Annotated in this window: 47 protein-coding genes, 2 tRNA genes, 1 other RNA gene and 2 pseudogenes (1 of these 52 only partly in view); 30 read left to right on the top strand and 22 right to left on the bottom strand. The window is 70.9% G+C overall.

Going from position 1 to position 57,303, the window contains the following annotated elements; translation table 11 throughout:
* Both F8O02_RS02830 and F8O02_RS02825 read left to right on the top strand, forming a co-directional pair.
* A protein-coding gene (locus F8O02_RS02830) for a DUF3000 family protein (protein WP_158035741.1) crosses the window boundary here: on the top strand, nt 1–545 show its 3' portion. Its footprint begins 148 nt before the window's first position; only the last 545 of its 693 coding nucleotides appear in the window; its start codon lies off the left edge, out of view; the stop codon is at nt 543–545.
* Nucleotides 542–1,762, top strand: coding sequence for an HRDC domain-containing protein (locus F8O02_RS02825; RefSeq protein WP_158035740.1), 1,221 nt, complete (start codon nt 542–544; stop codon nt 1,760–1,762). The genes F8O02_RS02830 and F8O02_RS02825 overlap by 4 nt, the downstream gene beginning before the upstream one ends.
* Nucleotides 1,763–1,782: 20 nt before the next feature.
* Here the strand turns inward: F8O02_RS02825 and dxs are convergent, their stop codons facing one another.
* The 5 genes from dxs to dut form a co-directional block, all read right to left on the bottom strand.
* The gene (dxs, locus tag F8O02_RS02820; RefSeq protein WP_225734081.1) at nt 1,783–3,912 is read right to left on the bottom strand and encodes a 1-deoxy-D-xylulose-5-phosphate synthase; all 2,130 of its coding nucleotides are present in this window, start codon (nt 3,910–3,912) and stop codon (nt 1,783–1,785) included.
* Nucleotides 3,913–4,063: 151 nt separating this feature from the next.
* Nucleotides 4,064–6,754 carry an aconitate hydratase AcnA gene (gene acnA, locus F8O02_RS02815; RefSeq protein ID WP_158035739.1) on the bottom strand — a complete coding sequence of 897 codons (2,691 nt, stop codon included), beginning with the start codon at nt 6,752–6,754 and terminating at the stop codon, nt 4,064–4,066.
* Nucleotides 6,755–6,826: 72 nt separating this feature from the next.
* A complete protein-coding gene (locus F8O02_RS02810; protein ID WP_158035738.1) occupies nt 6,827–7,630 on the bottom strand; it encodes a DUF3159 domain-containing protein in 804 nt (267 codons plus the stop codon).
* Nucleotides 7,623–8,351 carry a DUF3710 domain-containing protein gene (locus tag F8O02_RS02805; RefSeq protein ID WP_225734080.1) on the bottom strand — a complete coding sequence of 243 codons (729 nt, stop codon included), beginning with the start codon at nt 8,349–8,351 and terminating at the stop codon, nt 7,623–7,625. Before F8O02_RS02805 ends, F8O02_RS02810 begins: the two co-directional genes overlap by 8 nt.
* A gap of 108 nt (nt 8,352–8,459) precedes the next feature.
* Nucleotides 8,460–8,909 (bottom strand): dUTP diphosphatase, encoded by a 450-nt coding sequence (gene dut / locus F8O02_RS02800; protein ID WP_158035737.1) that lies wholly within the window; start codon nt 8,907–8,909, stop codon nt 8,460–8,462.
* 83 nt (nt 8,910–8,992) lie between these two features.
* Here dut and F8O02_RS02795 point away from each other — a divergent pair, with 83 nt between their 5' ends.
* Nucleotides 8,993–9,466 (top strand): DUF3093 domain-containing protein, encoded by a 474-nt coding sequence (locus F8O02_RS02795; RefSeq protein WP_179416312.1) that lies wholly within the window; start codon nt 8,993–8,995, stop codon nt 9,464–9,466.
* Here F8O02_RS02795 and F8O02_RS02790 read toward each other — a convergent pair.
* A complete protein-coding gene (locus tag F8O02_RS02790; protein ID WP_158035735.1) occupies nt 9,421–9,711 on the bottom strand; it encodes a DUF4193 family protein in 291 nt (96 codons plus the stop codon). The genes F8O02_RS02795 and F8O02_RS02790 overlap by 46 nt on opposite strands.
* A gap of 375 nt (nt 9,712–10,086) precedes the next feature.
* Between F8O02_RS02790 and sepH the strand changes: the two genes are divergently transcribed.
* Nucleotides 10,087–11,256 carry a septation protein SepH gene (sepH, locus tag F8O02_RS02785; protein ID WP_179416313.1) on the top strand — a complete coding sequence of 390 codons (1,170 nt, stop codon included), beginning with the start codon at nt 10,087–10,089 and terminating at the stop codon, nt 11,254–11,256.
* Between the two features lie 88 nt (nt 11,257–11,344).
* Here sepH and F8O02_RS02780 read toward each other — a convergent pair whose 3' ends face one another.
* Nucleotides 11,345–12,454, bottom strand: coding sequence for an alkaline phosphatase family protein (locus tag F8O02_RS02780; RefSeq protein ID WP_179416314.1), 1,110 nt, complete (start codon nt 12,452–12,454; stop codon nt 11,345–11,347).
* Nucleotides 12,455–12,593: 139 nt separating this feature from the next.
* Between F8O02_RS02780 and F8O02_RS02775 the strand changes: the two genes are divergently transcribed.
* On the top strand, nt 12,594–15,143 hold the full coding sequence (locus tag F8O02_RS02775) for a DNA gyrase/topoisomerase IV subunit A (RefSeq protein WP_158035732.1): 2,550 nt from the start codon (nt 12,594–12,596) through the stop codon (nt 15,141–15,143).
* 43 nt (nt 15,144–15,186) lie between these two features.
* Here F8O02_RS02775 and F8O02_RS02770 read toward each other — a convergent pair whose 3' ends face one another.
* Both F8O02_RS02770 and F8O02_RS02765 read right to left on the bottom strand, forming a co-directional pair.
* Nucleotides 15,187–17,442, bottom strand: a complete 2,256-nt coding sequence (locus tag F8O02_RS02770) for a DNA gyrase/topoisomerase IV subunit B (protein WP_158035731.1) — start codon at nt 17,440–17,442, stop codon at nt 15,187–15,189.
* 4 nt (nt 17,443–17,446) lie between these two features.
* Entirely contained in the window at nt 17,447–19,198 is a 1,752-nt protein-coding gene (locus F8O02_RS02765; protein ID WP_158035730.1) for an RNA polymerase sigma factor, read from the bottom strand.
* Nucleotides 19,199–19,443: 245 nt separating this feature from the next.
* Between F8O02_RS02765 and F8O02_RS02760 the strand changes: the two genes are divergently transcribed.
* Nucleotides 19,444–20,301: an SDR family NAD(P)-dependent oxidoreductase gene (locus F8O02_RS02760; RefSeq protein WP_179416315.1), complete on the top strand. Its 858-nt coding sequence runs from the start codon at nt 19,444–19,446 to the stop codon at nt 20,299–20,301.
* A gap of 24 nt (nt 20,302–20,325) precedes the next feature.
* On the opposite strand, the gene F8O02_RS02755 is transcribed toward F8O02_RS02760, so the two are convergent.
* Complete coding sequence (locus F8O02_RS02755) at nt 20,326–21,252, bottom strand: proteasome assembly chaperone family protein (protein ID WP_179416316.1); 927 nt, start codon at nt 21,250–21,252, stop codon at nt 20,326–20,328.
* 379 nt (nt 21,253–21,631) lie between these two features.
* On the opposite strand from F8O02_RS02755, the gene lpdA reads away from it, so the two are divergent.
* Together lpdA and sucB are read left to right on the top strand one after the other, a co-directional pair.
* Nucleotides 21,632–23,005, top strand: coding sequence for a dihydrolipoyl dehydrogenase (gene lpdA, locus F8O02_RS02750; RefSeq protein WP_158035728.1), 1,374 nt, complete (start codon nt 21,632–21,634; stop codon nt 23,003–23,005).
* Between the two features lie 36 nt (nt 23,006–23,041).
* Nucleotides 23,042–24,814, top strand: coding sequence for a 2-oxoglutarate dehydrogenase, E2 component, dihydrolipoamide succinyltransferase (sucB, locus tag F8O02_RS02745; protein WP_158035727.1), 1,773 nt, complete (start codon nt 23,042–23,044; stop codon nt 24,812–24,814).
* Between the two features lie 137 nt (nt 24,815–24,951).
* On the opposite strand, the gene F8O02_RS02740 is transcribed toward sucB, so the two are convergent.
* Nucleotides 24,952–25,866, bottom strand: a complete 915-nt coding sequence (locus tag F8O02_RS02740; protein ID WP_158035726.1) for a hypothetical protein — start codon at nt 25,864–25,866, stop codon at nt 24,952–24,954.
* A 218-nt stretch (nt 25,867–26,084) separates the two neighbouring features.
* Between F8O02_RS02740 and F8O02_RS02735 the strand changes: the two genes are divergently transcribed.
* Nucleotides 26,085–26,798: a DUF4191 domain-containing protein gene (locus tag F8O02_RS02735; RefSeq protein WP_158035725.1), complete on the top strand. Its 714-nt coding sequence runs from the start codon at nt 26,085–26,087 to the stop codon at nt 26,796–26,798.
* Nucleotides 26,799–26,980: 182 nt separating this feature from the next.
* Here the strand turns inward: F8O02_RS02735 and F8O02_RS02730 are convergent, their stop codons facing one another.
* A complete protein-coding gene (locus F8O02_RS02730; protein WP_179416317.1) occupies nt 26,981–27,439 on the bottom strand; it encodes an RDD family protein in 459 nt (152 codons plus the stop codon).
* A 161-nt stretch (nt 27,440–27,600) separates the two neighbouring features.
* On the opposite strand from F8O02_RS02730, the gene glnA (F8O02_RS02725) reads away from it, so the two are divergent.
* Nucleotides 27,601–29,025, top strand: a complete 1,425-nt coding sequence (gene glnA / locus F8O02_RS02725; RefSeq protein WP_158035723.1) for a type I glutamate--ammonia ligase — start codon at nt 27,601–27,603, stop codon at nt 29,023–29,025.
* A gap of 119 nt (nt 29,026–29,144) precedes the next feature.
* Here glnA (F8O02_RS02725) and F8O02_RS02720 read toward each other — a convergent pair whose 3' ends face one another.
* The 3 genes from F8O02_RS02720 to F8O02_RS02710 form a co-directional block, all read right to left on the bottom strand.
* Nucleotides 29,145–32,069 carry a bifunctional [glutamine synthetase] adenylyltransferase/[glutamine synthetase]-adenylyl-L-tyrosine phosphorylase gene (locus F8O02_RS02720; protein ID WP_158035722.1) on the bottom strand — a complete coding sequence of 975 codons (2,925 nt, stop codon included), beginning with the start codon at nt 32,067–32,069 and terminating at the stop codon, nt 29,145–29,147.
* Between the two features lie 9 nt (nt 32,070–32,078).
* Nucleotides 32,079–33,416: a type I glutamate--ammonia ligase gene (gene glnA, locus F8O02_RS02715; protein ID WP_158035721.1), complete on the bottom strand. Its 1,338-nt coding sequence runs from the start codon at nt 33,414–33,416 to the stop codon at nt 32,079–32,081.
* Nucleotides 33,417–33,552: 136 nt separating this feature from the next.
* Nucleotides 33,553–33,747 carry a methionine aminopeptidase gene (locus F8O02_RS02710; RefSeq protein ID WP_158035720.1) on the bottom strand — a complete coding sequence of 65 codons (195 nt, stop codon included), beginning with the start codon at nt 33,745–33,747 and terminating at the stop codon, nt 33,553–33,555.
* A gap of 85 nt (nt 33,748–33,832) precedes the next feature.
* Between F8O02_RS02710 and map the strand changes: the two genes are divergently transcribed.
* Together map and ppgK are read left to right on the top strand one after the other, a co-directional pair.
* A complete protein-coding gene (map, locus tag F8O02_RS02705; protein ID WP_158035719.1) occupies nt 33,833–34,714 on the top strand; it encodes a type I methionyl aminopeptidase in 882 nt (293 codons plus the stop codon).
* A 1-nt stretch (nt 34,715) separates the two neighbouring features.
* A complete protein-coding gene (ppgK, locus tag F8O02_RS02700) occupies nt 34,716–35,474 on the top strand; it encodes a polyphosphate--glucose phosphotransferase (RefSeq protein WP_158035718.1) in 759 nt (252 codons plus the stop codon).
* Between the two features lie 74 nt (nt 35,475–35,548).
* Here ppgK and rnpB read toward each other — a convergent pair.
* The 4 genes from rnpB to F8O02_RS02680 form a co-directional block, all read right to left on the bottom strand.
* An RNA gene (gene rnpB / locus F8O02_RS02695) (RNase P RNA component class A) lies at nt 35,549–35,921 on the bottom strand.
* A gap of 126 nt (nt 35,922–36,047) precedes the next feature.
* Nucleotides 36,048–36,866: a Nif3-like dinuclear metal center hexameric protein gene (locus F8O02_RS02690; RefSeq protein ID WP_158035717.1), complete on the bottom strand. Its 819-nt coding sequence runs from the start codon at nt 36,864–36,866 to the stop codon at nt 36,048–36,050.
* A 36-nt stretch (nt 36,867–36,902) separates the two neighbouring features.
* Entirely contained in the window at nt 36,903–37,829 is a 927-nt protein-coding gene (locus F8O02_RS02685; protein ID WP_158035716.1) for an FKBP-type peptidyl-prolyl cis-trans isomerase, read from the bottom strand.
* 199 nt (nt 37,830–38,028) lie between these two features.
* On the bottom strand, nt 38,029–38,571 hold the full coding sequence (locus F8O02_RS02680; RefSeq protein ID WP_158035715.1) for an ECF transporter S component: 543 nt from the start codon (nt 38,569–38,571) through the stop codon (nt 38,029–38,031).
* A gap of 166 nt (nt 38,572–38,737) precedes the next feature.
* On the opposite strand from F8O02_RS02680, the gene F8O02_RS02675 reads away from it, so the two are divergent.
* From F8O02_RS02675 to F8O02_RS02645, 7 genes are all read left to right on the top strand, one after another.
* Nucleotides 38,738–40,420: a glycosyltransferase gene (locus F8O02_RS02675; protein WP_179416318.1), complete on the top strand. Its 1,683-nt coding sequence runs from the start codon at nt 38,738–38,740 to the stop codon at nt 40,418–40,420.
* 70 nt (nt 40,421–40,490) lie between these two features.
* Nucleotides 40,491–41,237, top strand: coding sequence for a ParA family protein (locus tag F8O02_RS02670; protein ID WP_158035714.1), 747 nt, complete (start codon nt 40,491–40,493; stop codon nt 41,235–41,237).
* Nucleotides 41,238–41,353: 116 nt separating this feature from the next.
* On the top strand, nt 41,354–42,133 hold the full coding sequence (locus tag F8O02_RS02665; RefSeq protein WP_158035713.1) for an ABC transporter substrate-binding protein: 780 nt from the start codon (nt 41,354–41,356) through the stop codon (nt 42,131–42,133).
* A 105-nt stretch (nt 42,134–42,238) separates the two neighbouring features.
* Nucleotides 42,239–43,045 carry an amino acid ABC transporter permease gene (locus F8O02_RS02660; protein ID WP_158035712.1) on the top strand — a complete coding sequence of 269 codons (807 nt, stop codon included), beginning with the start codon at nt 42,239–42,241 and terminating at the stop codon, nt 43,043–43,045.
* Complete coding sequence (locus F8O02_RS02655; RefSeq protein WP_158035711.1) at nt 43,042–43,824, top strand: amino acid ABC transporter ATP-binding protein; 783 nt, start codon at nt 43,042–43,044, stop codon at nt 43,822–43,824. The genes F8O02_RS02660 and F8O02_RS02655 overlap by 4 nt, the downstream gene beginning before the upstream one ends.
* 2 nt (nt 43,825–43,826) lie before the next feature.
* Nucleotides 43,827–44,270: an acyl-CoA thioesterase gene (locus F8O02_RS02650; protein ID WP_179416319.1), complete on the top strand. Its 444-nt coding sequence runs from the start codon at nt 43,827–43,829 to the stop codon at nt 44,268–44,270.
* Nucleotides 44,271–44,332: 62 nt separating this feature from the next.
* Complete coding sequence (locus F8O02_RS02645; protein ID WP_158035709.1) at nt 44,333–45,154, top strand: dioxygenase family protein; 822 nt, start codon at nt 44,333–44,335, stop codon at nt 45,152–45,154.
* 29 nt (nt 45,155–45,183) lie between these two features.
* Here the strand turns inward: F8O02_RS02645 and F8O02_RS02640 are convergent.
* Nucleotides 45,184–45,257 (bottom strand) — tRNA-Val (locus tag F8O02_RS02640).
* Nucleotides 45,258–45,327: 70 nt separating this feature from the next.
* Nucleotides 45,328–45,858: a redoxin domain-containing protein gene (locus F8O02_RS02635; protein WP_158035708.1), complete on the bottom strand. Its 531-nt coding sequence runs from the start codon at nt 45,856–45,858 to the stop codon at nt 45,328–45,330.
* 166 nt (nt 45,859–46,024) lie between these two features.
* Here F8O02_RS02635 and aceE point away from each other — a divergent pair, with 166 nt between their 5' ends.
* The 10 genes from aceE to F8O02_RS02585 all read left to right on the top strand — a co-directional run bounded on the left by aceE (nt 46,025) and on the right by F8O02_RS02585 (nt 56,616).
* Nucleotides 46,025–48,751 carry a pyruvate dehydrogenase (acetyl-transferring), homodimeric type gene (gene aceE, locus F8O02_RS02630; protein WP_158035707.1) on the top strand — a complete coding sequence of 909 codons (2,727 nt, stop codon included), beginning with the start codon at nt 46,025–46,027 and terminating at the stop codon, nt 48,749–48,751.
* The gene (locus F8O02_RS02625; RefSeq protein WP_158035706.1) at nt 48,744–49,928 is read left to right on the top strand and encodes a PucR family transcriptional regulator; all 1,185 of its coding nucleotides are present in this window, start codon (nt 48,744–48,746) and stop codon (nt 49,926–49,928) included. Before aceE ends, F8O02_RS02625 begins: the two co-directional genes overlap by 8 nt.
* A 112-nt stretch (nt 49,929–50,040) precedes the next feature.
* Complete coding sequence (locus F8O02_RS02620; protein WP_158035705.1) at nt 50,041–50,979, top strand: ACP S-malonyltransferase; 939 nt, start codon at nt 50,041–50,043, stop codon at nt 50,977–50,979.
* A gap of 69 nt (nt 50,980–51,048) precedes the next feature.
* The gene (locus F8O02_RS02615) at nt 51,049–52,065 is read left to right on the top strand and encodes a beta-ketoacyl-ACP synthase III (RefSeq protein ID WP_158035704.1); all 1,017 of its coding nucleotides are present in this window, start codon (nt 51,049–51,051) and stop codon (nt 52,063–52,065) included.
* Nucleotides 52,066–52,155: 90 nt separating this feature from the next.
* The gene (locus F8O02_RS02610) at nt 52,156–52,410 is read left to right on the top strand and encodes an acyl carrier protein (protein WP_158035703.1); all 255 of its coding nucleotides are present in this window, start codon (nt 52,156–52,158) and stop codon (nt 52,408–52,410) included.
* Nucleotides 52,411–52,565: 155 nt separating this feature from the next.
* Nucleotides 52,566–53,819, top strand: a complete 1,254-nt coding sequence (locus F8O02_RS02605; protein WP_179416320.1) for a beta-ketoacyl-[acyl-carrier-protein] synthase family protein — start codon at nt 52,566–52,568, stop codon at nt 53,817–53,819.
* 118 nt (nt 53,820–53,937) lie between these two features.
* The gene (locus tag F8O02_RS02600) at nt 53,938–54,522 is read left to right on the top strand and encodes a PadR family transcriptional regulator (RefSeq protein WP_158035702.1); all 585 of its coding nucleotides are present in this window, start codon (nt 53,938–53,940) and stop codon (nt 54,520–54,522) included.
* 78 nt (nt 54,523–54,600) lie between these two features.
* Nucleotides 54,601–54,674 (top strand) — tRNA-Ile (locus F8O02_RS02595).
* 383 nt (nt 54,675–55,057) lie between these two features.
* On the top strand, nt 55,058–55,558 hold the full coding sequence (locus F8O02_RS02590; protein ID WP_158035701.1) for a hypothetical protein: 501 nt from the start codon (nt 55,058–55,060) through the stop codon (nt 55,556–55,558).
* A gap of 8 nt (nt 55,559–55,566) precedes the next feature.
* Nucleotides 55,567–56,616 (top strand): hypothetical protein, encoded by a 1,050-nt coding sequence (locus tag F8O02_RS02585; protein WP_158035700.1) that lies wholly within the window; start codon nt 55,567–55,569, stop codon nt 56,614–56,616.
* 27 nt (nt 56,617–56,643) lie between these two features.
* On the opposite strand, the pseudogene F8O02_RS09375 reads toward F8O02_RS02585, so the two are convergent.
* A pseudogene (locus F8O02_RS09375) lies at nt 56,644–56,920 on the bottom strand (IS3 family transposase); the annotation flags it as partial.
* A 154-nt stretch (nt 56,921–57,074) separates the two neighbouring features.
* Here F8O02_RS09375 and F8O02_RS02575 point away from each other — a divergent pair.
* Nucleotides 57,075–57,303, top strand: a pseudogene (locus F8O02_RS02575) (ISL3 family transposase); the annotation flags it as partial.

Raw genomic sequence — 57,303 nt, 5'->3', positions numbered from 1 at the left:
TGGCCTTCGCCGTCGAGGTCGACCACCACGCCGCGTTCGTGCACTCCCGTGCGGCCGCCCGCTTCGTGCTGTTGCACGACCCTGAGCCGCCGGCGATCTGGGCCTCCACGCTGCGGGTCATCTGCTACGTCAAGGCCCCGCTGGAACCCGATCTTGGCCTCGACCCGTTCGTGGCCGGGGTGGCCTGGTCCTGGCTCGAGGATGCGCTCGTCGACGAGCACGCGGTCCACCGCAGCCTCTCGGGTACCGTCACGAAGACGATCAACACCGGCTTCGGCGTGCTCAGCTCGCAGACGGACGGCACCGAGGTCGAGCTGCGCGCCTCCTGGTCGGCGGAGCCCTCTGCACCCGTCCGCCCGCATCTGCTGGCCTGGATCGACCTGATCGCCCATGCCGCGAGCCTGCCCCCGGTGTCCGACGGGGTCGCCGTGCTGCAGCCGTCGCTCGCGGGCGCGGCCCCGCGGCCGGGGCACGGGGTGGCCGGGCCGGCGGGTCGCCCGGGAGCTCGAGAACGACATCCGGCGAAAGGCGATGCACGACGATGAACGTCGAGATCCACCCCTCCCATCTGGTCGAGCGCCCGGAGGGCGGCGTGCCCCCGGTGATCGACACCCCTGCGGCGCTGGAACGGTCGCTCGGCGTGCTCGACGCCGCCGACGGGCCGATCGCGATCGACACCGAGCGGGCCAGTGGCTTCCGCTACTCCGACCGGGCGTGCCTCGTGCAGCTGCGCCGCGGGGATGACCCGGCCCAGCTGGTCGACCCGCTCGCCTTCGACGCCCAGGCCATGGCCGAGCTGCAGTCGGTGATCGGCGGCAGCGAGTGGGTGCTCCATGCGGCGACCCAGGACCTGCCCTGTCTGCGCGAGCTCGGGTTGCGCCCCCACACGCTGTTCGACACCGAGCTCGGCGCCCGGCTGCTCAATCTCCCCCACGTCGGGCTCGGCGGGCTGTTGGACGACCTGATGGGCGTGCACCTGCGCAAGGAGCACTCGGCCGCGGACTGGTCCCGGCGCCCCCTTCCGGAGGACTGGCTCGCGTACGCGGCGCTGGACGTGGAGTACCTGGTGGAGCTGCGCGACCTCGTGGAGCGGCTGCTCGACGAGCAGGGCAAGCTCGACCTCGCCCGCGAGGAGTTCGCCGCCGAGGTGGACTTCCGCCCCAGGGTGAAGGATGGCGAGCCCTGGCGCCGGACGAGCGGTCTCTCCCACGTGCGCCGGCCAGGCCAGCTGCGCGTCGTGCGCGAGCTGTGGCGGGAGCGGGATCGCATCGCCCATGACCGCGATCTCTCCCCCCACCGACTGCTGCCCGACCGGGCGCTCATCGCCGCGGCGACCCACCCGAGCCGCAACGCCCGCGAGCTGCTCGACGTCCAGGGCTTCGACGGCCGAGCCGCGGCGAGCGAGCTGCGTCACTGGTGGGCTGCCGTCCAGCGTGGGCGGGCGAGCGCCGAGCCGATCGAGCTGCACCCGCGTCACACCGGCATCCCCCCGCACCGCTCGTGGAACCGGGTCAACCCCGACGCGGACCGCCGGCTGCACGCGGCGCGCGAGGCGCTCGGCGAGATCGCGGCCGCGCATGATCTGCCGCTGGAGAACCTGCTGCCGCCGCGGATGCTGCGCCAGGTGGCCTGGGAGGCCGATGACCACCCGAGCGAGGGACACATCCGGGCCCGGCTCATGGAGCTCGGCGCACGGCGCTGGCAGGTGGACCTGACCGCCGCCGCGGTGCACGACGCGTTCGAGCACGCCGTCGAGGACTGAGCCGCGGGCGGCGCGACGGATCAGCACACGCCGGCGGGGGATCCCGGATCCGGCTGACCGGTGCCGTACAGCCGGGACTCCCCGGGGGCGCACACCGGCGCAGCTGTGAAAGGCTCCTCCCCGACCGGCCTGGCCTTCGGCACCTTCAGCCCGAGCACCATGTCGAGCACCTGCCGGGTGATCGCCGGAGCGTCCAGCCCGACCTCCTCGAGCAGCTCGTCGCGGGTCGCGTGCTCGAAGAAGCGATCCGCCAGTCCGAACTCGGTCAGCCCCGTGTCGATGCCCGCGTCGCGCATGTCCTGCCGGATGCGCGTGCCGATCCCGCCGACCCGCAGGCCGTCCTCGATGGTCACCACGAGCCGGTGGGACGCCGCAGCCAGGACGACTGAGCGTGGCACCGGCACGACCCAGCGCGGGTCGACGACGGTCGTGCCGACGCCCTGCGCGTGCAGGCTGCGGGCGACCTCCAGCGCGGTGCCGGCCATCGCGCCGATCGCGACGATGAGCACGTCGCGGGTGGCGTGGCGGCACAGCACGTCGACGCCGTCGTCGGTGCGCGTGAGCGCGGGGGTGGGTGGCGCCACCGCGCCCTTCGGATAGCGCAGCACGGTCGGGCCGTCCGCGTGGTCGAGCGCCTCGGCGAGCTCCTCGCGCAGCGTGTCCGCGTCACGGGGCGCGGCGATGCGGATGCCGGGCACGAGCTGGAGGGTCGAGAGATCCCACTGCCCGTTGTGGCTGGCGCCGTCCGGGCCGGTCAGCCCGGCCCGGTCGAGCACGAAGGTCACCGGGGCCCGGTGCAGCGCGACGTCCATGAGCACCTGATCGAACGCCCGGTTCAAGAACGTGGCGTACACGGCGACGACCGGATGCATCCCGCCGAAGGCGAGCCCCGCGGCGGAGGCGACGGCGTGCTCCTCGGCGATGCCGACGTCGATCACCCGATCGGGGAACGCCTGGGCCATCGCGTCCAGCCCGACGGGGATGCGCATGGCCGCCGTGATGCCCACGACGTCCGGCCGTCGTCTCGCCTGGGCGAGCATCTCGTCGCTGAAGACGGCCGTCCAGGTGATCGCCCGCACAGAGGAGATCGGCCGGCCCGTGTCGGGATCGATGCGGCCGATGGCGTGGAACTGGTCGGCGACGTCGGCCCGGGCGGGCTCGTACCCGCGGCCCTTCTGCGTGATCGCGTGCACGATGACGGGATGGCCGTATCGCTTCGCCTGGCGCAGCGCGATCTCCATCGCACGGATGTCGTGACCGTCGACGGGGCCGATGTACTTGATGTCGAGGTTCGAGAACAGGGCGTAGTCCTGCCCGTGCTGCCAGCTCGGCGAGCGCAGCAGGCCGTGCAGGCCGCCGCGGACGGAGTTGAACAGGAAGCGTCCCGGGCGGCCGAGCCGGGAGAAGAGACGCCGGCTCGCCCGGTAGGCGCGATCGTAGCCCGCATGGGTGCGGATCTCGTTCATGTACCGGGCCATGCCTCCGATGGTGGGGGCGTACGACCGGCCGTTGTCGTTGACGATGATGACGAGGCGTCGGTCGTTCGCGTCGGAGATGTTGTTGATGGCCTCCCAGACCATGCCGCCGGTGAGCGCGCCGTCGCCGATCATCGCGACGACCGTGCGGTCGGTCTGACCGCGCAGGGTGAGGGCCCGTGAGATGCCGTCGGCCCAGGACAGCGACGAGGAGGCGTGGGAGCTCTCCACGATGTCGTGCTCGCTCTCGGCGCGCTGGGGGTAGCCCGCCAGCCCGCCCCGCTGGCGCAGTCGGGTGAAGTCCTGGCGGCCGGTGAGCAGCTTGTGCACATAGGACTGGTGCCCGGTGTCGAACACGATGGGGTCATGCGGTGAGTGGAAGACCCGGTGCACGGCGATCGTGGTCTCGACGACGCCCAGGTTCGGGCCGAGATGCCCGCCGGTGCGGGCGACTGCGGACACGAGGAACTCCCGGATCTCCCGGGCGAGCTGCTCGAGCTGCGCGTGATCGAGACGGTCGAGGTCGCGCGGCCCGCGGATGGAGGCCAGCAGACCGCCCGGCGCGGGCAGCCCCGGCCGCGCCGCGTCCTCGGCCCGGCCACTCCGGCTCGTGCCGGCGCCCGCCGCCGGTACCGACTCGTGTGGCATCGCACCCGTCGAGGCATTCTGCGTCATGCTGAGCCCCTCTCTCGCATCCCGCCCATTCTACCCGTCCCGGGGGACGGGTCTCATCGGCCCTCCGGGATGCGAAGAGGGACGGGCCGGACCTGTCTGGTCCGACCCCGCCCCTCTTCGGACGGTCACGCGGTGCGCGGCCTCAGCGGACTCACGCCGCGGCGAGCTGCCGCAGCACGTACTGCAGGATGCCGCCGTTGCGGTAGTAGTTCGCCTCTCCGGGGGTGTCGATGCGCACGACGGCCTCGAAGGTCACCGGCTTCTTCTCCTCGGGGGAGAACTCGCTCGGCCGGGCGGTGACGGTCATCGTCGCCGGGATCTCGTCGCTCTCGTTGAAGCGGGTGAGGCCCTCGACGTCGAAGATCTCGGTGCCGTCGAGCCCAAGGGACTCGTACGACTCGCCGGCGGGGAACTGCAGCGGGATGACACCCATGCCGATCAGGTTCGAGCGGTGGATGCGCTCGAAACTCTCGGCGATGACGGCCTTCACCCCGAGCAGGCGCGTGCCCTTCGCGGCCCAGTCGCGGCTGGAGCCGGTGCCGTACTCCTTGCCGGCGAGCACGACGAGCGGGGTGCCCTTCTCCTTGTAGTGGGTCGCCGCGTCGAAGATCCAGCTCTGCGGGCCGCCGGCCTGCGTGAAGTCGCGGGTGTAGCCGCCTTCGACGCCGTCGAGCAGGCGGTTCTTCAGCCGGATGTTCGCGAACGTGCCGCGGATCATCACCTCGTGGTTGCCGCGCCGGGAGCCCAGCGAGTTGAAGCTGCGCCGGTCGACGCCCTTGCTCAGCAGGTACTTCCCCGCCGGGGTGTCGGCCTTGATCGAACCGGCAGGCGAGATGTGGTCGGTCGTGACCGAGTCGCCGAGCTTGACGAGCACCCGCGCGCCGTGGATGTCCTGGACGGGATCCGGGTCCATGCGCATGCCGTCGAAGTACGGCGCCTCACGGACGTACGTCGAGTCGTCGTCCCACGCGAAGAGCTTGCCCTCCGGGGTCGGCAGGCTGCGCCACTTCTCGTCGCCGTCGAACACCGACGCATACTTCGTGACGAACATGTCACGGTCGATCGACTCGTCGATCGTCTTCTGAACCTCGGCAGGCGAGGGCCAGATGTCGCGCAGGTAGACGTCCTCGCCGTTCTGGTCCTGCCCGAGGGGCTGGGTCTCGAAGTCGAAGTCCATCGTGCCGGCGAGCGCGTACGCGATCACCAGCGGCGGGCTGGCCAGGTAGTTCATCTTCACGTCGGGGCTGATACGGCCCTCGAAGTTGCGGTTGCCGGACAGCACGGCCGTCACGGCGAGGTCGTTCTCGTTGATCGCCTCGCTGATCGGCTCGGGCAGCGGACCCGTGTTGCCGATGCAGACGGTGCAGCCGTAGCCGGTCGTGTAGAAGCCGACCTTCTCCAGGTACGGAGTGAGCCCCGACTTGTCGTAGTAGTCGGTGACGACCTTCGAGCCCGGAGCCAGCGAGGTCTTCACCCACGGCTTCTGCTTCAGGCCCTTCTCGACCGCCTTCTTGGCCAGCAGGCCGGCGGCGATCATGACCGAGGGGTTCGAGGTGTTCGTGCAGGACGTGATCGCGGCGACCGCGACGGCGCCGTTCTTCAGGTCGAACTGCTGGCCGGCGTACTCGACGGGGGCCTCGTCCCTGCCGGTCGCGTAGGTCGGCAGGGTCTTCTCGAACATCTCCTTGGACTCGCTGAGCTTGATGCGGTCCTGCGGCCGCTTCGGCCCGGCGATGGAGGGGACGACCGTGGAGAGGTCGAGCTCCATGTACTCGGAGAACACCGGCTCGTGCGCCGGGTCGTGCCACAGCCCCTGGGCCTTCGCATACGCCTCGACGAGCGCCAGACGCTCCTCGCTGCGGCCGGTGAGGCGCAGGTAGTCCATGGTGACCTGGTCGATCGGGAAGATCGCCGCGGTCGAGCCGAACTCCGGGCTCATGTTGCCGATGGTGGCGCGGTTGGCCAGCGGCACGCTGGCGACGCCCTCGCCGTAGAACTCGACGAACTTGCCGACCACACCGTGCTCGCGCAGCATCTGGGTGATGGTGAGCACCACGTCCGTGGCGGTCACGCCGGCGGGGATCTCACCCGACAGCTTGAAGCCGACGACGCGCGGGATGAGCATGGAGACGGGCTGGCCGAGCATGGCCGCCTCGGCCTCGATGCCACCAACGCCCCAGCCGAGCACGCCGATGCCGTTGACCATCGTGGTGTGCGAGTCGGTGCCGACGCAGGTATCAGGGTAGGCCTGCACCACGCCGTTGTCGAGCTCCTTCGAGAACACGACCCGGGCGAGGTACTCGATGTTGACCTGGTGGATGATGCCGGTGCCCGGCGGGACGACCTTGAAGTTGTCGAAGGCCTGCTGGCCCCACCGCAGGAACTGGTACCGCTCGCCGTTGCGCTCGTACTCGATCTCGACGTTGCGCTTGACGGCGTCGGGCTGACCGAAGACGTCGACGATGACGGAGTGATCAATGACCAGCTCGGCCGGCGCCAGCGGATTGATCTTCGCCGGATCGCCGCCGAGGTTCTTCATGGCCTCGCGCATGGTGGTCAGGTCCACCACGCATGGCACGCCGGTGAAGTCCTGCATCACCACGCGAGCGGGCGTGAACTGGATCTCCGTGCTCGGCTCGGCGTTCGGATCCCAGTTTGCCAGGGCCTTGATGTGCTCGGCCGTGACGTTCGCGCCGTCCTCGGTGCGAAGCAGGTTCTCGAGCAACACCTTCAGGCTGTACGGCAGCTTCTCCTGGCCGGGCACCGCGTCCAGCCGGAAGATCTCGTAGCTTTTGTCGCCGACGGCCAGTGTGTCGCGCGCCCCGAAACTGTTAACGGACATGCTGCCCCTCTCATCATTGAAATGCCCTCTTAGGATGACGGGTGCCGATAAGCGAGTCCAGTAAGGCAGTCCTCACTTTTGTGGACCTCGGACATTGACATCGTCCGCGTCATCGGGGCAGCCCTCCCGGCGCCCCGTGACGGCGCCTCGGGAGGGCGTCTGGCGTCCCGCGGCCCCGGCGCGGGACCCGTCCGGCGCGGTCCCGACATCTGTCGTGGACTCGACGTCTGGCTCGCCCTCGGCGGCGTCCAGCACGGCGATCACCGGCCGCAGCAACAGCCAGGTGAGCAGCACGCCGAGCGCGAGCAGCGGCAGCCCCATCAGCAGCTTCGCCGTTCCCAGCGCGGTCACCTCGTCGTCCGTGAGCGAGTGCAGGTACAGCGGCAGCTGGACGGCCAGCCGGGCCACCGAGATCAGCGCCCACACGCCGGTGGCGAGCGCTCCCGCGCGCAGCAGGAGTCGATGCCTGGCCAGCGTGACATCGCCGCGGAACACGGCCACCAGCACGCTCACCAGAGGCCAGCGGACGACGAGCGAGCCCAGCAGCACGAGCGCCGACACGGCGTTGATCACGATCCCGGGCAGGTAGTTCTGCACGGCGCGCCCGGTGACGAGGGCGAGCACCGCGCCGAGCAGCACCCCGACGAGACCGCTCATCGCCTGGGCGAGCGGCTGTCGGGCGATCAGTCGCGCGAGGGTGAAGCCGGCCACCAGCGCGAGACTTGCAACCGTCGACCACACGACCTGTCGGGTCGCGGTCTGCACGATGATGAACACGACCCCGGGCAGGGTCGACTCGACGAGCCCGCGGACGCCGCCGAGCGCGGCCCACATGGTGCGGGCGTCGAGCGTGTCCTTCTCGAGCAGCTCACGCATCCGCGGGGCGCACCTGCGCCGCGGGCTGCGGCAGGGTCAGCGGCAGCAGCTCACGGGGCGCCCGGGGCTCGCCGCCGCGATGGACGATGAGCGAGCGGAACAGCGCGTTGACCCGGCGGGCCCCGTCCTTGTCCTCCAGGGCGGCGCCGGTCACGACGCCGCGCAGGAACCAGCGCGGGCCGTCCACGCCGAGGAACCGCACCATCCGGGGGCCCTCGGGCGTCGGCAGCGCCGCGTGCAGCTCCCAGCCGAGCTCGCCCTGGAACTCCCGGTGCTCGGCATGCTGCGCGGCGAGCTGGGCGGCCAGCTGCGCGCGCACCTCCGCCCACAGGCCGGCGCTCCGCGGCGCGGCGAACGCCTGCACCTGCAGCCGCGTGCCCTCGTGCTCGAGCGTGATGGCGACGGGGCGTTTGGTCCGCTCCTCGACCTCGACGCGGATCGTCAGCCCCGGGGTGGGCGGCAGCAGCACCGCCCCGAAGTCGATGAAGGGCCGTGTGCCGCTGATCTCGCTGAAATCGAACGGCCCGTCCTGCTCTCTGCCCTCCACGAGCTCCTTGGGCTGGAAATCGAGATCCGACGACGCTGTCTCGGACGTCTCGGGCGTCGTCTCCGCCGCGGCCGGAACCGCCTCGGCCCCCTCCACCTCGGTCTCCTCCGGCTCGTGCTCGACGGCCTGCTCCGCCGGTGCGTCCTCCGCGTGTCGCTTCTTCCTGCCGAACACCCGTGATTCCTTCCTGTCGCCTGCCGCCACGCCCGTGGTGTGACGGCTCTGTCTGCCCATGGTCCCGATCCGCTCATGCGGCGTCGGGCGGCCGAACGGGGCCGATCGTCATCGTGACGGAGCGAACCCGCCGGTCGAGCCGAACCCGCCGGTGCCGCGCGCGCTGCCGGGCAGGCGCTCGACCCGGATGAACTCGGCGCGCTCGACCCGCTGGACGACCAGCTGGGCGATGCGGTCGCCGACGTGCACGGTGACGTCCTCGTCCCCGGTATTGAACAGGATCACGCGGATCTCGCCGCGGTACCCGGCGTCGATCGTGCCAGGCGTGTTGAGCACCGTGATGCCGTGACGCAGGGCGAGGCCGCTGCGCGGGTGGACGAAGGCCGCGAACCCGTCGGGCAGGGCAATGGCGACGCCCGTGCCGACCAGCGCCCGACCATGCGCCGGGATCACCGCGTCCTCGGCCGCGCGCAGGTCGGCTCCCGCGTCACCGGGGCGAGCGTACGCAGGCGGCTCGTGGCCTGTGCCGGTCCACAGGATTTCGACGGTAGAATTCACGCAGTACAGACTACATGCCGCCCTCGCCGGGGCGGTCGCGCGCCCAAGGCTGTCCGCCGGGCCGCGCCGAGAGACGGAGACCGATGCTCTACCGTGAACGACTGCGCCCGCACGGCGGCGCCTACCTGGCCATGCTGCTGCTGATCCCGGCCTTCGCCACCGTGTTCTATGAGATCAAGCCGATCATCGGGTTCATCGTCGGGCCGACGCTGTACGCGCTCATCTTCCTGATCAGCTGGTTCGCGTCCCCGCTCATCGTGCTGACCTCGGATCGGCTGAGCGTCGGGCGGGCGAGCATCCCGATCAGCGCGCTCGGCGAGCCCGTCGTGTTCCGCCGCGGCGAGGCCGCCCTGGCGCAGATCCGCAGCGAGCTGGACATGCGTGCCTATGTGGCGTTCCGCGGCGGGCTCGATCTGGTGCGCATCCCGGTCGTCGACCCGGAGGACCCGACCCCGTACTGGCTGATCGGCTCGCGGCACGCCGACGAGCTGGCCGCCGAGCTGCGACTGGCTCAGGCCGCGCAGTCCTTGCAGACGGGCCCGAGCTCGGACTCGTGATCGAACTGCGTGCGATGCTTCACCAGGAAGCACTCCACGCAGGTGAACTCGTTGTCCTGTGGCGGCAGGACGACGACGTCGAGCTCGGCGTCGGACAGATCGGGGCCATCGGCCAGCGCGTACTCGCCCGTCTCGTTCTCGTCGTCAGCGCCCGTCTTGGGCGTGGTCGGAATGCTGCGCTTCAGCGCGTCGAGCGAGTCCGAGTCGTCCTCCTGACGGCGAGGCGCGTCATAGTCGGTGGCCATTGTTCTCCCCTTCATCCTCTCTGCAGCCGGGCGCGCGTCGGGTCCCCCTGCCCTGCGTCGTGACACTCCGACAGCGACGGTCAAACGGCCGTGCGACGGCGTCGCACGCCGCGGCGGACATAGCATGCATCATCGGAGGGGGTTATGCAAACCGAGCGGTGAGCATGTGAGGCCGACCGGGCACGCAGCGGCCGACACGTCCGGGCGGACGTCGATGACGTGCGCGTCGGATGCCGGGGCGCCGGTCCGGTGTAGCCAGGTGGCGCGGAACACACGGGCGGGCCTCGCGTCCGTCGTGCGCCCGTGGTGGCAGAATGGACGCGGATCCTCCGGGCTCGTCGCGGGTCGGGATCCCCAGGACATGAGGAGGCATTGGTGCGCGAGCTGAAATTCGTCGGTACCGAGGACGATCTGCTGCTGCTGGTCGACCCGCAGGGCGATCAGTTCGCCGTTCCGGTCACCCCGGAGCTGCGGCAGGCGATCCGCACGCGCAGGGCACCCAGGCCGGCGTCCGGGCCGCGCAACCCCCTGCCCTCGCCCCGCGAGGTCCAGGCGCTGCTGCGCTCGGGGCTCGCCGCCGACCAGGTCGCCGATCACTTCGGCGTTGACATCGCGTACATCGAGAAGTTCGAGGCGCCGGTCGCCGCCGAGCTGGACCACATGGTCGAGCTCGCCCAGGACGTGCCGCTGCACTTCGACGAGGAGGGCGCCGAGACCTCCACCTTCGGGCACATCATCACCCATCGGCTCGTCACCCGTGGCGCGGAGCACACGATGTGGTCCAGCTGGCGCGAGGAGGACGGTCGCTGGACGGTGCAGATCGCCTATACCGCCGATGGGCACGACAGCAAGGCCCGCTGGTTCTTCGACCCCCGCCGCCGGCAGCTCACCCCGGCCAACGAGGAGGCCGAGGCGCTGTCGACCGCCCAGGACCTCCAGCCGGTGAAGGTGCCGCGACTGCGTCTGGTCGACGCGGCGACGACCGTGGACACCTTCCCGCTCGAGAGCGAGACCGACGCGGCCGAGCCGGCTTCCGAGGAGCCGCGTGCCGATCCCGGCGAGTCCGCCGTCGAGATGTGGGAGCGCGCCGCACGCGACGAGGCTCGGCACGTGGCCGAGCGCGTGCGCGGCTCCTCGCTCGTCGGTCGGCATGGCGAGGATGACGGCCCCGCGGGCGATGCTGACGTGTCGCTGCGCGGCTCGCTCACGCGGCCGGCCGAGCCGGCCGAGCGGTCCGCCCGCTCTGGCGAGGAGTCGCCCAGAGTTCCCTCCGAGACCGAGGACCTGCTGCAGGCACTGCGGCGCCGGCATGAGAACGACGCCGTGCGGGAGCCGCGCGGCGAGTCCCCCGCGAGCACCGCTCGACTCCGGGTCGTGTCGGACGAGAAGCCGGACGCCGAGGCGGAGGACGCTCAGGCGGATGCCGACGCCGCCGCGCCGACGCCGAAGACCCCCCATGACCATCGGGGCCGCCGGGGCCGCTCCTCGCTGCCCAGCTGGGACGAGATCGTCTTCGGCACCAAGCCGCACGACGACGGCCGCTGATCGCCGGCCGGCTGCTCCCGGCGGTCCCGCGCTCGTCCTGGCCGCACCCGTCCGGGCCGACCGCGCACCGCGGGAGCGCGTCGCCGGGTCACCACAGCAGCAGCGGCAGCTCCGTCTCCCAGGCGCTGAGCCCGCCGTGCTGGCCGATCATGCGTCTTGAGCGGTCGTCGGATCCGTCGCCGCGATAGAGCGCCGAACACTCGTCGCGGGCGATCGCGATCACGTCTCCGAGCCGGCGCCGTGCGGTCCCGTCGTCGCAGGATCGGTCGCCCATGAGCCCCGAGTCGACGAGGGCGTCCCCGGTGGTGACCAGGAACGACTCCTCCCCCGCCGTCTCGTCCAGCCGCCGCTGCAGGGCCCGGGCCGTCTCGGCGGCCGCGGCCGGCTCGCGCAGCACGAGCTGCACGCCGCGGGGCTCGCCGGCCCAGGCGAGCACGGTGTCGAGCCCGGACCACCCGGCCAGCAGGGCATGGTCCTCGCGGGCGACGTCGAGCATCCCGTGGTCGCCGGTCAGCACCGTCACCGCGCCGTCGGAGCCCAGCCTCGCGGCGTCCGTCTCGGCGTCCAGCGCCTCCAGCAGCGCTGCCCAGCGGCTCCCCTGCCAGCCATGCCGGTGCCCGGCGCGGTCGAGCTCGGGCACGTACAGCTGCACGAGCGAGCGGGGCGCGTCCCGGCGCACCCGGGCCAGAGCGTCGAACCGGTCGCCGAGGTCGTCCGCGCCCACATACGTCGCCCCGCGCAGCGTCGCCCGGGTGAATCCCGACGTCGTGTACTCGCGGGGGCCGATCGCCACGGCGGTGATGCCGGCGGCCGCGGCGCGCTCGAAGACGGTCGGATGCGGCTGCCAGACGGCCGGCGCCATGCCGGGCCCCCACCCGGACAGCTCGTTGCGCACCACCCGGGCGTCCGGGTCCCAGACCGTGTAGCCGACCAGACCGTGACCGATCGGGGGCAGCCCGGTCGCCAGGGAGGTCAGCGACGCCGCGGTGGTCGACGGGAAGCGCGCGTGGAGGCGGGCCGGGCCGGCGTCCGCCAGTCGACGAGCCAGGTGACGGGCGTGCCCGGTGCGGGCGGCGAGGTTCCGCACCCCGAGCCCGTCGACCAGGACGACCGCGAGGTGTCGCGTCCCGGCCAGCGCGTCGAGGCCGGGCGGGGGCGTCGCGCCGTCCAGCGTCGTGTCGAGCCACCCCCGCGCCACATCGCCAATGAACGCGGACCGGTCAGGGGGTGAGGGTAGACTCCGAAGCACCGATCCAGTCTCGCACACGGGCCCGCACGCGTCCGCGTCGGCCGCCGTGCGTGGACGACGGCACACAGCAGGAGGAGACCCCCAGAGCATGACCAGCACCGTGACCGAGGATCCGCAGCAGCGCATCGAGGACGTCGACGTCAGCACCGAGATGCAGCACAGCTATGTCGAGTACGCGATGTCGGTCATCCACTCCCGCGCGCTGCCGGACGCCCGCGACGGGCTCAAGCCCGTCCAGCGGCGCATCCTCTACATGATGCGCGAGATGGGTCTCTCCCCGGAGAAAGGGCATGTGAAGTCGGCCCGGGTCGTCGGCGAGGTGATGGGCAAGCTGCACCCGCACGGCGACAGCGCGATCTATGACGCGCTCGTGCGCCTCGCCCGGGACTTCGCCATGGAGGTGCCCCTCGTCGACGGGCACGGCAACTTCGGGTCGCTGGACGACGGGCCGGCCGCGAGCCGGTACACCGAGGCCCGGCTGACCGCCGCCGCGATGCTCATGACCGACAGCCTCGACGAGGACGTCGTCGAGTTCGTGCCCAACTACGACAACCAGCTGCAGCAGCCGGCCGTGCTGCCGGCGCCGTTCCCCAACCTGCTCATCAACGGCACCAGCGGCATCGCCGTGGGCATGGCCACGAACATGCCGCCGCACAACCCGCGCGAGGCGATCGCGGCAGCCGTGCACCGGCTACGGCACCCGCACTGCGACCTCGACGCGCTCATGGCCGTGCTGCCGGGGCCTGACCTGCCCAGCGGAGGCAGCATCATCGGCCTCGACGGGGTGCACGACGCCTACCGCACCGGCCGTGGCACGTTCACGATGCGCGCGAAGGCGACGATCGAGCGCACCTCGCCCCGGCGGCAGAGCATCATCGTCACAGAGCTGCCGTACATGGTCGGCCCCGAGGCGGTCATCCAGAGGATCAAGGACGGCGTCGGCGCGAAGAAGCTGAAGGGCATCGCGAACGTCCACGACCTCACCGACCGCAGCAACGGGCTGCGGCTGATCATCGACGTGAAGACCGGCTTCGCCCCGGAGGCCGTGCTCGCCTCGCTGTACCGGCACACGCCGCTGGAGACGAACTTCGGCATCAACAACGTCGTGCTCGTCGACGGCCGCCCCCGCACGGTCGGTCTCGCCGAGCTGCTCGACGTCTACGACGCGCACCGGATGGACGTCGTGCGGCGGCGCAGCGAGCACCGGCTGACGAGGGCCCGCGACCGCCTGCACCTGGTCGAGGGGCTGCTGATCGCGATCCTCGACATCGACGAGGTCATCGCGCTGATCCGCTCCAGCGACGACGCGGAGACCGCGCGCACCCGGCTGATGAGTGTCTTCGACCTCACCGAGCGGCAGGCCGAGTACATCCTCGAGCTGCGCCTGCGCCGGCTGACCCGGTTCAGTCAGGTCGAGCTGGAGGCCGAGCGCGACGACCTGCGGCAGCGGATCGCCCGGCTCGAGGAGCTCCTCGGCGACGAGGGGCGGCTGCGCGACCAGGTCGCCCGAGAGCTCGAGGAGGTCGCGAAGACCCTCGACCAGCCGCGGCGCACCGTGCTGCTCGCCGAGGACGCCCGGGTCATCGCCGCCGACGTCCCGCTCGAGATCCCCGACGAGCCGTGCGAGGTGCTCGTCAGCGCCGCCGGCCGGCTCGTGCGCCGGGCGCTGCCCGACGGGGATGGCGCCTCGGCTGACACGACCGGGACCGAGGCCCCGGACGCCGCGGCGACGTCGCCTGCGGCGGGCGCGGACGACGCGGCGGGTGTGGGAGTGGCGTCCCGGTGGCGCATCGGCGACCCGCTCCCCCGCCCCCGGCGACGTCGTGCGGACGCCCTGCGCGCCCGCCTGCGCGCCACCACCCGCGGGGACCTCGGCGTCGTCACCGATCGCGGCCGGGTGCTGCGCACCCCGGTGCTCGGCGTGCCCGCCGCGGCGCCGAACCTCGTCCAGCTCTCCGCCGGCGTCGCCCCCGAGCGACTCGTGAACCTCGAGCGCGGGGAGCGCGTCGTCGGCGTGATCAGCCTGGTCGACGAGCGACCGCTCGCCCTCGCAACCGCCCGTGGCGTGGTCAAGCGCGTGCAGCACGAGATCCCCGACCGCCCCGAGTGGGAGCTCGTCACCCTCCACCGCGGCGACCGGGTCGTGGGCCTCGCCGCGGCCGACGACGCCGACGAGCTCGTGTTCGTCAGCGAGCAGGGGCAGCTGCTGCACTACCGGGCCGACCAGGTGCGTCCGCAGGGACTCGCCGCCCAGGGCATGGCCGGGATGCGGCTGGCCGACGGCGACCGGGTGCTCTGGTTCGGCGTGGTGGCGGCCGCGGACGCCCCCGATGCGCTCGTGTTCACCGTCGCCGTCGACTCCACCGCGCTGGCCGACATCGTCCCCGGCTCGGCGAAGGTGAGCCCGCTGGCCGACTTCCCGCCCAAGGGCCGGGGGACCAGAGGCGTCCGCGCCCAGCGGATGCTGAAGGGCGAGGACCAGCTGAGCCTCGCCTGGGTCGGCCGCGGCGTGCCCCGCCCGCTCGGGGCGAAGGCCGCGCCCGTCTCGCTCGACCTGCTCGTCGCGCGCCGGGACGCGTCCGGCGAGCCGACCGACACCCCGATCCTCGCCGTCGGCGGCCCGCTTGAGGCGGACTGAGCGGCGCCGGGGTGGGCTGAACGGCAGGGGCCGGGGGCCGGGCTCAGGCGTCGATGCGGTCGCGGTCGATCTCGCCGCTGGCCTCCATGATGAACCGGCGGCGCGGGGCGACCTCGGAGCCCATGAGCACGTCGAAGACGCCCTCGGCCTCGTGCAGGTCGCGCAACGTCACCCGGCGCAGCAGGCGGTGCCTCGGATCCATCGTCGTCTCGGCCAGCTGGTCGGCGTCCATCTCGCCGAGGCCCTTGTACCGCTGGATGGGCTCGCGGTAGGTGCGTCCCTGCCGTCGCAACCGGGCGATCGTGTCGTGGAGCTCCTCCTCGGAGTACGTGTAGATCGTCTCCGCCGGACGGCGCCCGCGGGCCGGCACGATCAGCCGGTGCAGCGGCGGCACGGCGGCGAACACGCGCCCGGCCTCCACCATCGGTCGCATGTACCGGAAGAACAGCGTGAGCAGCAGCGTGCGGATGTGGGCGCCGTCGACGTCGGCGTCGCTCATCATGATGATCCGCTCGTAGCGGGCCTGCGTGATGTCGAAGCTGCGGCCGGATCCCGCGCCGACGACCTGGATGATCGCCGCGCACTCCGCGTTGTTGAGCATCTCGGCCATGCTGGCCTTCTGCACGTTGAGGATCTTGCCGCGGATGGGCAGCAGCGCCTGGAACTCGCTGTCCCGGGCCATCTTCGCCGTGCCCAGGGCCGAGTCGCCCTCCACGATGAACAGCTCGGTGTGCTCCGCGTCGTTCGAGCGGCAGTCGACGAGCTTCGCCGGCAGCGACGACGTCTCCAGCGCGTTCTTGCGCCGCAGGGTCTCCTTGTGCGCCCGGGCGGAGATGCGCGACTTCATCTCGGCGACGATCTTCTGCAGCAGCACCCCGGTCTGGGCGCGGTCGTCGCGGCGCTTCGAGGCGAAGCGGTCCCGGAGTCCCTGCGCGACGATCCGGGCGACGATCTGGCGCACGGCGGGCGTGCCGAGCACCTCCTTCGTCTGCCCCTCGAACTGCGGCTCGGGCACGCGCACCGTGACCACGGCGGTCAGCCCGGCGAGCACGTCGTCCTTCTCGACACGGTCGCTGCCGGCCTTGAGCCGCCGGGCGTTCGCGGTGACCTGCTGGCGCATGGTCTTCAACAGCGCCTGCTCGAACCCGGTCTGGTGCGTGCCGCCCTTCGGCGTCGCGATGATGTTCACGAACGACCGGATCGTGGTGTCGTACCCCGTCCCCCAGCGCAGCGCGACGTCCACGTGACAGGTGCGCTCGACCTCCTGGTCGACCATCTCCCCACCCGCGGCGAGCACGGGGACGGTCTCGGTGAAGGTGCCGTCGCCCTGGACGCGCCAGGTGTCGGTCACCGCGGAGTCCGCGGCCAGGTAGTCGACGAACTCGGCGATGCCGCCGTCGAAGCGGAACGTCTCTCGCGCCTGGTCCTCGACGGCCGCGGCGGTCGACGGCGACGCGGTGGAGGCGGCGTCGGCGCCCGCGGCGGCGGGGCCTCCGGCCGCAGCGTCCGCGGTCCCGGCGTCCGCGGCGGGACCGTCGGTCGTGTCGCCCGGCCCGACGGCGGACGCGACCGGTCGGGGCCGGGTCGAGCCCGGGCGGTCGTCGCGCAGATCCAGCTCGAGGCCGGGCACGAGGAAGGCCGTCTGCCTGGCGCGGTCCTCGAGATCCGCGAGGCTGAACCGGGACCCCTTCGTGAAGATCTGCGGGTCAGCCCAGTACCGCACTCGCGTCCCGGTCACACCGCGGCCCACCCGACCGACGACTTGCAGCCGGTCGGCGCCCTTGACCGCGGCGTCGAGCGGGGTGAACGGCGACGCCGGACCGATGCCGTCGCGGTCGTCGAACACCCCGGGCGTGCCGCGGTGGAACGAGAGCTGCCAGGTGCGGCCGTCCCGGTCCACCTGCACGTCGAGGCGCTCGCTGAGCGCGTTGACCACAGAGGCACCCACCCCGTGCAGGCCGCCCGAGCTCGTGTACGAGCCGCCGCCGAACTTGCCGCCGGCATGCAGCCGGACCATCACGACCTCGAGGCCGGTCAGCCCTGTCTTCGGCTCGACGTCGACGGGGATGCCCCGGCCACGGTCGCGCACCTCGACCGACTCGTCGTCATGCACGATGATCTCGATGCGATCCCCATGCCCGCCGAGCGCCTCGTCCACGGCGTTGTCGATGATCTCCCACAGGCAGTGCATGAGCCCGCGCGAGTCGGTCGAGCCGATGTACATGCCGGGCCGCTTGCGCACGGCCTCCAGCCCCTCGAGGACGGACAGCTGCCTCGCCGAGTAGTCGTCTTCCGCCACCGGCCTACTCCAGGTAGTCGCGCAGCGCCTGCGACCGGGAGGGGTGCCGCAGCTTCGCCATCGTCTTCGACTCGATCTGCCGGATGCGCTCGCGAGTCACGCCGAACGTGTCACCGATCTGGTCGAGGGTCTTCGGCATACCATCGCCCAGACCGAACCGCATCCGGATGACCCCGGCCTCCCGCTCGCTGAGCGAGTCGAGCAGCTGCTCGAGTTGCTGCTGCAGCATCGTGAACCCCACGGCGTCGGCGGGCACCACCGCGTCCTGATCCTCGATCAGGTCGCCGAACTCGCTGTCGCCGTCCTCGCCGAGCGGGGTGTGCAGGGAGATCGGCTCGCGGCCGTACTTCTGCACCTCCACGACCTTCTCCGGCGTCATGTCGAGCTCCTCGGCGAGTTCCTCCGGGGTGGGCTCGCGGCCGAGGTCCTGCAGCATCTGGCGCTGGACGCGGGCGAGCTTGTTGATCACCTCGACCATGTGCACCGGGATGCGGATCGTGCGGGCCTGATCGGCCATAGCGCGTGTGATCGCCTGGCGGATCCACCAGGTGGCGTACGTGGAGAACTTGAACCCCTTGGTGAAGTCGAACTTCTCCACGGCGCGGATGAGGCCGAGGTTTCCCTCCTGGATGAGATCGAGGAACTGCATGCCGCGTCCCGTGTACCGCTTCGCGAGGCTCACGACGAGGCGCAGGTTCGCACCCAGCAGGTGATTCTTCGCCTTCCTGCCGTCACGGGCGACCCACTTCAGCTCACGGCGCTCGGCCGGGGTGTACTTCTTCGCGAGATCGCCGCGCTCGTCGCGCTTGAGCAGCTCCTCGGCGTACAGCCCGGCCTCGATGCGCTTGGCGAGCTGTACCTCCTGCTCGGCGTTCAGCAGCGGCACCTTGCCGATCTGCTTCAGGTAGTCCTTCACCGGGTCGACCGTCGCGCCGGTGATCGCTGTGGCCTGCGTCGGCACGTCCTCCTCCTTGGAGGAGAGCACGAACCCGCCGCGCGGCATCGACCTGTGGGTCTTCGCGGTGCCGCTCGCCGCCGTCGCAGCGGGCTGCCCGCCCCTCGCGGCGGTGCCGTGCCCGGTGGCGGAGCCTGCCGTCGCGGCAGTCGTCCCGGCTTTCGCGGCGGTCCGCTTCGTCGTCCGCCGTGTCGTGCTCCCGCTGGCCGATCGACGCGTCCTGGCGGGCCTCTTCTCCACGGCGGTGGTCTGCTCCTGGGCGGGGGTGGGGCCGGCGGCCTCGGCACCCTTCGCGGCGGTCCTCGTCCTCTTCGCGGCCGTGGCCTTCTTCTTCGCCGTCGCCTTCTTCGCCGTCCTCGGAGCCTTCTTCTTCGCCGTCGCCTTCTTCGCCGAGTCCTCGGCCGCGGCGGCCTTCGGGCTCGATGTGGTGCGCTTGGTCGCGGTGGTGCGCCGACTCGGGGCGGCGCTCGCGTCGGCCACCTCGCCGGACGTCGCGTCCGCGGACCCGGCAGCGGCGGCCGTGGCCTTCGCGTTCGTGGCCTTCCTCCGCCTCGTCGTGGTCTTCGGCGCGGCCTCGGACGGGGTGGTCTCGGTCGTCGCGACGGTCTTCGCCCGCGTCGTGCCGGTGCGTCGAGCGGTGCGCTTCCGCGGCTTCGTCGCGGTCTTCTCCCCCGCCGCGGTGGCCTCGGCCTCGGCCGCGGGCCCGGGTGTCTCGGTGTCGGGTCTCACGGTCTTGGATGCACTCTTCTTCTCAGCCACAGGCCTCGAACCTTCCTGATCAGCGCGCGGGGAACAACGCATTCTATCGCACAGGTCCGCTCACGCCCGCACGCACAGGCGGTGTCGCGGAACCGGGAACACCGCAGACAGCCCAACGTCCTCGGGCGCAGTGGTATTCCGCGTCCCCGCCGCGACGCTCGGCATGCCCCCCGCCGGGGAGTCGATGCGACGGCCATGCGGACGGTCCGCGGCACACCGCGATCGTGATGCATTCGTGACCGACGTGCCCCGCTTCGCTGTCGGGAGGGCGGGATACACTCATCTGCGTGACCATCCCCGCCAGCCGCATCGAGCACGCCATCGTCACCGGTGCCACGGAGCCGGGCGGGCGTGCGGCCGTGCTGGCACTGCTCGACGCGGGGCTCGCGGTCACGCTCGTCGGACGCTCCCCCGAGCGACTGCAGGCGGAGGCCGACGCCCTCGTCGCACGGGGCGCGCGAGCCGACGTGCTCGTGGCCGACCTCGCCTCGCTGGCCTCGATCCGCGAGGCCGCGGCCCGCTTCCTCGTGCGGCACGGCAGCTGGCGGGTGCTGCTCGACCTCGCCCGGGTCGCCGGCGTCCCTGAGCGGACGCTCACCGACGACGGGTTCGAATGGCACCTGGGCGTCAACCACCTCGCGCACTTCGCCCTGACCGGTCTGCTGCTCCCCGGCGCCGCGCGCCGCGCCGCCGTCGTGTCCGTCACCTCCAGCGGCCGGGCAGAGGCGATGCGTTTCCATGACCTCCGCTTCGACCACGGCTACAGGCCGGCCCGGGCCCTCGCCCAGAGCGATCTGGCCCAGCTGCTGTTCGCCCGCGAGCTCGATCGCCGCTGCCGGTCGGTGCGCACGCCCGCTTACCCCTCCGGGGTGACCTCGGTGGCCATCCAGACGGGCAGGCAGGCCGGACGGGTCGCCCGAAGACTCGGCCGCAGGCTGCGCGCGGATGCCCGGGCCGTCGGCTGCGCCGCCGCAGAGCTCGCGCTCGCAGACCACACCCGCGGCGGCGCGCTCTACGCCGCGGCGGCCGGAGCGGATGGATCGCCCATGCCGCGGCGGCTGCCCGATCCGCGCATCGCCGACGAGCATCTGGCCGCCCGGCGGCTGTGGCGGATCTCCGCGCAGCTGACCCGGATCAGCTGGTAGCCCGTCGCCGCGCCGTCCCCGAGCTCAGCCGAGCTGGGGACGGTCCCCGGTGTCCTCCCCGGGGTGCTGGCGCCTGGCGAGGAAGCTCTCGAACTCGGCGCCGATCTCGTCGGCGGACGGCACCTCGGGCCGCAGCACGCCGGGAGCCTCCCGGCGCAGGTAGTCGTCGTGACGCTCCTCGAGCCCGCGGACCATGCCCTGCAGCTCCTCGTTCTCGGCGATCTGCTCGTCGAGCCGGGTGAGGAAGCGCTGCGACTCGTCGCGCAGCTCGTCGGTCGGCAGGGCGAGCCCCGAGGCCACCGCGACGCACTCCGTGGCGGCGACGGCGGCGGTCGGGCACTCGGTCTCGGCCAGATAATGCGGGGTGAGCATCGCGAACCCGGTCACCGGGGTGCCGAGGTCGGCCAGATGGTGCTCGAGCACGTGGAGCACGCTCGCTGGCACGGTCGTGTCCGGCTGCCACACGCCGAACTGGTCGATCATCTCCTGACGGTTTCCGGTGACGGCGGCGCCGATCGGGCGGGTGTGCGGCACCGGCATCGGGATGGAGTGCACCCAGGTCACCGAGGCGACGTCGATCGCGTCGAGCAGGGTGAGCAGATCGGCCAGGAAGGAAGGCCAGCGGAAGTCGGGCTCGAAGCCGCGCAGGAAGTAGAAGGGCGCGTCGGCCTGGTCGCGGAGCAGCTGGAGCTGCAGGGACGGCGTGGTGATGTCGGTGATGTGCGCGGACTCGATCTGCGCGATGGGGCGACGAGAGCGGAAGTCGAGCAGCTCGTCCGCGTCGAAGTCGGCGATCGTGCGGGCCTCGAGGTGACCGCGCAGGTTCTCGGTGAACAGCTCCACGACGGTGCCCGCATCCGCGTATCCCTTCAGCGCGGCCACGAGCGGGATGCCGTGCGGCAGCGTCTGCGGCTCGGCGCGCAGGTCGTAGAGCGGGTTTCGGATGGCCATGTCGACGATTGTAGGCGGGGGCGGTCGAGCGTCCCCTGCGGTCTGCAACGTTGTTCGCCACCAGCGCAGCAGCGTGCTGACCCGCCCCGCTCTCCGACAGATGTGCATGAGGTGTGACGGGGATGCCCGCGGGGCGCGAGGGAGACGGGCGACGGCCGGACTGAGGACGTGCTGCCGCCTGACCATGCGGCGAGCGCCGCCTCCGGGCGGTCGCGGGCCGGGCGGCGGCGGGCGGTCGCTCGGCCGGCATCGAATACGATGCGCGGCCGGTCGTCGGCCGCGGGGCGGGGTGCTCTCCGCCGCGTAGTAGGCTCGATGCGGGATTCGCATCCTCATGTGTCGACTCCGTGACACGACTGCCGAAAACAAGGAGTGAGACTTGTCCGAGCATGAATTTGACCTGGTCGTCCTCGGCGGGGGCAGCGGCGGCTATGCGGCCGCGCTGCGCGCCCGCGAGCTGGGCAGCACCGTCGCCCTGATCGAGAAGGACAAGGTGGGCGGCACCTGTCTGCATCGCGGTTGCGTGCCGACCAAGGCGCTGCTGCACACCGCGGAGATCGCCGACGAGGTGCGCGGCTCGGCCGCGTACGGCATCCAGTCGACCTTGCAGGGCGTCGACATCGATGCGGTCGGGCGCTTCCGCGAGGGCATCGTCTCGGCCAAGTTCAAGGGCCTGCAGGGGCTGCTCAAGGCGCGTGGCATCGAGGTCGTCGCCGGGGCCGGCCGGCTCACCTCCCCCACCACTGTCGAGGTCGCCGGTGAGGTCTATCGCGGGCGCAACGTCGTGCTCGCCACCGGGTCGTACTCAAAGACGCTGCCGGGGCTCGAGATCGGCGGCCGCATCATCACCAGCGAGCAGGCGCTCACGCTCGACGAGGTGCCGGGCCGGGTCATCGTCCTGGGCGGCGGTGTCATCGGCGTCGAGTTCGCCAGTGTGTGGGCCTCCTGGGGTGCGCAGGTCTCCATCGTCGAGGGCTTCCCGCACCTCGTCGCCAAGGAGGAGGAGCACATCAGCCGCCAGCTTGAGCGCGAGTACCGCAAGCGCGGCATCGACCTTCACCTCGGCGTGCGCTTCAAATCGGCGACCGACACCGGGGCTGGCGTGTCCGTCGAGCTCGAGGACGGCACCACGCTCTCGGCTGACTACCTGCTCGTCGCCATCGGGCGCGGCCCGGTGACGCAGAACCTCGGCTACGAGGAGGTCGGCGTCGCCATGGAGCGCGGGTTCGTCACCGTCGACGAGCGGCTGCGCACGAGCGTGCCGGGGGTGTACGCCGTCGGTGACATCGTGCCCGGCCTCCAGCTCGCCCACCGGGCGTACCAGCAGGGCATCTTCGTCGCCGAGGAGATCGCGGGGCTCGACCCGGTCGTCATCGACGACCTCAATGTGCCCCGGGTCACCTACTGCGAGCCGCAGATCTTCTCGATCGGGCTCACCGAGGCCCAGGCGCGGGAGCGCTTCGGCGAGGACGGTGTGCAGGCCTACGAGTACAACCTCGCCGGCAACGCCAAGAGCTCCATCCTCGGCACCAGCGGCTTCATCAAGATGGTGCGCCGGGTGGATGGCCCGATCGTCGGCGTGCACGGCATCGGTGCACGGGTCGGCGAGCTCGTCGGCGAGGCGCAGCTGATCGTCAACTGGGAGGCGTACCCGGAGGACATCGCTCCGCTCATCCACGCCCACCCGACGCAGACGGAGACCATCGGCGAGGCTGCCTTGTACCTGGCGGGCAAGCCGCTGCACGCCATCTAGAGATCAACGACCGGGATTCATAAGGAGACAGCACAGATGAGTGAGCAGATCGTACTTCCGGCCTTGGGTGAGTCGGTGACCGAGGGCACGGTGACGCGGTGGCTGAAGCAGGTCGGCGATCACGTCGACGTGGACGAGCCGCTGCTGGAGGTGTCGACCGACAAGGTGGACACGGAGGTGCCGTCGCCGGTGGCGGGCACGCTGCAGCAGATCCTGGTGCAGGAGGACGAGACGGTGGACGTGGGCACGGTGCTCGCGGTCGTCGGCGAGGGTGCGGCTCCAGCCGCGACCCCGGCTCCCGCGGCTGCCACTGCGGCCGCGCCCCAGGCTCCCACGCCTGCCGCAGCCCCGGCAGCCGCCCCGGCTCCGGCGCCCGCTGCCGCGGCGCCTGCTGCTGCGGCGCCTGCTGCTGCGGCGGCACCCGCTCAGCCGGGGCAGGGTGAGCAGATCGTGCTGCCGGCCTTGGGTGAGTCGGTGACCGAGGGCACGGTGACGCGGTGGCTGAAGCAGGTCGGCGATCACGTCGACGTGGACGAGCCGCTGCTGGAGGTGTCGACCGACAAGGTGGACACGGAGGTGCCGTCGCCGGTGGCGGGCACGCTGCAGCAGATCCTGGTGCAGGAGGACGAGACGGTGGACGTGGGCACGGTGCTCGCGGTCGTCGGCGAGGGTGCGGCTCCAGCCGCGACCCCGGCTCCCGCGGCTGCCACTGCGGCCGCGCCCCAGGCTCCCACGCCTGCCGCAGCCCCGGCAGCCGCCCCGGCTCCGGCGCCCGCCCAGCCCGCTCCGGCGGCCCAGACTCCAGTGGCCCTGACTCCGGCGCCCGCCGACGAGCGTCGTGAGGAGCAGGTCGCCGCGATCAGCGGGCACTCCTATGTCACGCCGATCGTGCGCAAGCTCGCCGCCCGTCTGGGCATCGACCTGGCCCAGGTGCAGGGCACCGGGGTCGGCGGCCGGATCCGCAAGGAGGACGTGCTGCGCGCCCAGCAGGAGCGTGAGGGCACCCAGGCCTCGGAGACCGCCTCGACCCAGCCCGCCGTGGCCTCCGCGCCGCAGCGGTCGGGCGAGCCGTACCGCCTTCCGCAGCCCTCCGAGCTGCGCGGGCAGCGGGTGCCGATGCCGCGTCTGCGGCAGGTGCTCGCCCGCAACCTCGTCCAGTCGATGCAGACCGCCGCACAGCTGACGAGCGTCATCGAGGTCGACCTGACAGCCGTCGCCGCCTTCCGCGACGCGCACAAGGCGGCGTTCGCCGAGAAGACGGGCACGAAGCTGTCGTTCCTGCCGTTCTTCGCCTTCGCCGCGGCGCGGGCACTGCCGGCGCACCCGTCGGTCAACGCCTCGATCGAGGGCGACGAGATCGTCTACCACGATCGGGAGGACCTCTCGTTCGCGGTCGACACGGACAAGGGTCTGTACGCCCCGGTCGTCCACGGCGCCGGCTCGATGACGCTCGCGGAGCTCGCGCGCGGCATCGCCGACATCGCCGAGCGGTCGCGCACGAACAGCCTGAAGCCGGATGACGTGGCCGGTGGCACGTTCACCGTCACGAACACGGGTTCCCGCGGCGCGCTCATCGACACGCCGATCGTCTCGCTGCCCCAGTCGGCGATCCTCGGCACCGGGCTCGTCACCCGGCAGCCGCGGGTCATCACGGTCGCCGGCCAGGAGGCGATCGCCATCCGATCGGTGGCCTACCTCAGCCTGTCGTACGATCACCGGATCATCGACGGCGCCGACGCGGCGCGGTTCCTGGCCGAGGTGAAAGGCATCCTCGAGGGCTACGACTTCAGCGGCGTCCTCGGCATCTGACCTCGTCGTCAGCACCGTCGGGCCTCGATCCACGCCGGGATCGGGGCCCGATGTGTCTCCGCCGGGCCACGTGGCCCCTCCCGGTCGAGGGACCGGTGGCATGCGGACGCATGAGGACGCCCGGGCTCCCGCCCGGGTCAGCTGCCCAACCCCAGCATCAGGACGCCGGCGAGCACGCCACCGCCCCCGAGCATGACGAGCAGCAGTCGTGCACGTCGACCGCGCTCCGCCCCGCTCCGGCGCCTGGCGGTGCCGATTCCGCGGGCCCGGCGCTCGAGGCCGCGCTGCAGCCGCCCCAGCACATCGTCGAGCCCGCCGAGCGCGGCACGGACGCGCAGGATCGTCCCGGCCGCGCTCACCAGCGCTCCGGCGCGTCGGATCGGCCCGGCGGTCAGCGGCAGGGCGGGGCCGGCACGTCGGCGACGTCGTCGTCGGCCGTCAGCGATCGGTGTCAGCGGCTGTGCACCTGGCGCCTCGGCCAGCGCCGCGGCCCCGGTGTCGATCATCGCCCGGCGCAGGGAGCGTCCGGAGGACACGGCGGCGAGCACGTCGGCCGCGGCGATCCGTGCGGCGGACACGGTGTCACGCTCCTCGTCCGGCTCACGAGGCAGCTGTTCCAGCAGTCGCGTCGCGAGGGCGACATCCCGGTCGTCCAGCGGTCTGCTGCCGCTCGGCGCGAGGCGTGCCGGCGCATCGACCTGCACCCGGTCGTCCGTCGCGCACACCAGATCATCGATGTCGAGTCCGCCCAGTCGCCAGCCGCACTGGGCGAGGTAGTGCAGCGCGCTCAGCACCGCCAGCGTCACGTGCAGCAACTCCGAATCGCGCAGCGGCCCGCGGGCGAGACGGTCGTGCAGCGGCTCCCGGATCGGGGCGAGCCGGATCCGCACGGTTCCCGGCAGCGTGTCATCGGGCACGCTCTCCCCGCCGCGCAGGTGGGGATGACGTAGGAACCCGCACACCTGGTGCGCCGGCGAGCCGGCGCGCTGGCCGATCAGCTCGTCACCGTGTCGGGCGACGTGCCGGGGTGGTGCGATGGCGGCGTGGCTCATGACGACAGCATCGGTCGGGAGACGTCCTGACGCACCGCGCGCTCGGCGGCTGTGGACGGGCGTGCGCTGTTCACTCGACTGTGTGGACTCGCGTGGGCCGCGTCGTCGCAGCCCGGGGCGGCCCGGAGGGCTTCAGCGTCGTAGGCGAGGCGGCCGGTCGGAGGGGACACGCCTCGACCCCGTCGGGCATCCGGCGGGCAACGGGTATTCTGGAGAGCATGTCCAACAAGAAGCACACCCCCAGACGTGGCGGGCGTCTCAAGCAGATCTGGCAGGTCTTCACGGTCACGGTCCGCAACGACCGGATGAGCCTGCTGTGGATCCTGCTCGCGCTCGTGCTGCCGATCGCCGCCGGGATCGCCCTGGCGCTCCTGCTCTCGCGGCACAGCGTGCTCGGCATCGTCCTATGGGTGCTGTTCGGCGTGCTCACCGGCGTGCTGCTGGCGCTCATCGTGCTCGGCCGGCGCGCGGAGGCGATGGCCTACTCGCGCATCGAGGGCCAGCCCGGTGCGGTCGGCGCCGTGCTGCGCACCGAGCTGCAGCGCTCCTGGCAGGGCTCCGAGATGCCGGTCGCCGTCAACGCCCGCACCAAGGACGCGGTGTACCGCATGGTGGGGCGGCCGGGCGCCGTGCTCATCGGCGAAGGGGACCCTCATCGCCTTCAGCGACTGTTCGACGAGGAACAGGTGCGCATCCGGCGGGTCGTGCCCAACGTCACGGTGCATCGCATCGTGGTCGGTGACGGTGAGGACGGGACGGTGCGGCTGCGCCGGGTCAGCCGGCAGCTGGCCCGGCTCAAGCCGGTGCTCACCAAGGCGGAGGTCGCCGCGGTCAACGACCGGCTCATCTCGCTGGAGCGGACGACCGGGCCCGGCATCCCCAAGGGGATGGATCCGAACCGGCTGCGCCCCAGCCACAAGGGGCTGCGCTGAACCAGCGCGGGAACGACGACGGGGCGTCCTCTCTCGGGAGGGCGCCCCTGTGCATGTGGGTTCGCGTGTGGACATGGTCTCCCCATGCGGACGCCTGCGTGGGTGCGTGACACGAGCGCAGACGCGACGCGTGGCATGGAGATGCCCGCGCCACGGGGACCAGAATGCCCGGGCGTGGGGGCTCAGCGGGCTTGACGTCCTCGGATCGCCTTGAGCAGCACCACTGCGGTGCCCGCGACGCGGTCATGGGCGGGGCGGCCGTCCCGCCCCCAGACGAGTCCGGGGATGAACAGGGCCAGCAACACGGTGCGGACGAGCGTGGGCAACAGCCCGGGCAACCCGCCATCGGAGACCCTGACGACACGCATGCCGAAGACGGCGTGGCCGAACGAGGCGCCGATCGTCGACACGAGCGAGATCTGGATGAGCGCCCACACGCCAAGGACGAAGGGGCTGTTCCCCGGCAGGAACGCCCAGCCGATCAGCGAGGCGATCGCCCAGTCCACGAGCAGTCCGCCCAGGCGACGTCCCATCGAGGCGAGGTCGTCGGCATGCACCACCGCCGAGGGATCGATCGGCGGCTGCGGCGTGTCCGGGTCCGCCCGGCCGTCGTGCGGGGCGGGATGCTGGCGAGTGCTCACGGGTCGAGTGTACCGGTGCCTGGCGGGCGTGATCGGGCGCCATCCGCGCGCCGTGTAACATGCCGGAAACATTCGGGATACGGTGAGGAAATCATCCTTTCGTACGGTGATGATCGATCCGGCGTCCACCCGGAGTACCGAAAGCATTTGGAGTCGCAGGCATGTTCAAGAATCCTGAAGAGGCACTGAAGTTCATCAAAGACGAGGATGTCCGGTTCATCGACATCCGGTTCACGGATCTGCCGGGCGTCCAGCAGCACTTCAACCTGCCCGCCGAGTTCGTCGACGAGGACTACTTCACGGATGGTCAACTGTTCGACGGCAGCTCGATCAAGGGCTTCGCGAGCATCGACGAGTCGGACATGCAGCTGATTCCGGATGTCACCACCGGGTACCTGGACCCCTTCCGCAAGCAGAAGACGCTCATCTTCAACCATGACATCTTCAACCCCCGCAACGGCGAGATCTACGGCAAGGATCCCCGTCAGACGGCCAAGAAGGCCGAGCAGTACCTCGCGTCGACCGGGATCGCCGACACCGCGTTCTTCGCTCCCGAGGCCGAGTTCTTCATCTTCGACTCCGTGCGCTATGACGTCGCCCAGGGGCACAGCTTCTACGAGGTGGACTCCGAGGAGGCGGCGTGGAACAGCGGCCGCCAGGAGGAGGGTGGCAACCTCGGCAACAAGATCGACTTCAAGGGCGGCTACTTCCCCGTCACCCCGGCCGACAAGCTCGCCGACGTCCGTGACGAGATCGTCACCGAGCTGGTCGCCGCGGGCCTCGAGGTCGAGCGCAGCCACCACGAGGTGGGCACCGCAGGCCAGTGCGAGATCAACTACCGGTTCAACACGCTCACCAGCGCGGCTGACGACCTGCTGAAGTTCAAGTACATCGTCAAGAACGTCGCCCTGCGCAACGGCAAGACCGCCACCTTCATGCCGAAGCCCCTCTTCGGCGACAACGGCTCGGGCATGCACACCCACCAGTCTCTGTGGAACGGCGACCAGCCGCTGTTCTACGACGAGGCGGGTTATGCCGGCCTGTCGGACATCGCTCGCTGGTACGTCGGAGGCATCCTGAAGCACGCGCCGGCGCTGCTCGCGTTCACGAACCCGACCGTGAACTCCTACCACCGTCTGGTGCCCGGCTTCGAGGCCCCAGTCAACCTGGTGTACTCGGCCGGCAACCGCTCGGCCGCCATCCGCGTGCCGATCACCGGCACGAGCCCCAAGGCGAAGCGCATCGAGTTCCGCGCCCCCGACGCCTCCGGCAACCCGTACTTCGCGTTCGCCGCGCAGCTGATGGCCGGCCTCGACGGCATCAAGAACAAGATCGAGCCGCACGCCCCGGTCGACAAGAACCTCTACGAGCTGCCCCCGGAGGAGGCCAAGGACATCCCCCAGGTGCCGGGCTCGCTCGAGCAGGTGCTCGCCGCGCTCGAGGCGGACAACGAGTTCCTGCGCGCAGGTGACGTGTTCACCGACGACGTGATCGACTCGTGGCTCGAGCTCAAGCGCGAGGGCGAGCTCAAGCCGCTTGCGCAGCGCCCGCATCCGTACGAGTACCAGCTGTACTATGGCTGCTGATCCCGGGGGTGCGTCCCGGCGCGTCCGGTCGCACCCGCGATCAGTCGGTCCACGTCGACCGATCTGAACGAGAGCGCCGTCACGGATCCGTCCGGGCGGCGCTCTCGTCGTGTCTCCGGTCAGCCCTCGCCGTAGAAGAGCCGCTCGAACACCCGCCGCGATCGCCTGGTCGCGCGCAGGTAGTCGTTGTCGAGCCGCGCGCTCTCCCCCGCCTCGTAACCGAGCACACGGGCGGCGGGCTCCAGCGCCCCACCCGGGTCGGCGATCACGTCGCTCGGCTGGCCGGTGGCCAAGAGGTTCGCGTCACGCACCCGGGAGGCGAACAGCCACGCCTCGCGCAGCACCACGGCGTCATCCGCGTCGAGCAGGCCCGCCTCGACGAGCGCACCCAGCCCCTGGAGCGTTCCCGTCGTGCGCAGCGAGGGATGGTCGACCGCGTGGCGCAGCTGCTCCAGCTGCACCACCCACTCGACATCGGTCAGAGATCCGCGGCCGAGCTTCAGATGCCGGGAGGCGTCGGTGCCGCGCGGCAGCCGTTCCCCCTCCATCCGGGCCTTCAGACGTTTGATCTGTCGCTCCGCCGTCCCGGTGAGTCCCGAGCCGTACCGCACCCGGTCGATCACCGCGAAGGCCTCGTCCAGCAGGTCGCGGTCGCCGGCGCCCGGGGCCGCTCGCAGCAGCGCCTGTCGCTCCCAGGGCTCGGCCCAGCGCTCGTAGTAGGCGGCCAGCGCGGGCACGGTGCGCATGATGGCGCCCTTGCGGCCCTCCGGGCGCAGATCGAGATCCAGCTGAACCGGCATCCGGAAGTCCTGGACGGCCTTCGCCAGGCGCTGTGCGGCCCCGCGGATGTCGGCCCGCTCCCCGACCTGCTCGTAGACGTACATCACGTCGAGATCCGAGGCGAACCCGAGCTCGCCGCCGCCGAACCGCCCGAGGCCGATGATCCCGAGCCGGATGCCGTGGGCCCGCTCCGGGTCGAGCCAGACTGTCAGCGCCGACAGCAGCGCCCGGTACACGTCGGTCAGCGCCGGGCTGACCTGCTCCACGGGCACGGCGTGCACGACGCTCCAGATCGCCAGCCGCAGCACCTCGCGCCGACGCACCTGCTGCAGCAGCCCGACCACCTGCTCCTCACCGGGCCCGTGCCGGCGGACGATGGCGAGCATCTCCCCCTCCAGCTCGTCCCGTCCGCGCGGGGCGACCCCCGCGTCGTCGGCGAACCAGCGGGCGGCCTCGGGCTGGGAGGCGAGCGCGTCGCCGATGAACCGTGAGCAGGAGAGCACGTGAGCGAGCCGACGCGCGGCCACCGGGGAGTCGCGCAGCATCCGCAGGTACCAGTAGGCGTCGCCGATCTGCTCGCTGATCCGGGTGAAGGCGAGCAGCCCGTGGTCGGGGTCGCTGCCCCGGGCGAACAGCTCGAGCATGAGCGGCAGCAGATGCCGCTGGATCTCGGCGCGGCGGGAGACGCCGGTGGTGAGCGAAGTGATCCGGTCGAGGGCGCCGTCCGGGTCCCGGTAGCCGATCGCGCGCAGCCGGTCGCGGGCGTGCGCTGCGGTGAGCTGGAAGTCCTCGCCGGGCAGGCTCGCGTAGACCGCGAGCAGCGGACTGTAGAAGATGCTCACGTGCAGATCGCGCACGGAGCGCTTGACCCGGGCCCACAGCGCGCGCAGCCCGGCGGCGTCGGGGGCGAGCCGGGTGGCGCGGGCGATCACCCGCTGCTCCTCCGGGTCCGTCGGCATCAGATGCGTGCGCCGCATGCGCCGCAGCTGCAGCCGATGCTCGATGACGCGCAGGGTGCGGTAGTCGTCGCCGAACTCCTGGGCCTCGCGCCGGCCGATGTAGCCGTTCTCGGCCAGCGCCCGCAGCGACTCGAGCGTGCCGCGGCCGTGGATGCGCTCGTCGTGCTGGCCGTGGACGAGCTGCAGCAGCTGCACGGTGAACTCCACGTCGCGCAGCCCGCCCGGCCCGAGCTTGAGCTGCTGGTCCACCTGATCAGCCGGGATGTTGTCGCTGACCCGCTCGCGCATCGCCTGGACGGAGGCGACGAAGTCCTCCTGATGGGCGGACTGCCACACCATCGGCCGGATCGCGTCGATGTAGGCGTGCCCAAGCTCGGCGTCACCGGCCATGAAGCGGGCCTTCAGCAGCGCCTGGAACTCCCAGCCCTCGGCCCAGCGGCGGTAGTAGGCGACGTGTGACTCCAGCGTGCGCACCAGGGCGCCGTCGCGTCCCTCTGGGCGCAGGTTCGCGTCGAGCTCCCACAGGGCCGGCTCCGGGCCGGCCTGGCCGAGCACGCGGCCGAGCGTCTGCAGGATGTGCGTGGCGGTTGCCAGCGCGCGCGAGCGGTCCTCGTCTCCGACCGGCTCGGCGACGTGGATGACGTCCACGTCGCTGATGTAGTTGAGCTCGCGGGCGCCGGTCTTGCCCATGGCGATGACCGCGATGCGCACCCGGTCGACGCGGTCGCCGAACCGGGGCCGGACGAGTTCGCGAGAGATCTCGAGGCCGGCGGCCACCGCGGCGTCGGCGAGGTCGGCGAGCGCCCGGCACACCTGCTCGAGCACGGTGCGCGGATCCTCGGCGGCGAGGTCCCACTGGGCGAGCTGGACGACGTGGCGGCGGTAGCGGCGGCGCATCGCGGTGATCGCGTCCTGTGGGCTGGCCGCGTCGTGGACGGCGTCCAGCAGGCTGCGCCGGTAGGTCTCGGCGTCTCGGGGCGTCTCGTCGTGGGCGAGGAACCAGTCGAGCTCCTCGGGCCGGCGCAGGAGGAACTCGGCCAGGCCGAGCGAGCCGCCGAGCACGCGCAGCAGCCTGGTGAGGGTCGTGTCGTCAAGGTCGGCGAGACCGGGACGTCGCGCGGCGAGCTCGAGCACGTCGCGCAGCGCGGCGTCCGGGTCGGCGCACACTCGCAGCAGCGCGATGCGCCCCTGCAGGAGCGCGCGGCCGGGTGCGTCGGCCTGCTCGATCAGCTGCAGGGCGACACTCGGCTCGGCGAGGCCGACTCGGGCGAGTGCGAGGCGGGAGAGGCCCTCGGGTCGCGTCATGCCCGGCCTCTACAGGCGGTTGAGGCTGTGCCGCAGCTCGTAGTCGGTGACCTGGGCGCGGTACTCGCGCCATTCCTGCCGTTTGTTGAGCAGGAAGTAGTTGAACACCTGCTCGCCCAGGGTGTCGGCGACGAGCTCGGAGCCCTCCATGAGCTCGAGTGCCTGCTCGAGGCTGCCGGGCAGGCTGCGGATGCCGAGCGCGCGCCGCTCCTGGTCGGAGAGCTCCCAGATGTTGTCCTCGGCCTCGTCGGGCAGCTCGTAGTCCTCCTCGATGCCCTTCAGGCCCGCGGCGAGCAGGAGGGCGAAGACGAGATAGGGGTTCGCCGCGGAGTCGATGCCGCGGTACTCGATGCGGGTGCTCTGGCCCTTGCCGGGCTTGTACAGGGGCACGCGCAGCAGCGCGGAGCGGTTGTTGTGCCCCCAGGCGATCGAGCTGGGGGCCTCGTCGCCACCCCACAGCCGTTTGTAGGAGTTGACGAACTGGTTGGTCACGGCGGTGATCTCGGCAGCGTGGTGGAGCACGCCGGCCATGAACCGGCGGGCGGTGTGCGACAGCTCGTACTGGCCGGCGGGATCGTAGAAGGCGTTGTCGTCGCCCTCGAACAGCGAGAAGTGGGTGTGCATGCCGCTGCCGGGCTGATCGGGGAAGGGCTTGGGCATGAAGGTGGCGTGCACGCCCTGCTCGATGCCGACCTCCTTGACGACGGTGCGGAAGGTCTGGATGTTGTCGGCCATCGTCAGCGCGTCGGCGTAGCGCAGGTCGATCTCGTTCTGGCCGGGGCCGACCTCGTGGTGGGAGAACTCGACCGAGATGCCGAGCTCCTCGAGCATGGTCACCGCGCGGCGGCGGAAGTCGTTGGCGGAGCCGCCGGGCTCGTTGTCGAAGTAGCCGGCGTGGTCGGCCGGCTGTGGGCGGCCTTCCTGCAGCGATTCGCGGTCGAGCAGGTAGAACTCGCATTCGGGGTGCACGTAGAACGAGAAGCCCCGCTCCGCGGCCTGGGCCATGGTGCGGCGCAGGACGTTGCGGGAGTCGGAGGCCGCCGGCTGGCCGTCGGGGGTGGTGAGGTCGCAGAACATGCGACCGGTGGGGTCCTTCTCACCCCGCCACGGCAGCAGCTGGAAGGTCGACGGGTCGGGGAACGCGAGCATGTCGGACTCACTCACCCGGGTGAATCCCTGGATCGACGAGCCGTCGAAGCCGATGCCCTCCTCGAAGGCCCCCTCGATCTCGGCCGGGGAGACGGCCACGGACTTCAGCGAGCCGACCACGTCCGTGAACCACAGCCGCACGAAGCGGACGCCGCGATCCTCGATGGTTCTCAGCACGAAATCGGTCTGCTTGTCCATGCGCGTCCTTTCGACCTCGACTGGTACGACTCTAGGGCATCATCGCCCCACCGAGGCGGCTTCGCGGTCGGTCGGCGGGCGTGTCCGGCAGCGTGCGGGGGCACGGCCGGGGCGCGTCCCGCGGGGATGCGGCGGGTCAGTCCTCCCCGTGCTCCCATCGCTCGTCGTCCTCCTCGTTCCACTCCCGGGCCCGACGGGCGACGATCTCCTCGGCATGCGCGGCCTCCTCGCGAGTGGGGAACGGCCCGATGCGGTCGACGGCCAGCGACTGCGGTCCCTCCTCCACCGCTCGGGTGCGGGTGTTGAACCAGAACTGCTGCTGATCGGTCATGACGGCCTCCTCGTCCTCGGGCGCCGTGGCCGGCGCGAGCGGTCGGGCCCCGGGCGGCGACCCGCCCCCAGCGTACAATCAGGGCATGCCGAAAGATTCCCAAGGTCATCTGACCCCGGGGCTGCACACGCCCCGACTCTCCGTCCCCGCCTCGATCCCCAGGCCCTACTACGTCGATGTGAAGGAGTTCGACGAGTCCGGCCACGGCGATCTGTACACCGAGGAGGAGATCGACCGCATTCGCGAGGCCAGCCGCGTCGCCGCCGGGGCGCTCGACGTGATCGCCGCCGAGATCCGGCCGGGCGTCACCACCGACCACATCGACCGCGTCGGCCACGAGTACATGGTCGAGCACGGCGCCTACCCCTCGACGCTCGGCTACCGCGGTTACGCGAAGAGCCTGTGCACCTCGGTCAACGAGGTCATCTGCCATGGCATCCCCGACGACACGGTGCTCGAGGAGGGAGACATCGTCAACGTCGACGTGACGGCCTTCAAAGACGGCATGCACGGCGACACGAACCGGACGTTCCTCGTCGGCGAGGTGTCGCAGGAGGCCCGTGACCTCGTCGAGCGCACGCACGAGGCGATGATGCGCGGCATCCGCGCGTGCCGCCCCGGCCGACAGACCTCCGTGATCGGGCACGTCATCGAGGCGTACGCGAACCGGTTCGGCTACGGCACGGTGCGTGAGTACACGGGCCACGGCGTGGGGCGCGAGTTCCACTCCGGGCTCATCATCCCCCACTACGACGACCCCGATCGGTTCACCGACGTCATCGAGGAGAACATGGTCTTCACCGTCGAGCCGATGCTCACGCTCGGCAGCGCGCGCTGGAAGACCTGGTCCGACGACTGGACGGTCACGACCGCCGACCTGTCGCTGACCGCACAGTTCGAGCACACCATCGTCATCCGTCCTGACGGACCGGAGATCCTCACCGCGTCGCTCGACGGCACGGTCTGAGATGACGGTCGCGATCGGCGTCGACGTCGGCGGCACCGGGATCAAGGCCGCCGCCGTCGACACGGGCATGAGCACGCTCGTCGGCCCGCGACTGGCAGAGCCGACCCCGCCCGGCGGTGAGCCCGGTGACGTGGCCCGGGTGGTCGCGGGGCTCGTCCGCCGCATCGAGGAAGCCACGGACGAGCGCGACGCGCCGGTCGGCGTCGCCGTCCCCTCGGTCGTCGTTGGCGGCCGGACCCGCACCGCGGCGAACATCTCGCCGGCGTGGATCGGCCTGCCCGCCGCGCAGGTGCTCAGCACGGCGGTCGGCCGCCCGGTAGGCGTGCTCAACGACGCGGATGCGGCCGGCTGGGCCGAGGTGCACGACGGCGCCGCCACCGGGGTGGCCGGCCTCGTCATCGTGCTGACCCTCGGCACCGGCATCGGCTCCGCCCTGGTGCATGACGGGGTGCTCGTGCCGAACACCGAGCTGGGGCATCTGGAGATCGACGGCCACCGCGACTACGAGCAGTACGCCTCGCCGGTCGCCCGGGAGCGCGAGGGGATCGGGTGGGATGCGTGGCGCGCCCGCCTGCGCCGGTATCTCGAGACGCTCGAGGCGCTCCTCACCCCGACACTGTTCGTGATCGGCGGCGGGATCTCGCTCCGGCCGGAGCTGTTCCTGCCCGGGCTCGACGGGCTCGCCACGCCCGTCCGCCCGGCGCGGCACGCACAGGACGCCGGGATCATCGGCGCCGCGGAGCGGGCGCTGCTGGGCTGAGGGGCCGGGCCTGTGGCCGCCTGGTCATGGGAGAAGGGGCGTGTCCGCTGCCGCTGGGGCTGGACCCGTGATGGTGGATGGGATGCCCGATACGCCGGGTTCTGTCGCCGGTCGGGAAGACCCCGACCGGGTGCGGCCATCTCTCTCGGCGCGCCATCGCTGACGCGCTCCAGCGACCTACCCGGAGGCATGGACGGGCCGCCCGCCTCCTGCTCGGTCTTGCTCCCGATGAGGTTTGCCCAGCTGGCCGTGTCACCACGACCACTGGTGGTCTCTTACACCACCGTTTCACCCTTGCCGACCGGGCCTGAGCCCCGCCGGCGGTCTGCTCTCTGCTGCACTTGCTCTCGGGTCACCCCGGGTGGGCGTTACCCACCATCGTGCCCTGTGGAGCCCGGACGTTCCTCGGGCCGGATCTCTCCGGCACGCGACCGCATGGGCATCCCATCCGCAGACCACTGTACTCCTCCGGCGGCCGCGCCCCGCCCGGCGCGGGTCGGCGAGACGGTGAGGCCGCCGCGCTCCCCGGGCGCAAGGGCCCGCACGCCGGGCTCGCGCAGGCTCGTCGGCCGGTCACTGCGCGATGGCGAAGTCCCAGGGGTCCGTGCGCGTGTCGCTGACGGACACCGCCACGGGATGGCCGTCGGCCTCGAGTCGCGCGGCGAGCTGTCGGGCCGCCACCGGCAGCCACAACCACTCGCTCGCCCAGTGTGAGACGTTGATCAGGCCCCCGAGGCCGGCGGCGCGCGCGTCGAGACTCACATGATGGCGCAGGTCGGCGGTGACGTACACGTCCGCGGCGAGCACCTGCGGCAGGGTGAGCAGGGAGTCTCCGGCCCCGCTGCACACGGCGACCGTGCGGACGGGCAGGGCGGGGTCTCCGCTCACGCGCACCTGCGAGGCGGTAGAGGGCAGCACCCGGGCGATCCGTGCCGCGAGGCCGCCGAGCGTGGCGCCGGCGGGGAGCGTGCCCAGGCGGCCGATGCCCGCGTCCGGCTCGCCTGGGATCGGCACGAGCGGACGCTGGTCGGCCAGACCGATCAGGTCGGCGAGCACGGCGTTCACCCCGCCCGGGGCGGCATCCGCGTTCGTGTGTGCGGAGAGCAGGGCGACGCCGGCACGGGCAGCGCGCAGCGGGACCCGGGCCGACGCGGAACGGGCGTCAAGCGAGCGCAGCGGGTGGAACAGCGCGGGATGGTGGGTGAACAGCACCTGGGCGCCGTCCGCGACGGCCTCGTCGAGCGTCTCCGATGTCACATCCAGGGCGAGGCGCACCCGGGAGACCGGCCAGGCCGGGTCGCCGACGGCCAGGCCTGGATTGTCCCAGTCCTCCGCGAGCCGGGTCGGCCACAGGGCCTCGGCGGCGTCCAGCACGTCCTGCAGGGTCGTCATGTGGAATCTCCTTCTGTCGATTTCGTCCGGCGAGGGTCAGCCTGCGAGGGAGACGCCGTCGATCGCGATCACCACGACCAGCGTCTCCTGTCGCAGCGCCTCCGGCAGCCGGTTGGCGGGCCCTTCCCCCGGCGGGATCACGGCCTCGACGAGCGACCCCACGCGCTGCTCCGTCAAGGCGCGGGCGAAGCCGGCCGGCAGGTCGGCGATCGGATGCACCACCGCGCCCGTGGTGAAGTCGTCGCCGAGCCGTGCCCCGTCGCCCCAGGCCGCGGTGTATGCGCGGAACACGACCGCGTCGTCCGCGGTCACGGTCGCGCCGGCGCCCGCGGAGAGCACCCGGACGGTCGTGGTCGCGGGCGGGTCGCCGGCGCCCGGGGCGATCGCGGTCGGGCGACCCCCGTCGAGGGTCACCGCGGGCATGGCGTCAGCCGGGAGCTCGCCGGTGGCACGCGGCGTCCGCGGCGGGACGGAGACGTCCATGACCACCGCGAGCTCGCGACCGCCGTCGAGCCTGACCTGCTCGAGCCGCTCGGAGCCATAGAAGTCCCGGGCCGTGCCGGTCACCACGATGCGCGAGCCATTGGGCAGCCCGGGCACGGTGCGCGCGATGCCCGGCTCGGCGTCCTGTGGGCGTATCAGCTCGGCGTCCGCCCAGGCGCCGGCCGGGGTGATCGTCTCACCGGTCTGCGTGTCGAAGACCCGGGCGTGCAGGCTCACCGTCGTGCCGTCGGTGATGCGCTCGCCTTCCCCGCGGTGGACGACCGACAGCTGCAGCCCGTCGACATCGAGTGGGGCGGGGATGCCCACCGTGGGCGCGGTGCCGAACCCGGCATCGACCTCGATGGCCTCGGAACTCCTGCCCGACGAGACGGTCTGCGTGCAGCCGGCGAGGGTGATCGCGAGCAGCGCGGCGCCGAGCAGCGCGGCGACCCGGCCCGTCCGCTGACCTCGCGCGTTCAACGCCCGGCTCCCGGGCCCTGGGTGCGGTGCGCTGCGGTTTCCCGATCGCCTCCGGTCGAGGCGCTGGAGCGCGGTTCGACGACCGTGACGGCGGTGATGATCTGACGTTTCACCCTGCTGGATCCCCCTCCGTCGGCGTCCGGGCCGACGGATGCCATACTCGCACATCCGGCACACAGGTCGACGGTGGGTCGCCTGCTCAGCTCCGCCCGACCCCGGCCCGGTGCAGCGCCGCGGCGACGGTCCAGCCCAGCGCGGTGAACGCGAGAACGGACGCGAGGGCCAGGGCGCCCTGGGCGATGTCAAGCCAGATCGAGGGGGTGAGCGCCCTGCCATGCAGCACCACGGCGAAGAGGACGCCGAGCAGGGTGCCGGAGACCACGGCCCCCGTCATCGCGGCGCGGCGGGTGCACTGACGGTACCGGGTGACGGCCCAGGGCAGCTCCTGCAGCACGCCGATCAGGAGGATGGGGGCGAAAACAGCCCAGCCGAGGGACTGGACGGGCGAGACGGCCGTGAGCAGGCCGGAGACGAGGATGGTGACGAGGGCGACCAGAGAGCGGCGGAACGTGCCCTGGGCGATCGCCCCGGGCAGGAAGTACAGCCCGATCAGCGCGCCATAGAGCCACGGGACGGTCGTCAGGACGACCACGTGCAGGCCCCCGGTGACGATGAACAGCAGCCCGGTGGCCACCCCGATCGCCGCGCAGCTGAGCAGGAGACGTGTGGAGAGGTGAGCCATGCCTCACATCGTACCGCTGATGTGGTGCGGCATCCCGTGGATCCGGGCGGAGCGGGCCGCACGGGGATCGATGCGCATTCGTTACCAAAGCGCGTTGAGGCGCCCGGGCGGCGGGCGTTGTATTGGGTGTGGCCTGGCATCGGTCGGGCCGAGAGGAAGGATCACGATGGACAACGAGCTGCCGGTCGGCGAGCGCACGCCGACCTATCGCGCGCTGGAGATGCTCCCGGGGCTGCTGAGCTACGGTCTGCTCGCCGGACTCGTCGTCGTCTCCGTGTTCAGCCCGGTCGCCGCGGCCTGGGGACTGCTCGCCGTGATCGCGATCATGCTGATCAAGGCGATCCGCTCCGCGTTCGACATCATGATCGGCAACGCGAAGCTTGAGGGGGCGCAGGCCGTCGACTGGCACGCGCGCCTGATGCAGCTGGAGGATCCGACCACGGCGGTCGTCAGCGAGCCGCGAAACGCGTTCCACGTGCGCCGTCACCGGCGCAACCTCACCGCGATGGCCCGCGACCCGCAGGCCTGGCCGAAGCCCTCGGAGATCTACAACGCCGTGATCGTCGCCGCCTACAACGAGCCGTACGAGGTCATCGCCCCCTCGTTCGAGGCGCTGGCCGAGACGACCTACGACAACGATCACCTCATCGTCCTGCTCGCTTACGAGGAGCGCGGCGGCGCGGGCATGGAGCGCACCGCCCAGCGGCTGGCCCGCGAGTTCGGCGACCGGTTCGGGCACTTCGAGCTCGTCCGTCACCCCGCCGCGCTGCTGCCGGGCGAGATGGCCGGCAAGGGTGCGAACATCACGTTCGCCGGCCGCCGTCTCCAGATGCTGCTCGACCAGCGCGGCATCGACCACTCCCGGGTGCTCGTCACGACGCTCGACTGCGACAACGTCGCCTATCCCACCTATTTCGACTACGTGACCTACGAGTACATCGTCCACCCCGAGCGCAGGCGGATGTCCTTCCAGCCCATCTCGCTGTTCCTCGGCAACATCTGGGACGCGCCGGCGCCGAGCCGGGTCATCGCCAACGGCAACTCGTTCTGGAACATCATCAGCTCGGTGCGGCCGTTCTCGCTGCGCAACTTCGCCTCCCACTCGCAGCCCATGGACGCCCTGGTCGAGATGGACTTCTGGAGCACGCGCACGATCGTCGAGGACGGCCACCAGTACTGGCGCAGCTACTTCCACTTCCACGGGGACTACCGGGTGATCAGCATCCATGTGCCGATCTATCAGGACGCGGTGCTCACCGAGTCGTACGGGCGCACGATCAAGGCGCAGTTCAAGCAGCTGAAGCGCTGGTCCTACGGCGCCTCGGACGTGCCGTTCGTCGGCGTGCGGCTGTTCGACCGGAGCACCGGCACGCCGGTGCTGAAGAACCTGTACCGCTTCTACCAGCTGCTCGACAGCCACGTCAGCCTCGCCTGCATCGCCCCGATGATCGCCTTCGGCGCGTGGGTGCCGTTCCTGGTGAGCCTCTGGGCGCCGTTCATGGACACGCTCGTGCTGAACCTCCCGTACATCGTGGGCACCATCCAGCAGGTGGCGCTGCTCAGCATCGTGCTGATGATGTGGATCGGCTACCAGATGCTCCCCGAGCGGCCGGCCCGGTACGGCCGTCGGCGCAGCCTCGGCATGATCGTGCAGTGGGCGCTCATGCCGGTCACAGGCCTTGTGTTCAACTCGTTGAGCGCGCTCGTGTCGCAGACCCAGCTGCTGCGCGGCCACTACCGCGAGTCCTTCGAGGTCACGGAGAAAGCCAGCCACGCGTCGCTGGTCGCGGCCGGTCAGCGCGAGATGCAGGACGCCCCGACGACACCGCGGATGGCGCGCGCCGCCTGACCTCGGGTTCGCCGCAGCATTTCACGTCCGCCCCGGCTCCGGCCGGGGCGGACGTGTGTACGATGTCCGCATGCGCACCATCGCGGTCTTCAGCACCAAGGGCGGGGTCGGCAAGACGACCACGGCGGTGAACCTCGCCTGGCACGCCGCGCAGACCGGGCCCACGCTGCTGTGGGATCTCGACCCGCAGGGTGCGACGACCTACCTGCTGCGCGTCCGCCCCCGGCTGAAGGGCGGCGCGGACCGTCTCGTCCGCGGACGCACCGACGTCCAGCGGGCCATCCGCCAGACCGACGAGCCCGGGCTCGACGTGCTGCCCGCCGACGACTCCTACCGCGACCTCGAGCTCGAGCTCGACCAGGCGAAGAAGTCGGGCCATCGCATCCGCCGCGTCCTGTGCGACCTCGACGACGGCCACGCGTGGACCGTGCTGGACGCTCCGCCCGGCGCGTCACTCGTGGCGCGCAACGTCATCGACGCGGCGGATGTCATCGTGGTCCCGCTCGTCCCCGCCGCGCTTTCGCTGCGCGCCTTCGACCAGGTGCTCGACCTGGTCGCCGAGCACGCGCCCGGCACCCCTGTCGTGGGATTCTTCTCGATGGCCGACCGCCGTCGCCGCGCCCAGGCACAGGCGATCGCCGAGCTGCCCGCGGCCGATGCGCGCATCCTGCCCATCGTGGTGCCGTCCGCATCGGCCGTCGAGCAGATGGGGCTGCGCCGTCGGCCGCTGCCCGCTTTCGCGCCCCGCTCCCCCGCCGCGGTCGCGACCGCGCGGCTGTGGGATCATGTGCGCGCCCTCGCCGAGCCGGCGCGGTGACACCTCTTGGAAACACGGCGTCGATTACCATGAGGAACCTGTGAACGACATCGGTCGCGGTCCCGGGAAGCTCCCGGACGCCTCCGACGCATGGACCGGAACGAAGGACTGAGAACATGAGCAGATGCAGGACCATCATGGCAGCCGTCGCGCTGAGCGCGGCCGGAGGACTCCTGCTGTCCGGGTGCACGAGCACCGAGGGCGGCGGCAAGCTGATCGAGGAGGGCTCGCTGACGGCCTGCTCCGAAGCCTCGTATCCCCCGTTCGAGCAGACGACCGGTGACAAGGTGGAGGGCATCGACGCCGACATCTCCGCCGAGATCGCCAAGGACCTCGGGGTCGACCTCAAGCAGGTCAACACGGCGTTCGAGGGGCTGCAGTCCGGGCAGGACCTCGACAACAAGAAGTGCGACATCGCGATCAGCGCCATCACGATCACCGACGAGCGCAAGACCAAGATGGACTTCTCCGACCCCTATTATCACGACGACCTCGCCGTGATCACGCGGAAGGACTCGGGGATCACGACGGTCGACGAGGCCACTGACGGCACGCGGAAGGTCGGCGTGCAGCAGGCCACCACGGGTGAGGACTGGGCGAACGAGCACGGGCTGAACCCGCAGCAGTTCGAGGACGCCTCGATGGCGGCCGAGTCACTGGACAACGGCAGCATCGACGTGGTCATCGACCAGGTCGCCCCCTCCAACGAGCACCTCAAGAAGTACCCGGACACACTGGTGAAGATCGGCACCATCCCCACTGACGAGACCTACGGCATCGCGGTGCGCAAGGGCAACACCGAGCTGCTCGACAGCGTCAACGCCACGATCGAGCGCATCAAGGGCGACGGCACGCTCGACGGCATCCTGCAGAAGTGGGGCGCGGCCGAGAGCTGAGCCAGTGCGGCGGGGAGCCGGTCCACGCAGACCGGTTCCCCGCCGCGTGTCACAGGCCCGGCGACGTGGGAGCGCGTCGCCGGCGGACACCCCAGGGAGACAGAGATGAGCTCACCCGCCCGGCGCGCGCGGATCTCGCGCGCCATCCAGTACGCGATCCTCGTGATCGTGATCGTCGTCCTCGCCCTTCTGACCGACTGGCCGAAGATGGTGCACACCTTCTTCAACCTGCGGGTCGCGGCCGAGCAGTTCCCGCAGGTGATCACCACCGCCCTGTGGAACACGGTGGTCTACACGCTCATCTCCTTCTGGTTCGGGCTGCTGGGCGGGGCGCTGCTCGCGCTCATGCGGATGTCGTCGGTGGCCCCGTACCGGTGGATCGCCACCGTGTACACGGAGCTGTTCCGCGGGCTGCCGGCGCTGCTCGTGTTCGTCGCCTTCGGCTACGGCATCCCCAGCGCGTTCTCGATCAATCTGAACATCTACGTGACGGTCATGCTCTCGCTCGGCATGGTCTCGGCCGCCTACATCTCCGAGACGCTGCGCGCGGGGCTCCAGGCCGTGCCGCCCGGCCAGTACGAGGCGGCCCGGTCGCTCGGCATGTCCCGCGGCCGGGCGATGCGCTCGATCGTGTTCCCTCAGGCGTTCCGGATGGTGCTGCCCCCGCTGACCAACGAGCTGATCCTGCTCACGAAGGACACCTCGCTGGTGTACCTGCTGGGGCTCACCGTCGACCAGTATGAGCTGACGAAGTTCGGCCGTCAGGCGCTCTCGGCCGCGGACGCGGGGCTGACCCCGCTGGTCGTCGCCGGCGTCTGCTACCTGGTGATCACGGTGCCGCTCAGCTGGCTGGCCAGGCGGTTCGAGCTCCAGACCACACGAACCAGTTTCAAGGCGAAGGCGGCGAAATGAGTGCGATCACTCTCCAGGGCGTCCGGAAGTCCTTCGGCGACAACGCCGTGCTGAAGGGCATCGATCTCACCGTCGAGCCCGGCCAGGTGGTGTGCCTGATCGGCCCGTCCGGCTCCGGCAAGTCGACGGTGCTGCGCTGTGTGAACATGCTCGAGACCCCGGACGAGGGCACCATCGTCGTCGACGGCTCGGAGATCACCGATCCCGACGTCGACATCGACGGCGTGCGCCGGCGGATCGGCCTGGTGTTCCAGCAGTTCAATCTCTTCCCGCACCTGACCGTGCTGCGAAACTGCACCATCGCCCAGGAGCGGGTGCTGCATCGTGGCCGCGCCGAGGCGAAGCGGGTCGCTCTGGCGAACTTGCGCAAGGTCGGCCTGGCCGACCGCGGGGACGCGATGCCGGCACAGCTGTCCGGCGGGCAGCAGCAGCGGGTCGCCATCGCCCGCGCCCTGAGCATGGACCCGCGGCTGATGCTCTTCGACGAGCCGACCAGCGCCCTGGACCCGGAGCTCGTTGGCGACGTGCTCGCCGTGATGCGGGGGCTCGCCGACGCCGGCATGACGATGCTCGTCGTCACGCACGAGATGGCGTTCGCCCGGGACGTCGCCGACGTCGTGGCCTTCATGGACGGCGGCGTCATCGTCGAGCAGGGGCCGGCTGCGGAGGTGATCGAGCATCCGCGCAACGCGCGCACCCGGGAGTTCCTCAAGCGGGTGCTGCACCCCACCGAGGTCGGGATGGCCGAGGTCGTCGCCGAGGGTGGGCCGGAGGCGTGAACGTGGTCGAGTGCGATGTCCCGCTGCGCTGGAGCGACACGGACGCCTATGGGCATGTCAACAACGTGGCGATCCTGGCGCTCGTGGAGCAGGCGCGCGTGCTCTTCTTCGCGCAGGCACGCGGGGCGGGCGGCGAGTCGCTCACTCGGCTCGACGGTGATGGCCTCGGCCGCAACCCCGCCTTCATCACCGGCCAGTGCATCGAGTACCGCCGGCCTGTGCGGCTCGACCTCGTCCCCGTGCGGTTCCGGATGTGGGTGACCGCGATCGGCGGCGCGGACTTCACCCTCGCCTGGGAGCTGCGCCAGCATGACGCGCTGTGCGCGGTGGGCACGGTGGGCCTCGTGTTCATGACCGGCGACGGCGCCCGGCCGCGGCGGATCACCCACGACGAGCGGGCTGTGCTCGACGCCCACGTGGGCGAGGCGCCGCGGATGCGCCACTGACCCGTTTCAACAGCCGCCCCATGTCGCTACAATGATTGTAGCGACAATCGAAGGAGGCTCGCGTGTACGAGCTGCATGACATCGAGGAGCGGCTGCACCCCTCGGAACGGATGCCGGTGCTGTTCGTCGGTCACGGATCGCCGATGAACGCGATCGAGGACAACATCTACTCCCGCACCTGGGCGAGCCTGGGCCGCGAGCTGCCACACCCGCAGGCGATCATCGTGATGTCGGCCCACTGGCTGACCCGCGGCGGCACGTCGATCACCGACGCCCCGCGCAACCGGGTCATCTACGACTTCGGCGGATTCCCCGAGCCGCTCTACCACGTCCGCTACGACACGGCGGGCGACCACGACGTCGCCCGCATCGCCGCCGACCGGCTCGTCGACTGGATGCAGAGCTACGAGATCGCCCTCGACCGGCAGTGGGGGCTCGACCACGGCACATGGAGCGTGCTGCGCTGGCTGGCCCCGCATCCGGACGTGCCGGTGCTGCAGATCTCGATCGACTACAGTCTGCCGCTGCCCCGGCTGCACGAGCTGTTCGGCCGGCTGCGACGGCTGCGCGACCGCGGGGTGCTGTTCATCGGCTCGGGGAACATCGTCCACGCGCTGCGCTCGATGCGCGGCGACGGCGCTGTGTGGGACTGGGCCCGAGAGTTCGACGAGGTCGCCGAGGCGGCGATCCGCGAACGGGACCTGGGCACCCTGCTCGACCCGTTCCGGGTGGGCACGGCCGCCCGGCTGGCCGTGCCCACCGACGACCACTACCGACCGATGATCGCGGCGATGGCGCTGCTGCACCCCGGCGAGGAGCTGCGGTTCTTCAACGAGTCGATCGACCTCGGGGCGATCAGCATGCGCAGCTTCATCACCGCCTGAGCGGATCGGCCGTGCCGCCGGTCTGACGGTGGGCCCAGAGGGGCTCGAACCCCCGACCCCCTCGGTGTAAACGAGGTGCTCTGACCACCTGAGCTATGGGCCCGTGGCGGTCGCCCGCCGTGGTGATTCTACCGGGCTGCGTCGTCCGTTCGCCCCGTGTCGGGGCACGCCGGTCAGATCCGGCCGGGGCCGCCGGGCGCGCCCGCCGGTGCGGCCTCGCTCGCACCCGTGGGCGGCGTGCCGGCTCGCGGCTGCGCGGCAGGGGACGCCGCGCGCAGCATCCGCTCGTACCACTCCCCCGGGCGCGGGCTTCCCGCCGGGGAGGACACCCGGTCGACGACCCGCCCGTCGGCGTCGGCCCACAGGCTCACCCGCCGGGCGTCGCCGGTGGCCGGGTCGAACGCCTCGCACGCGGCGGCGAGCGCGCCGTGCGGCCAGAAGTCGCTCAGCAGCGGGAACGGCCGGGGCGTCGCCCGGTGCCAGGCGGCCAGGGCGGAGACGGGGTCGGTGCTCGCCGCGAGCAGGTGGACGCCGGCGGCGTGGAACCTGTCGTGCGCCGCGGCCAGCCGGTCGAGCTCGCCGGTGCACACGGGGGTGAACGCGTGCGGGTAGAACACGAGGCAGATCGGTCCGGCGAGGTCCTCGCGGCGGACGACGGCGCCGAACTGGTCGGGCAGGGCGAACGGGGGCAGCGTGGTGATCACGGGGCGAGTGTATCTCGGGCGTTCACCGTGGCGTCAGCGGCCCGTCAGGCAGCTATCGTATACGACCCGGGTGAAGAAGCGGAGCATTTCTGGTCGGCCACGTACACTGTCTTGTGGCCATCCGCCAAAATCCGTGGTGGTCTTTCCCCGAGAAGGTGAGGAACTGATGACGGTCAACAGCCAGGATCCGTACGCGCCGGACTACGTCGATCCAGACCGGGACGAGACCCGGGAGTGGCAGCAGTCGCTCGACGCCCTCGTCGGCGCGCGCGGGCGTGCACGGGCGCGGCAGATCATGATGAGCCTGATCAAGCGCTCGAAGGACCTGCAGCTCAACGTGCCGATGATCCCGACGACCGACTACATCAACACGATCGCCCCGGAGAACGAGCCGGAGTTCCCCGGCGACGAGGAGCTCGAGCGCACCTATCGGCGGTGGATCCGCTGGAATGCGGCGGTGCTCGTCCACCGGGCGCAGCGGCCCGGCATCGAGGTCGGCGGGCACATCTCCACCTACGCGTCGTCGGCCGCCCTGTACGAGGTCGGCTTCAACCACTTCTTCCACGGGCCGGACCATCCGGGCGGCGGCGACCAGGTCTTCATCCAGGGACACGCCTCCCCGGGCATCTACGCCCGCTCGTTCCTCGAGGGGCGGCTGACCGCCGAGCAGCTCGACGGCTTCCGCCAGGAGCGCTCCGTCGCCGGCGGGCTGCCCTCCTACCCGCATCCGCGGCACATGGATCACTACTGGCAGTTCCCGACCGTGTCGATGGGGCTCGGCCCCATGAACGCGATCTACCAGGCCCAGGTGAACCGCTACCTGCTCAACCACGGGATCAAGGACACCTCGCAGCAGCACGTGTGGGCGTTCCTCGGCGACGGCGAGATGGACGAGCCCCAGTCGCGCGGCCTGCTGCAGGTCGCCGCCAACGACCAGCTCGACAACCTGACGTTCGTGATCAACTGCAACCTGCAGCGCCTTGACGGGCCCGTCCGAGGCAACACGAAGATCATCCAGGAGCTCGAGTCGTTCTTCCGCGGCGCCGGCTGGAACGTGATCAAGGTCGTCTGGAGCCGGGAGTGGGATCCGCTGCTCGCCGCCGACACCGAGGGCGCGCTCGTCAAGCTCATGAACAACACCCCGGACGGCGACTTCCAGACGTACAAGACCGAGGACGGCGCGTTCGTGCGCGAGCACTTCTTCGGCCGCGACCCCCGCGCCCTCCGGCTCGTCGCCAACTACACCGACGACCAGATCTGGGCGCTGCAGCGCGGCGGGCACGACTACCGCAAGGTCTACGCCGCCTACAAGGCGGCCGTGGAGCACAAGGGCTCCCCGACGGTCATCCTCGCCCACACGATCAAGGGGTACGGGCTCGGCCCCTCGTTCGAGGGTCGCAACGCCACCCACCAGATGAAGAAGCTCACGCTCGACGATCTGAAGACGTTCCGCGACCACATGCGCATCCCGATCTCGGACGCGGAGCTCGAGGCCCACGACCACTGGGCACCGCCCTACTACCACCCGGGCGAGGACGCTCCGGAGATCCGCTACATGCGCGAGCGGCGCGCCGAGCTCGGCGGGTATGTGCCCGACCGGCGGAACAACCCCACCTACATCGACCTGCCGCCCGCGAAGGCCTACGACCATGTCAAGAAGGGCACGGGGAAGCAGCGCATCGCCACGACCATGGCGTTCGTGCGGCTGCTGAAGGACCTGCTCGCCCAGAAGGGCTGGGAGAACCGGCTCGTGCCGATCCTGCCCGACGAGGGCCGCACGTTCGGGTTCGACTCGTTCTTCCCGACGAAGAAGATCTACAACCCCCACGGCCAGCACTACATATCGGTCGACCGGGAACTGCTGCTCGCCTACAAGGAGAGCCCGCAGGGCCTGCTGTACCACGTGGGCATCAACGAGGACGGCGCCGCCGCGGCGTTCACCGCGCTCGGCACCTCGTACGCCCAGCAGGGCGAGATCATGATCCCCGTCTACCTCTTCTACTCGATGTTCGGCTTCCAGCGCTCCGGCGACGAGCTGTGGGCGGCGGCGGATGCCCGGGCCCGCGGGTTCCTCGTCGGCGCGACCGCCGGGCGCACCACGCTCACCGGCGAGGGCCTGCAGCACGCGGACGGTCACTCCCCGATCCTCGCCTCGACGAACCCCGCCGTCATCTCCTACGACCCGGCGTTCTCCTACGAGATCGCCCACATCGTCGAGAGCGGGCTCGAGCGCATGTACGGCGGGAACCACCCGGACCCCGACGTCATGTACTACCTGACCGTCTACAACGAGCCGATCGTGCAGCCGGCCGAGCCCGACGACGTGGACGTCGACGGCATCATCCGCGGCATCCACCGGGTCTCCCCCGCCCAGGGCGGGCCGGCCCAGGCGCAGCTGCTCGCCTCCGGCATCGCCGTCACCTGGGCGCTCGAGGCCCAGCAGATGCTCGCCGAGGACTGGGGCGTGCGCGCCGACGTGTGGTCGGTGACCAGCTGGAACGAGCTGCGCCGCGACGGGCTCGCCGCCGAGGAGCACCACTTCCTGCACCCGGCCGAGCCCCGCCGCGAGCCGTACGTGACCCGCAAGCTCGCTGACGCCCCCGGGCCGATCGTCGCGGTCACCGACTTCATGAAGGCGGTGCCCGACCAGATCCGCCAGTTCCTCGACCGGCCGTTCGCGACGCTCGGCGCCGACGACTTCGGCTTCAGCGACACCCGCGCGGCCGCCCGGCGCGCGTTCAGGATCGACGCGCCGTCAATCGTCGTGCGGACGCTGGAGCAGCTCGCCGACCAGGGGATCGTGCCCACCCAGGCGCCGGTCGAGGCGATCACCCGCTACGACCTGATGAACATCCCCTCTCCGGTGACGGAGACCGCGGCCGCCAATGAGTGACGACACCACCGCCGAGCGCGGGCGGGCGGTGCGCGAGCGCACCCTCGCCCGGCTGCGCTCCATCAGCGGTGAGATGGCCACGGCGACCCTCCACCGGCTCGAGGAGGACCTGCCGTGGTACGCCGCGCTCCCCCCGGCCCGCCGGTCGGCGATCGGCTTGGTCGCGCAGTCCGGCATCCAGTCGTTCATCAACTGGTTCGCCGACGCCGAGGCCGACACCTGGGTGCCCGCCGACATCTTCGGCAACGCCCCGCGGGAGCTGATCCGGTCGGTTTCGCTGCAGCAGACCCTGCAGCTCGTCCGCGTCGTCATCTCCGTCGTCCAGGACCAGTTCACCGCCGACGACCCCGAGCTGCGGGACGCGTTCCTCACCTACTCCCGCGACGTCGCCTTCGCCGCCGCGGACGTCTACGCGAAGGCCGCGGAGGCGCGCGGCCAGTGGGACGACCGCCTCGAGGCCCTCGTGGTCGACTCCATCCTCAACGGAGAGTCGGCCGACGAGCTGCCCAGTCGGGTGGCCGCGCTCGGCTGGCAGGCGGTCGGCGACATCCACGTGGTGATCGCCAGCGGCCAGATCACCGGCGACACCGAGCACCTGCGCCGATCCGCCCGACGCCTCGGCAGCGAGATGCTCATCGGCGTGCAGGCCGACCGGATCGTGCTCGTTCTGGGGCAGAGCGTGCCGGTCGACGGCGGCCAGGTGCATCCCTGGTCGGTCACCCACGTGGTCGAGGGGATGCTGCACCTGTTCGCTCCGGGCCCCGTCGTGATCGGCCCGCCGGTGCCGGGAATCCTCGAGGCGAGCACCTCCGCGCGCGCCGCGCAGGCCGGCTACGCGGCCGTCCCCGGCTGGCCCGGCGCACCCCGTCCCGTCGCCGCCGACGACCTGCTGCCCGAGCGCGCGCTCGCCGGCGATCCCCTCGCCCGGGTGACGCTCATCCAGCGTGCCTACACGCCGTTGAGCCAGCAGACGACCGACCTGCTCGGCACGCTGCGCGCCTACCTCGACACCGGCCGCTCGCTGGAGGGCACCGCCCGCGAGCTGTACGTGCACCCGAACACGGTGCGCTACCGGCTGCGGCGCATCGCCGAGATCGTCGGCTGGGATCCCACCGAGCCCCGTGACGCCCTCATCCTCCAGACGGCGCTCATCCTCGGTGCGATCAACGCCGGGTGACGGGCAGTCGGCGAGGATGCGGCCATTGGCGGTTGACGCCAATCGACCCCGTGTCTTTTTGTGAGGGACGACCAACATGGCGACTCCTCTGGATCGACCAGACTTGAGAACGATGATTCTTCTCGCCTGCCCCGGACAGGGCTCACAGAAACCGGGCTTCCTCGCCCCCTGGCTCGAGCGACCCGAGCTGCGCGATCTCGCCGAGCAGCTCTCCCGGGCCACCGGCATCGATCTCGTCGCCGCGGGCACCGTGTGGGACGCCGAGCGCATCCGCGACACCGCTGTCGCCCAGCCGCTCATCGTCGCGGCCGGGCTGATCAGCGCGCAGGCCCTCACCGCCGAGCTCGCCGCCCGCGGCGTTGACGACGTCTCGTACGGGTACGCTGGTCACTCGGTCGGCGAGATCACCGCTGCGGCCCTCGCCGGCGTCCTCACCCCGGACGTCGCCGCCGCGTTCGTGCGCGAGCGCAGTCAGGCGATGGCCGAGGCGTCCGCCGCGACCCCGACGACCATGGCCGCCGTCATCGGCGGCGATCGGGACGAGATCCTCGCCCGCCTGGCCGAGCTCGACCTGAACGCGGCGAACTTCAACAGCGCCGCCCAGCTCGTCGCGGCCGGGACGACCGACGCCGTCGAGCGACTCGTCGCCGAGCCGCCGCACCGCATCCGGGTCATCCCGCTGAGCGTCGCCGGCGCGTTCCACACCCGGTACATGGCGCCGGCCCGGGATCACCTGCGCGCGATCCGCGACCGGTTCCCCGCCCAGGACCCGACCGGGCCGCTGTGGACGAACGCGGACGGCTCGATCGTCTCCGACGGGGAGCGGTATGTCGATCTGCTCGTCGAACAGGTCGCCTCACCCGTGCACTGGGACGCCTGCCAGCGGTCGTTCCGGGAGCACGGCGTGACCGCGATGGTCGAGCTGCTGCCCGGCGGCACGCTCACCGGGCTCGCCCGGCGTGAGCTGAAGGGCCTGCCGACGCAGGCGATCAAGGGGCCCGGCGACCTCGCCCCCGCGGCGGATCTCGTGGCGGCGCATCTGACGGACTGACCCTGCGGCGGGACCCCGCCCAGGCATCGCGTGGCCGACCATGGCCACCGGAAGGATCGAGCAAGGACAGTGAGCACAGCACTTCGCACGGCGAACGGCGCGCGATACGCGCGCATCCTCGGCGTCGGCGCGGCCCGCGGCGACCTCGTCGTGAGCAACGACGACATCGTGGGGCCGATCGACTCGTCTGACGAGTGGATCCGCCAGCGCACCGGGATCATCGACCGGCACCGCGCCTCCGTCGGCGTCGGCGTGGCCGATCTCGCCCTCGCCGCGTCCCGCCAGGCCATCGAGCACGCCGGGCTGCAGGGGTCGGACATCGACGCGATCATCGTCGCGACCGTGACGTTCCCCTACCAGACCCCCTCGCTGGCCGCCTGGCTCGCCGACCAGATCGGCGCGACCCCGGCCCCCGCGTACGACATCTCCGCCGCATGCGCCGGCTACTGCTACGGGATCGGCCAGGCGGACGCGCTCGTGCGCAGCGGGCTCGCCCACCACGTCCTCGTGCTCGGTGCCGAGAAGCTCAGCGACATCATCGACCCCGCCGACCGCTCGATCTCGTTCCTGCTCGGCGACGGTGCTGGCGCCGCGGTCGTCGGCCCCAGCGACTTCCCGGGCATCTCCCCCACGGTGTGGGGCTCGGACGGCTCGCACTGGAAGACGATCCGGATGACGAGCTCGCTCACCGAGTACCGGGACGGCCGCGACGGCGAGGAGCCGGTGCCGTGGCCGACGCTGCGGCAGGACGGCCGCATCGTCTTCCGCTGGGCGGTGTGGGACATGGCGAAGATCGCCCGGCGCACGCTCGAGGAGGCCGGGATCACCCCGGACGACATCGACGTGTTCATCCCCCACCAGGCGAACATGCGCATCATCGACGAGTTCGCCAAGCAGCTCAAGCTGCCCGAGCGGGTCGTCATCGCCCGCGACATCGCCCACCAGGGCAACACGTCGGCCGCGTCCATCCCGATCGCGACGCGGGCGCTCATCGACTCCGGGCAGGCGAAGAGCGGCGACATTGCCCTCGAGATCGGCTTCGGCGCCGGTCTCGTGTACGGTGCACAGGTGGTCGTGCTCCCCTGAGCCGGCCGCCCGCACGACCGTCGGCCCCGCCGACGCAACCGGACCAACCACACAGTGATCCCCCGGGATCTTCGACAGAAGGAGAAGGAAATGGCACTCACTCAGGCAGAGGTGCTCAAGGGCATGGCGGAGCTCGTCAACGAGGAGACCGGCGTCCCTGCGGAGAACGTCGCGATGGACAAGTCGTTCACCGACGACCTCGACATCGACTCCCTGTCGATGATGACGATCGTCGCCAACGCCGAGGAGAAGTTCGACGTGAAGATCGCCGACGATGAGGTCGAGAAGCTCAAGACCGTCGGCGACGCCGTCGACTACATTGTCAAGGCCAGCGAGGCCAAGTGAGCGGACGCGGCTGAGGCCGCGCACGACAGGCGGCGGATCCGCGCGGTCCGCCGCCTCGCCGCATCACCACGCCGACCCGGGCCGGGCCGGCGCACCCGTTCGACGAACCGGACGCCCACGAGGCGCCGGTCGCGTCCGCTGCTCGCGGACAGATCATGGAGACCGCAGTGAACAAGAAGATCGTCGTCACCGGACTCGGCACCACCAATCCCCTCGGTGGGGACGTCGAGTCCACCTGGCGGGCGCTGCTGGCCGGCGAGTCCGGCATCAGCACCATCGACGCCCCGTGGGTCGAGAAGTACGACCTGCCGGTCACCTTCGCCGGTCAGGCGAAGGTGCGCCCCGAGGAGGTGCTCACCCGCATCGAGGTGAAGCGCCATGATCCCTCCGCGCAGCTCGCTCTCGTCGCCGCCCGGGAGGCCTGGGCGGATGCCGGTGCACCGGAGGTCGAGCCCGAGCGGCTCGGTGTCGACTTCGCCACCGGCATCGGTGGCGTGTGGACGCTGTTCGACTCGTACGACGCGCTGCGGGATCGCGGCGTGCGGCGGGTTATGCCACTGACCGTGCCGATGCTCATGGCCAACGCGTCCGCCGCCACGATCTCGCTGGAGTTCAAGGCCCGCGCGTTCGCCCGCACCGTGCTCTCCGCATGCGCCTCGTCGACCGAGTCGCTCGTCAACGCGTGGGAGCACCTGCAGCTCGGCCTCGCCGACGTGGTCATCGCCGGTGGCACCGAGTCGACCATCCACCCGCTGCCGCTGGCGGCGTTCGCGAACATGAAGGCGCTCAGCAAGCGCAACGACGACCCGCAGGCCGCGTCCCGGCCGCTCGACGTGCACCGCAACGGCTTCGTCATGGGTGAGGGCGCCGCGGTGCTCGTGCTCGAGACGGAAGAGCACGCGAAGGCCCGCGGTGCGCGCATCCACGCCGAGCTCACCGGAGGCGCGGTCACCGCCGACGCCTACCACATCACCGCGCCCGACCCCGAGGGCCACGGCGCGGCCCGGGCCGTCGAGGCCGCCCTCGAACAGGCCGGCGAGACCCCGGCGGACGTCGCGCACATCAACCTGCATGCGACCTCCACACCCATCGGCGACATCGCCGAGTACAAGGCGCTGCACTCGGTGCTCGGCGACGCGCTCGACGGCATTCCGGTGGCGGCTACGAAGGGCAACACCGGGCATCTGCTCGGCGGCACCGGCACGCTCGAGGCGCTGTTCACCGTCAAGGCGCTCGAGGAGCGGCGCACCCCGCCCCTGATCAACCTCGACGAGCAGGATCCGGAGACCCCGTTCCTCGCCCCGACCGGCCAGCCGTACGCGCTGCCCGCCCAGGGCGAGCTGTTCGCGATCTCGAACTCGTTCGGGTTCGGCGGGCACAATGCGGTCGTCGGGCTGCGCACCGCCTGACCGCTGCTCGGGCGGCGCGGCAGACGCCGACGCCGCCCGACTGCGGGTACCATGAGGTGCCCGCGTCGAAGGATGCGGCCACGGGACGCCGCAGAGGGCGCCTGGGAGGAGACGGGACATGGTCGTGCGCTACGGCATCCTCGGCATCCTCGCCGAGTCGCCGTGCTACGGCACGCAGCTGCGTCAGGAGCTGCTGCGCCGCACCGCCGGCCTGCTCGACGTCAACTCCGGCCAGATCTACTCGACGCTCGACCGGCTCGCCCGCGATGGGCTCGTGCACAAGCTCGACACCCCAGAGCATGGACGGGTGCTCTACGAGCCCACCGAACAGGGCCTCGCGGTCTTCCGGCACTGGCTGGAGACCGTCGACGAGGGCGCTGCGACGATCGACACGATCCGCAAGGTGTCGCTCGCCCTCTCGCTGCCGAGCGTGGACGGCCAGGCCGTCGCCCAGCGCAACCTCGACGCCTGTCTTCAGCGCTCCACGGCGCCGATGGACGGCCTGCCCGAGCCGCTGACGAGCATGGTCTGGCTCGGCTACCACAGCGTCCTCAACGCCGAGACGAACTGGCTGCGCCAGGTGATCCAGCAGGCCTCGCGCACGCCGACCGCTTTCCCCGTGGACCAGGAGCGGCCTCGCCGCGGCCGTCCGCCGAAGCGGGTGAGCCGGCAGACCGTGCCTGATGCGGGCGAGGCGCGCTGACACGGTAGACTGTCGCGGTGCCCTCGCAGGTCGAGGATGCCGGCCGCAGCCCGGCCTCCGCGGTCGCGTCCGGCGCATGGGGCGTTAGCTCAGCTGGTCAGAGCACGGGACTCATAATCCCTTGGTCGCGGGTTCAAGTCCCGCACGCCCCACGTGCGGGACGCAGGACCCGCGAACGGCGCAGCCGTCGTCGTGGTGGGGCCCCGCTCGGTTGCGGTGCGCGTCAGCGTGCCGCGGGGCGGGGATCAAGTCCCGCACGGGCACCCCATCAGCGCCCACACGCTCAAACAAACTCACTGAGGCACGTTGTTCCATTGATCCGCACTCAAGGCGGAACTACACTCCAGATAGGGGGTAGCCGGTGTTCAAGCCAATGCGTTGCGCAGCGTGTGGGTACTTTGACCGGGGAGATCTGCATATATGCAGCGCTTGCGGCGTTCCTCATGAGTCTAGGATCTCCGCCGACCCGGCACTCGCCGACGCGCAGGTCTCCCAGGATTGGGATGAGCTCCAGCTCAGGCGACGTAACTCCCGTGTGCAGGCCTGGATCGGTATCGCAGTAGTCGTGATCGCTTTAATTACCCCGATTGTCTGGTTCGACGTGGCTTACGACCACGGACTCGTCCTTTCCCTGGGCGGTCCTTCACGCTATCCGCGGGATACCAGAATGACTGCCGTTGGCGCCTTCGCTATTTTCACCGTACTGATGGTGCATAACTCTGGTCATGACTGGCAGTATTTCCAATCAGTGGTGCTGCGCTGGTTTCGCCCGGCATTGGGCTGGGAGATCGCTGTCGCAGCCATCTATCTGGTCGGGACACTTGCTTTCGCGCAACTCTACTTGCAGCCACTGCTACAGGAACGGGTCGCGGCGCCCACCCGCGGGGTCAGTCAGGAGGCAGCGTTGGCGGGGTCGCACACTGTCATGTTTATCTATTACAGTGCTGCGCTGGTGTGCACTGCACTGTTCCTGATCGGTACATACTTCAATCCATGCGACCGTGCGAGCATGTTCGTTCGCCGGAGAATCAAGTAGGAGGGGTCATGAAAGTATCGAACATGAGGGCGCGAGGCGGTGCGTACACGCCGGCTGCGCTGACTGTGGCGCTCACTCTGGGGCTGGTTGGTGCGTCACCCACCACGGCTGCATCGGCTGACGAGGCGACGGGGATCACCGCTGACGAGGCGGCGGCCATCACTCAGATCGGCGGCATGGTCGGAGGGCTGTCCACCATCGGCGTGACGCAGAACGACATCGTCACGGCCTCGCCCGAGCAGGTCGCAGACCTTGAGTCGATCGTCGATCTTGCAGGTTCCAGCTTGACGACGGATGCTGCATCCACCTCATCCGCAGTGCGCTCACTGCCCAGCCAGCCCACGGACTGCAGTGACACCGGCGCTCTGCTCGCGTATGCAAGGCAGGCAGCTGTCGCGAACTCAGCACATGACGCACAAGCCGAAGATCTCGACAGTGAGACGGTGTACATGTACCTGTCGCACTTCCTCGACACACCGGGATTCACCAGCAATCCCTGTGCAGCGAATGCGGAGTCCCGGTATCTGGCCAGTTGGATCACGACCAATGACCGCACCGCGTACAACAATTATCTGAGCTCGACGAATCGCGCGCAGCTGGCTGCAGACACCGGGACGCTCGTCGTCGGCATCCCCTCTGTGCTCAGTGGAACTAGTCAGACCGTCACCAAGGCGGTGGGTTTCGGCTTTGGAGGTGTCATGAAGGACGCTCCGAACATCGCTGACTGGGCATCCACGGCTGGGAGTGTTCACCAGGCATCGACGGACTTGGTTGCCTTGCTTGATCAGGACAAGACACCGGCTGAGGTCATCTCGGTGTTGAACGCTAACCTCAGCACGACGATCAGTGACAATGATCTCAGGGCTGCTGTGATCGGCACCATTGCTGCGCTGGCGACGCCGGGGCTGGGCGCCACCATGTTCGGTCTGGGGATGACTGCCGCGTCATTGAGCATCACCGGGGTGAACTCGTTGACCCAGCAGGCTGCAGTCGGAGCGCTGCTCACTACAACGAGCTCACGTCTCATCCCTCGGATGCAGCGGGCTGGGTACCTCTAAAGAATCGTTCTACACACTGGTATAGATCTGTTTGCAAAGCTCTGACCACACTCGCCAGACAGGCCGCTCCGATGCCTGATGACCGGCGGCTGCGAGCTCGTCGGCGATCAGCACATACCCGAACTCAGGATCGTCAGCGTGTACATCAAACGCAGCGTTCGCCAGGTGGGCGTCGTCCCAGTCGCGTTGCGACACCGGTCGCCTGCCACTTGTAATATCCCTGTTTCGTCATTCTCAGCACCCGGCACGTCACCGCGACCGGCCCCCGAACGTGGGCACCGGCCGCAGCCAGTTTTTGGACGAGCCGGCCAGTACCAATCCAGCACAGGCATTTGGGACTTTCTGGGGCTCTTCGCAGTTGAAGGTGTAGGCGAGGGGCGCCGGCCGGTTCGCAGATAGAGGTCGAGGTCTTCCAGAATGGAAGTTCCTACACTGCCCATCCGCCGGAAGACCTCGACATGCACCACCCTACGTTCGCGACCCCTGACCTGACCACGTTCTGCCGCCTCGACGAGCTCGGCCTTCAAGCCGTTGGGCAGCTGCTCGAGCCTGATCGGGCTGTGTTGGAGTGTCGTGTCCTCGACGACGACCCGTGGTGCCGAAAGTGCGGCGCGGAGGGCGTGCCGCGGGACACTGTGACGCGTCCGCTGGCGCATGAGCCGTTCGGGCATCGGCCGACGACGCTGT

Source organism: Pseudoclavibacter caeni, assembly GCF_008831125.1.
Taxonomy (GTDB): Bacteria; Actinomycetota; Actinomycetes; order Actinomycetales; family Microbacteriaceae; genus Pseudoclavibacter_A; species Pseudoclavibacter_A caeni.
The sequence above is the reverse complement of the archived record's forward strand: the minus strand, read 5'-3'. Positions and strand labels throughout refer to the sequence as shown.

Coding starts and splice junctions, on each gene's coding strand:
- F8O02_RS02765 (WP_158035730.1), bottom strand. CDS start 19,198: ATGCGTTGTTCCCCGCGCGCTGATCAGGAAGGTTCGAGGCCTGTGGCT.
- F8O02_RS02710 (WP_158035720.1), bottom strand. CDS start 33,747: ATGACCGATCAGCAGCAGTTCTGGTTCAACACCCGCACCCGAGCGGTG.
- F8O02_RS02600 (WP_158035702.1), top strand. CDS start 53,938: ATGGTCGTGCGCTACGGCATCCTCGGCATCCTCGCCGAGTCGCCGTGC.
- ppgK (WP_158035718.1), top strand. CDS start 34,716: ATGACGGTCGCGATCGGCGTCGACGTCGGCGGCACCGGGATCAAGGCC.
- F8O02_RS02690 (WP_158035717.1), bottom strand. CDS start 36,866: ATGACGACCCTGCAGGACGTGCTGGACGCCGCCGAGGCCCTGTGGCCG.
- F8O02_RS02755 (WP_179416316.1), bottom strand. CDS start 21,252: ATGGCCATCCGAAACCCGCTCTACGACCTGCGCGCCGAGCCGCAGACG.
- F8O02_RS02660 (WP_158035712.1), top strand. CDS start 42,239: ATGAGCTCACCCGCCCGGCGCGCGCGGATCTCGCGCGCCATCCAGTAC.
- F8O02_RS02790 (WP_158035735.1), bottom strand. CDS start 9,711: ATGGCCACCGACTATGACGCGCCTCGCCGTCAGGAGGACGACTCGGAC.
- F8O02_RS02740 (WP_158035726.1), bottom strand. CDS start 25,866: ATGAGCCACGCCGCCATCGCACCACCCCGGCACGTCGCCCGACACGGT.
- glnA (WP_158035723.1), top strand. CDS start 27,601: ATGTTCAAGAATCCTGAAGAGGCACTGAAGTTCATCAAAGACGAGGAT.
- F8O02_RS02775 (WP_158035732.1), top strand. CDS start 12,594: ATGACCAGCACCGTGACCGAGGATCCGCAGCAGCGCATCGAGGACGTC.
- map (WP_158035719.1), top strand. CDS start 33,833: ATGCCGAAAGATTCCCAAGGTCATCTGACCCCGGGGCTGCACACGCCC.
- F8O02_RS02735 (WP_158035725.1), top strand. CDS start 26,085: ATGTCCAACAAGAAGCACACCCCCAGACGTGGCGGGCGTCTCAAGCAG.
- F8O02_RS02810 (WP_158035738.1), bottom strand. CDS start 7,630: ATGCGTGAGCTGCTCGAGAAGGACACGCTCGACGCCCGCACCATGTGG.
- F8O02_RS02620 (WP_158035705.1), top strand. CDS start 50,041: ATGATTCTTCTCGCCTGCCCCGGACAGGGCTCACAGAAACCGGGCTTC.
- F8O02_RS02655 (WP_158035711.1), top strand. CDS start 43,042: ATGAGTGCGATCACTCTCCAGGGCGTCCGGAAGTCCTTCGGCGACAAC.
- F8O02_RS02825 (WP_158035740.1), top strand. CDS start 542: ATGAACGTCGAGATCCACCCCTCCCATCTGGTCGAGCGCCCGGAGGGC.
- F8O02_RS02585 (WP_158035700.1), top strand. CDS start 55,567: ATGAAAGTATCGAACATGAGGGCGCGAGGCGGTGCGTACACGCCGGCT.
- acnA (WP_158035739.1), bottom strand. CDS start 6,754: ATGTCCGTTAACAGTTTCGGGGCGCGCGACACACTGGCCGTCGGCGAC.
- F8O02_RS02675 (WP_179416318.1), top strand. CDS start 38,738: ATGGACAACGAGCTGCCGGTCGGCGAGCGCACGCCGACCTATCGCGCG.
- F8O02_RS02605 (WP_179416320.1), top strand. CDS start 52,566: ATGGAGACCGCAGTGAACAAGAAGATCGTCGTCACCGGACTCGGCACC.
- F8O02_RS02625 (WP_158035706.1), top strand. CDS start 48,744: ATGAGTGACGACACCACCGCCGAGCGCGGGCGGGCGGTGCGCGAGCGC.
- F8O02_RS02795 (WP_179416312.1), top strand. CDS start 8,993: ATGCTCTACCGTGAACGACTGCGCCCGCACGGCGGCGCCTACCTGGCC.
- F8O02_RS02680 (WP_158035715.1), bottom strand. CDS start 38,571: ATGGCTCACCTCTCCACACGTCTCCTGCTCAGCTGCGCGGCGATCGGG.
- F8O02_RS02610 (WP_158035703.1), top strand. CDS start 52,156: ATGGCACTCACTCAGGCAGAGGTGCTCAAGGGCATGGCGGAGCTCGTC.
- glnA (WP_158035721.1), bottom strand. CDS start 33,416: ATGGACAAGCAGACCGATTTCGTGCTGAGAACCATCGAGGATCGCGGC.
- sucB (WP_158035727.1), top strand. CDS start 23,042: ATGAGTGAGCAGATCGTACTTCCGGCCTTGGGTGAGTCGGTGACCGAG.
- F8O02_RS02720 (WP_158035722.1), bottom strand. CDS start 32,069: ATGACGCGACCCGAGGGCCTCTCCCGCCTCGCACTCGCCCGAGTCGGC.
- F8O02_RS02670 (WP_158035714.1), top strand. CDS start 40,491: ATGCGCACCATCGCGGTCTTCAGCACCAAGGGCGGGGTCGGCAAGACG.
- F8O02_RS02665 (WP_158035713.1), top strand. CDS start 41,354: ATGAGCAGATGCAGGACCATCATGGCAGCCGTCGCGCTGAGCGCGGCC.
- aceE (WP_158035707.1), top strand. CDS start 46,025: ATGACGGTCAACAGCCAGGATCCGTACGCGCCGGACTACGTCGATCCA.
- dxs (WP_225734081.1), bottom strand. CDS start 3,912: ATGACGCAGAATGCCTCGACGGGTGCGATGCCACACGAGTCGGTACCG.